Source organism: Aurantibacter sp., from assembly GCF_039941195.1.
Classification (GTDB): Bacteria; Bacteroidota; Bacteroidia; order Flavobacteriales; family Flavobacteriaceae; genus Aurantibacter_A.
The window spans coordinates 1-43,644 of record NZ_JBDVFA010000090.1 but is presented as its reverse complement, the minus strand read 5'-3'; the positions used below and the strand labels follow the sequence as shown (position 1 = coordinate 43,644).

41 protein-coding genes are annotated in these 43,644 nt (G+C 33.9%); 18 read left to right on the top strand and 23 right to left on the bottom strand.

The window, feature by feature from the left end:
- The 3 genes from ABJF52_RS15265 to galK all read left to right on the top strand — a co-directional run.
- Positions 1 to 452 (top strand): sulfatase/phosphatase domain-containing protein (locus ABJF52_RS15265; protein WP_348152115.1); only part of this gene is annotated, 452 nt, incomplete at its 5' end.
- 73 nt (positions 453 to 525) lie between these two features.
- Positions 526 to 1,671 carry a formylglycine-generating enzyme family protein gene (locus ABJF52_RS15260; protein WP_348152112.1) on the top strand — a complete coding sequence of 382 codons (1,146 nt, stop codon included), beginning with the start codon at positions 526 to 528 and terminating at the stop codon, positions 1,669 to 1,671.
- A gap of 3 nt (positions 1,672 to 1,674) precedes the next feature.
- A complete protein-coding gene (gene galK, locus ABJF52_RS15255) occupies positions 1,675 to 2,808 on the top strand; it encodes a galactokinase (protein ID WP_348152109.1) in 1,134 nt (377 codons plus the stop codon).
- A 5-nt stretch (positions 2,809 to 2,813) separates the two neighbouring features.
- On the opposite strand, the gene ABJF52_RS15250 is transcribed toward galK, so the two are convergent.
- Complete coding sequence (locus ABJF52_RS15250; RefSeq protein ID WP_348152106.1) at positions 2,814 to 3,515, bottom strand: LytTR family DNA-binding domain-containing protein; 702 nt, start codon at positions 3,513 to 3,515, stop codon at positions 2,814 to 2,816.
- 302 nt (positions 3,516 to 3,817) lie between these two features.
- On the opposite strand from ABJF52_RS15250, the gene trxB reads away from it, so the two are divergent.
- Complete coding sequence (gene trxB, locus ABJF52_RS15245) at positions 3,818 to 4,789, top strand: thioredoxin-disulfide reductase (protein ID WP_348152103.1); 972 nt, start codon at positions 3,818 to 3,820, stop codon at positions 4,787 to 4,789.
- A gap of 60 nt (positions 4,790 to 4,849) precedes the next feature.
- Here the strand turns inward: trxB and ABJF52_RS15240 are convergent, their stop codons facing one another.
- The 3 genes from ABJF52_RS15240 to ABJF52_RS15230 form a co-directional block, all read right to left on the bottom strand.
- Positions 4,850 to 5,299: a hypothetical protein gene (locus ABJF52_RS15240; RefSeq protein ID WP_348152100.1), complete on the bottom strand. Its 450-nt coding sequence runs from the start codon at positions 5,297 to 5,299 to the stop codon at positions 4,850 to 4,852.
- A 128-nt stretch (positions 5,300 to 5,427) separates the two neighbouring features.
- The gene (locus tag ABJF52_RS15235; RefSeq protein ID WP_348152097.1) at positions 5,428 to 6,471 is read right to left on the bottom strand and encodes an aminotransferase class I/II-fold pyridoxal phosphate-dependent enzyme; all 1,044 of its coding nucleotides are present in this window, start codon (positions 6,469 to 6,471) and stop codon (positions 5,428 to 5,430) included.
- Positions 6,471 to 7,481: a dipeptide epimerase gene (locus tag ABJF52_RS15230; RefSeq protein ID WP_348152094.1), complete on the bottom strand. Its 1,011-nt coding sequence runs from the start codon at positions 7,479 to 7,481 to the stop codon at positions 6,471 to 6,473. The genes ABJF52_RS15235 and ABJF52_RS15230 overlap by 1 nt, the downstream gene beginning before the upstream one ends.
- Positions 7,482 to 7,812: 331 nt before the next feature.
- Here ABJF52_RS15230 and ABJF52_RS15225 point away from each other — a divergent pair, with 331 nt between their 5' ends.
- Positions 7,813 to 9,129 carry a hypothetical protein gene (locus ABJF52_RS15225; protein ID WP_348152091.1) on the top strand — a complete coding sequence of 439 codons (1,317 nt, stop codon included), beginning with the start codon at positions 7,813 to 7,815 and terminating at the stop codon, positions 9,127 to 9,129.
- Between the two features lie 87 nt (positions 9,130 to 9,216).
- On the opposite strand, the gene ABJF52_RS15220 is transcribed toward ABJF52_RS15225, so the two are convergent.
- From ABJF52_RS15220 to ABJF52_RS15205, 4 genes are all read right to left on the bottom strand, one after another.
- Positions 9,217 to 9,948 (bottom strand): head GIN domain-containing protein, encoded by a 732-nt coding sequence (locus ABJF52_RS15220; protein ID WP_348152088.1) that lies wholly within the window; start codon positions 9,946 to 9,948, stop codon positions 9,217 to 9,219.
- 98 nt (positions 9,949 to 10,046) lie between these two features.
- Positions 10,047 to 11,810, bottom strand: a complete 1,764-nt coding sequence (locus ABJF52_RS15215; protein ID WP_348152086.1) for a PspC domain-containing protein — start codon at positions 11,808 to 11,810, stop codon at positions 10,047 to 10,049.
- 2 nt (positions 11,811 to 11,812) lie between these two features.
- The gene (locus ABJF52_RS15210) at positions 11,813 to 12,148 is read right to left on the bottom strand and encodes a PadR family transcriptional regulator (RefSeq protein ID WP_153755618.1); all 336 of its coding nucleotides are present in this window, start codon (positions 12,146 to 12,148) and stop codon (positions 11,813 to 11,815) included.
- Between the two features lie 195 nt (positions 12,149 to 12,343).
- Positions 12,344 to 12,817, bottom strand: a complete 474-nt coding sequence (locus ABJF52_RS15205; protein WP_348152084.1) for a DUF4870 domain-containing protein — start codon at positions 12,815 to 12,817, stop codon at positions 12,344 to 12,346.
- 172 nt (positions 12,818 to 12,989) lie between these two features.
- Here ABJF52_RS15205 and ABJF52_RS15200 point away from each other — a divergent pair, with 172 nt between their 5' ends.
- The 5 genes from ABJF52_RS15200 to ABJF52_RS15180 all read left to right on the top strand — a co-directional run bounded on the left by ABJF52_RS15200 (position 12,990) and on the right by ABJF52_RS15180 (position 19,484).
- A complete protein-coding gene (locus ABJF52_RS15200; RefSeq protein WP_348152081.1) occupies positions 12,990 to 13,445 on the top strand; it encodes a DUF4442 domain-containing protein in 456 nt (151 codons plus the stop codon).
- Between the two features lie 347 nt (positions 13,446 to 13,792).
- Positions 13,793 to 14,683 (top strand): DUF6268 family outer membrane beta-barrel protein, encoded by an 891-nt coding sequence (locus tag ABJF52_RS15195; RefSeq protein ID WP_348152079.1) that lies wholly within the window; start codon positions 13,793 to 13,795, stop codon positions 14,681 to 14,683.
- A gap of 173 nt (positions 14,684 to 14,856) precedes the next feature.
- On the top strand, positions 14,857 to 15,654 hold the full coding sequence (locus ABJF52_RS15190; protein ID WP_348152076.1) for a TIGR00266 family protein: 798 nt from the start codon (positions 14,857 to 14,859) through the stop codon (positions 15,652 to 15,654).
- Between the two features lie 191 nt (positions 15,655 to 15,845).
- A complete protein-coding gene (locus ABJF52_RS15185) occupies positions 15,846 to 18,710 on the top strand; it encodes an ATP-binding protein (RefSeq protein WP_348152073.1) in 2,865 nt (954 codons plus the stop codon).
- A 120-nt stretch (positions 18,711 to 18,830) separates the two neighbouring features.
- On the top strand, positions 18,831 to 19,484 hold the full coding sequence (locus tag ABJF52_RS15180; protein ID WP_348152071.1) for a DUF2461 domain-containing protein: 654 nt from the start codon (positions 18,831 to 18,833) through the stop codon (positions 19,482 to 19,484).
- Between the two features lie 11 nt (positions 19,485 to 19,495).
- Here ABJF52_RS15180 and ABJF52_RS15175 read toward each other — a convergent pair whose 3' ends face one another.
- Genes ABJF52_RS15175 through ABJF52_RS15165 form a run of 3 tightly spaced genes read right to left on the bottom strand, consistent with a single transcriptional unit; the run spans position 19,496 to position 22,532 of the window.
- Entirely contained in the window at positions 19,496 to 20,020 is a 525-nt protein-coding gene (locus ABJF52_RS15175; protein WP_348152068.1) for a DUF3124 domain-containing protein, read from the bottom strand.
- Positions 20,021 to 20,035: 15 nt separating this feature from the next.
- The gene (locus ABJF52_RS15170) at positions 20,036 to 21,511 is read right to left on the bottom strand and encodes a DUF5060 domain-containing protein (RefSeq protein WP_348152066.1); all 1,476 of its coding nucleotides are present in this window, start codon (positions 21,509 to 21,511) and stop codon (positions 20,036 to 20,038) included.
- Positions 21,512 to 21,551: 40 nt separating this feature from the next.
- Positions 21,552 to 22,532, bottom strand: a complete 981-nt coding sequence (locus tag ABJF52_RS15165; protein ID WP_348152063.1) for a sugar phosphate isomerase/epimerase — start codon at positions 22,530 to 22,532, stop codon at positions 21,552 to 21,554.
- A gap of 110 nt (positions 22,533 to 22,642) precedes the next feature.
- Here ABJF52_RS15165 and ABJF52_RS15160 point away from each other — a divergent pair, with 110 nt between their 5' ends.
- Positions 22,643 to 24,346: a GMC family oxidoreductase gene (locus ABJF52_RS15160; protein WP_348152060.1), complete on the top strand. Its 1,704-nt coding sequence runs from the start codon at positions 22,643 to 22,645 to the stop codon at positions 24,344 to 24,346.
- Between the two features lie 28 nt (positions 24,347 to 24,374).
- Positions 24,375 to 24,971, top strand: coding sequence for a gluconate 2-dehydrogenase subunit 3 family protein (locus ABJF52_RS15155; RefSeq protein ID WP_348152057.1), 597 nt, complete (start codon positions 24,375 to 24,377; stop codon positions 24,969 to 24,971).
- A gap of 6 nt (positions 24,972 to 24,977) precedes the next feature.
- Here ABJF52_RS15155 and ABJF52_RS15150 read toward each other — a convergent pair whose 3' ends face one another.
- Complete coding sequence (locus tag ABJF52_RS15150) at positions 24,978 to 26,711, bottom strand: amidohydrolase (protein WP_348152054.1); 1,734 nt, start codon at positions 26,709 to 26,711, stop codon at positions 24,978 to 24,980.
- Between the two features lie 134 nt (positions 26,712 to 26,845).
- On the opposite strand from ABJF52_RS15150, the gene nudK reads away from it, so the two are divergent.
- Positions 26,846 to 27,433, top strand: a complete 588-nt coding sequence (gene nudK / locus ABJF52_RS15145) for a GDP-mannose pyrophosphatase NudK (protein ID WP_348152051.1) — start codon at positions 26,846 to 26,848, stop codon at positions 27,431 to 27,433.
- A 6-nt stretch (positions 27,434 to 27,439) separates the two neighbouring features.
- Here nudK and ABJF52_RS15140 read toward each other — a convergent pair whose 3' ends face one another.
- The gene (locus ABJF52_RS15140) at positions 27,440 to 28,753 is read right to left on the bottom strand and encodes a D-alanyl-D-alanine carboxypeptidase (RefSeq protein WP_348152048.1); all 1,314 of its coding nucleotides are present in this window, start codon (positions 28,751 to 28,753) and stop codon (positions 27,440 to 27,442) included.
- 101 nt (positions 28,754 to 28,854) lie between these two features.
- Between ABJF52_RS15140 and ABJF52_RS15135 the strand changes: the two genes are divergently transcribed.
- Positions 28,855 to 29,052, top strand: coding sequence for a hypothetical protein (locus ABJF52_RS15135; protein WP_348152045.1), 198 nt, complete (start codon positions 28,855 to 28,857; stop codon positions 29,050 to 29,052).
- 28 nt (positions 29,053 to 29,080) lie between these two features.
- Here ABJF52_RS15135 and ABJF52_RS15130 read toward each other — a convergent pair whose 3' ends face one another.
- Positions 29,081 to 30,022, bottom strand: coding sequence for a LysR substrate-binding domain-containing protein (locus ABJF52_RS15130; protein WP_348152042.1), 942 nt, complete (start codon positions 30,020 to 30,022; stop codon positions 29,081 to 29,083).
- A 105-nt stretch (positions 30,023 to 30,127) separates the two neighbouring features.
- Between ABJF52_RS15130 and ABJF52_RS15125 the strand changes: the two genes are divergently transcribed.
- Positions 30,128 to 30,607, top strand: a complete 480-nt coding sequence (locus tag ABJF52_RS15125) for a Dps family protein (RefSeq protein WP_348152039.1) — start codon at positions 30,128 to 30,130, stop codon at positions 30,605 to 30,607.
- A gap of 84 nt (positions 30,608 to 30,691) precedes the next feature.
- On the opposite strand, the gene ABJF52_RS15120 is transcribed toward ABJF52_RS15125, so the two are convergent.
- A complete protein-coding gene (locus tag ABJF52_RS15120; RefSeq protein WP_348152036.1) occupies positions 30,692 to 31,105 on the bottom strand; it encodes a DUF2141 domain-containing protein in 414 nt (137 codons plus the stop codon).
- 183 nt (positions 31,106 to 31,288) lie between these two features.
- Between ABJF52_RS15120 and ABJF52_RS15115 the strand changes: the two genes are divergently transcribed.
- A complete protein-coding gene (locus ABJF52_RS15115) occupies positions 31,289 to 32,416 on the top strand; it encodes a glycosyl hydrolase (protein WP_348152033.1) in 1,128 nt (375 codons plus the stop codon).
- Here the strand turns inward: ABJF52_RS15115 and ABJF52_RS15110 are convergent.
- The 3 genes from ABJF52_RS15110 to ABJF52_RS15100 form a co-directional block, all read right to left on the bottom strand.
- Entirely contained in the window at positions 32,403 to 32,777 is a 375-nt protein-coding gene (locus ABJF52_RS15110) for a TfoX/Sxy family protein (protein WP_348152030.1), read from the bottom strand. The genes ABJF52_RS15115 and ABJF52_RS15110 overlap by 14 nt on opposite strands.
- A 104-nt stretch (positions 32,778 to 32,881) precedes the next feature.
- On the bottom strand, positions 32,882 to 33,808 hold the full coding sequence (locus ABJF52_RS15105) for a metallophosphoesterase (protein ID WP_348152027.1): 927 nt from the start codon (positions 33,806 to 33,808) through the stop codon (positions 32,882 to 32,884).
- Positions 33,809 to 33,941: 133 nt separating this feature from the next.
- Positions 33,942 to 34,772: an endonuclease/exonuclease/phosphatase family protein gene (locus ABJF52_RS15100; protein ID WP_348152024.1), complete on the bottom strand. Its 831-nt coding sequence runs from the start codon at positions 34,770 to 34,772 to the stop codon at positions 33,942 to 33,944.
- A 229-nt stretch (positions 34,773 to 35,001) separates the two neighbouring features.
- Here ABJF52_RS15100 and ABJF52_RS15095 point away from each other — a divergent pair, with 229 nt between their 5' ends.
- Both ABJF52_RS15095 and ABJF52_RS15090 read left to right on the top strand, forming a co-directional pair.
- Entirely contained in the window at positions 35,002 to 36,111 is a 1,110-nt protein-coding gene (locus tag ABJF52_RS15095) for a hypothetical protein (RefSeq protein WP_348152021.1), read from the top strand.
- Between the two features lie 232 nt (positions 36,112 to 36,343).
- Positions 36,344 to 38,977: a glycoside hydrolase family 2 TIM barrel-domain containing protein gene (locus ABJF52_RS15090; RefSeq protein WP_348152019.1), complete on the top strand. Its 2,634-nt coding sequence runs from the start codon at positions 36,344 to 36,346 to the stop codon at positions 38,975 to 38,977.
- Positions 38,978 to 39,109: 132 nt separating this feature from the next.
- On the opposite strand, the gene ABJF52_RS15085 is transcribed toward ABJF52_RS15090, so the two are convergent.
- The 5 genes from ABJF52_RS15085 to ABJF52_RS15065 form a co-directional block, all read right to left on the bottom strand.
- The gene (locus ABJF52_RS15085) at positions 39,110 to 39,883 is read right to left on the bottom strand and encodes an MOSC N-terminal beta barrel domain-containing protein (protein WP_348152016.1); all 774 of its coding nucleotides are present in this window, start codon (positions 39,881 to 39,883) and stop codon (positions 39,110 to 39,112) included.
- 47 nt (positions 39,884 to 39,930) lie between these two features.
- Positions 39,931 to 40,257, bottom strand: a complete 327-nt coding sequence (locus tag ABJF52_RS15080) for a multidrug efflux SMR transporter (protein WP_348152013.1) — start codon at positions 40,255 to 40,257, stop codon at positions 39,931 to 39,933.
- A gap of 384 nt (positions 40,258 to 40,641) precedes the next feature.
- On the bottom strand, positions 40,642 to 41,376 hold the full coding sequence (locus ABJF52_RS15075) for an NAD(P)H-dependent oxidoreductase (protein ID WP_348152010.1): 735 nt from the start codon (positions 41,374 to 41,376) through the stop codon (positions 40,642 to 40,644).
- A gap of 268 nt (positions 41,377 to 41,644) precedes the next feature.
- A complete protein-coding gene (locus tag ABJF52_RS15070; RefSeq protein WP_348152007.1) occupies positions 41,645 to 42,844 on the bottom strand; it encodes a VCBS repeat-containing protein in 1,200 nt (399 codons plus the stop codon).
- Positions 42,845 to 43,048: 204 nt separating this feature from the next.
- Positions 43,049 to 43,644, bottom strand: a 596-nt coding sequence (locus tag ABJF52_RS15065; protein WP_348152004.1) for an NmrA family NAD(P)-binding protein, incomplete at its 5' end; no start/stop codon positions are given.

The following is a 43,644-nucleotide window of genomic DNA, read 5'->3' as shown; positions in this document are numbered from 1 at the left end:
TACCTATGATAGCTTCTTGGCCTGCTAAAATAAAAGCAGGGTCTAAAAGTGATAAAATTTCTGTGCATTATGATATGCTTGCTACTTTTACAGATATAGCAGGATATACAGATACATTTGATACTGATGGTATAAGTTTATTGCCAACCTTTTTGTCTGTAGAAAAACAAAATGAGCATGAATTTTTGTACTGGGAGTTTCCAAGTTATGGAGGACAGGTGGCCATGCGTATGGGCGACTGGAAAATAGTTCGACAGCATCTAAAGTCAGAAGAAAAACCTACCATCGAATTGTATAACTTAAAGGATGACCCAGCAGAGCAACAGAATATTGCAGATGAGCATCCTGAAATATTAAAAAAAGCTTCTGAAATATTTGCGAAAGAAAGAGATGAGCCTGAGTTACAGAGTTTTGCAATTCCATTACTTAACAGTGGTTTGTTGAGCGAATGAATATTAAAATCTTGACTGTAATTTCTTAAGTATTAAGTAAATTGCTGCCACAAAAAAATAAGGATAAAGAGGAATGCAATTTTATAAATGTTTAGTAGTAATTGTTTTAGCAGGATTAGTTTTTCAATGCAAGGAGGTAAAGAAGTCGGAAGCTGCCAAACTTGAAAGTGTTGAAACTGAAAAAAAGGAAATTATATCAAAAGTTCCTGAAGAACTAGTTAAAGAAGTGCCAGAAAATGTTGAAACTCCTAAAGGGATGACATGGGTTGCAGGAGCTAGTTTTTTACAAGGTGCTGTAGCGCAAGATAAAATGGCAATGGGACACGAAAGTCCTAATTTTAAGGTGGCCGTTGATGGCTTTTTTATGGATGTAACTGAAGTGACGAATGCGCAATTTTCAAAATTTGTAAAAGAAACTGGGTATATAACTGTAGCAGAACGTGCACTGGATTGGGAAGAAATGAAAAAACAATTGCCTGCAGGTACACCAAAACCACATGATAGTATTATGCAACCTGGATCATTGACTTTTAAAAAAGCAAAAAGCTCGGTTCCTAATTTATATGATTTCTCGCAATGGTGGAATTGGACCATAGGTGCAAATTGGAAACATCCAAACGGACCTGATAGTTCTATAAAAGGATTAGACAATAACCCTGTTGTACATATAGCTTACGAAGATGCCATGGCATATTGTGAGTGGATAGGGCATAGGTTGCCTACAGAAGCAGAATGGGAACTTGCAGCAAGAGCTGATAACACTGATAAAATATTTACTTGGGGCGATGATGCCTCAGGTTTGTCTACAAAAGTGAACTCTTGGGAAGGTGAATTTCCAGTATCGAATACAAAAGCAGATGGATTTGAAGCTAGATCACCAGTAAAATCATATCCACCAAATGATAACGGTTTATATGATATGGCCGGGAATGTATGGGAATGGACTAGCGATTGGTACAATACAAATTATTACAACGAAGTGGCCAATCAAGAAAACGAACTTTATAATCCACAAGGGGCCGCTAGTGCTTTTAATGAGCGTGATCCGTATGCCAAAGAGAAAGTGATGAAAGGTGGTTCGTTTTTGTGCAATGCTTCTTATTGCGCTAGTTATAGAATTTCAGCACGTATGGCAACAAGTCTGGATTCATCTTTAGAACATTTGGGATTTAGAACAGTGGCTACCCCTGCGATGCTTGCAAATAAAAAGAACAAATAGTTTATGGAATTTATTAAAAATTTCAAATCAGAATTAATAGTAGAATCTCCTGGACGAATTAATTTAATTGGTGAGCACACCGATTATAATATGGGGTTTGTGCTTCCAACGGCCATTGAAAAAAAAATTGTTTTTCAGTTTGCTAAAAATGAATCGCCCAATAAATGTCAAGTATATAGTACAACTTTTAATACTGGTTTTGAGCTAGACTTAAATACACTTGAAAAAAGTTCTGTTGAATGGGAAAATTATATTCTAGGGGTTTTAAATGAGATTTCAAAACGCACAAATAAGTTAAGCGGTTTTAATTGTACCATAGAAAGTAACTTGCCTACGGGTTCTGGTTTAAGTTCATCTGCTGCACTTGAATGTGGTTTAGCTTTTGGTTTAAATGACCTTTTCGATTTAGGTCTATCGAAAATGGAAATGGTAAAACTATCGCAAATTGCAGAACATACCTACGCCGGTACGCAATGTGGTATTATGGATCAATTTGCTTCCGTAATGAGTCAAAAAGGGCATATGCTTTTATTAGATTGTAGAACGCTGGAATACAAACCCATTCCAATTAATCTGGAGCCCTATAAAATAATATTACTAAATACTAAAGTTTCACATAACTTGGCTACAAGTGAGTATAATACGCGAAAAAATGAATGTGAAGAAGGTGTTGCTATTTTAAAACAAGATTACCCGGAAGTTAACTACTTACGTGATGCTAGTATGGCAATGTTAGAAGGGGTGAAAGAGCGTATTTCTGAAACAGTATATAATCGTTGTTCTTTTATTATCGCTGAAAACAAAAGGGTTCATCAAATGGCTGCGGCTTTAACAGCTAATGACCTGGAAACAGTAGGACAAATACTCTATAAAGCACATGAGGGTATTAGTAAATTTTATGAAGTGAGTTGCGCGGAATCAGACTTTTTAGTTGAATTTTCTAAGTCAAATATACATGTGCTAGGAGCGAGGCAAACTGGTGGAGGATTTGGAGGTTGCACTTTAAATATTGTTCATAAAAATGCAGTGGATGATTTTGTAAATGCAGCTACGCAAGCCTATAGAGAAAAATTTAATATAGAATTGGATGCTTTTGAGGTTAAGCCAAGTACTGGGACATTCAGTTATTCTAACTAAAACGGTTAAGCAGCACCCAAAGCTTCCTTAAGTTCTGTTTTTCTTTTTCTGCTTAGAGGTAGTTTTTCACCACAGAGCTCAACAGAATTGCTGTTAAATTTATCAACCTTGTGCAGGTTTACAATATACGATTTGTGAATCCTTAGAAAATCATCTTCAGGTAGTTTTTGAGAAAATGATTTCATTGATGATAAAACCAAAATGGAAGAATCGTTTAAATTAAGACGAACATAATCACCTAAAGCTTCTACCCATTTAATATCCGTTAGTTTAACTTTAACTTTTTGGAGACTGCTTTTTACAAAAATATGGCGATCATCTTCTACAACCTTCGCTTTATTTAATGAAGCATCCAGAGTTTTCCTCACTGCGATATTAAACCTGGCTTCATCTATTGGTTTAAGTAAATAATCGGTAACATTAAAATCAAAAGCCTTTAAGGCATAACTGGGGTCAGAACTAATTAAAACTATTTGCGGAGTATGCTCCATTGAACTTAATAAATCAAATCCATTAACTAAGGGCATTTCAACATCTAGGAATATAACATCTATTTCATTGCTTTTTACATTCTTTAGTACTTCTACACCATTCCTGTATTCAGCAACTAATTCAAGATTCGGATGATTGGTAATTAATTTAGCAACAATCGTTCTTTGTATTTCAGAATCGTCTACGACTATACTCCTCAGTTTTCTATTACTCATGATTGGCAATGTTCGTTAATTTTTTCGTCCTTGTTTGTCAGATTATTATTTTCAATAATCTTGCCAAACACTTTAAAACACTAAAAATTGGGGGAACAACTTTATTTTAATCCAAAAAAATATTAAAACTTAATATTTAATTTTAATTCAATTGGAATTCGGAGTTTACTTCCAATCAACATAAACAGCTAGCACCATTTGTAATCCGAATTAGTGGACAAATGTACCGAAAACTTTTGATAATTAAAATGTAAGGTTTTTTGCAAATCAACTACTTTTGTATAAGCATTAAATTAAAGAACATGTCAGAAAATATAGAAAGAGTAAAATGTTTGATTATCGGATCTGGCCCAGCAGGATACACTGCTGCGATTTACGCTGCCAGAGCTAATATGTCGCCAGTATTGTACCAAGGTACACAACCAGGTGGACAATTGACAACTACGAATGAAGTTGAGAACTATCCTGGTTATCCAGATGGGATAACAGGACCAGAAATGATGATGGAGTTTCAAAAGCAAGCTGAGCGATTTAACACTGATGTTCGCGATGGTTGGGTAACTAAAGTTGATTTTTCGGGACCTGTACATAAAGTTTGGGTAAATGAAACTAAAGAAATTCATTGTGATACGGTAATTATTTCGACAGGTGCAACTGCTAAATATTTAGGATTACCTTCTGAGCAAAAATATTTGAACTTAGGTGGTGGTGTTTCTGCTTGTGCTGTATGTGATGGATTCTTTTATAAAAATCAGGAAGTTGTTCTTGTAGGTGCAGGAGATTCTGCTGCCGAAGAAGCGCATTATCTTTCTAAGCTATGTAAAAAAGTAACTATGTTGGTTCGTAGAGATGCTTTTAGAGCTTCAAAGATTATGGAAGCTAGAGTAAAAAATACAGAAAATATTGAAATCTTGTTTAATACCGAAACTGAAGAAGTTATAGGTGACGGACAAGTGGTAACTGGTGTACGTGCAAAGAATAATATTACAGGAGCTATTTTTGATATTCCTGCTACAGGATTTTTTGTTGCCATAGGCCATAAACCAAATACTGATATTTTTAAGGAGTATTTAGATCTAGATGAAACAGGGTATGTTATTAAAACTCCAGGGACATCTAAAACCAATGTAGAAGGTGTATTTGTTTCTGGTGATGCTGCGGATCACGTATACCGACAGGCAATAACTGCTGCAGGTACAGGTTGTATGGCTGCGCTAGATGCAGAGCGTTACTTAGCTTCTAAAGAAGTTCCTGAAGAAAATGAACTTGCATAATATTTTTTGATTAGAATACAAAATGCCCTGCTTTTGCAGGGCATTTTGTTTACAAGTATTTTAATTTAGTCTTTTGTAATTTTCAGAGTTTATTCGATTGCCCTCTTCGTCTGTGAAAATTTGACTAAAAGAATTGTTTTTTAATTGAAGTTCCATTGTCCAGGTCATATCTTTATTTGCAACCTTTCGCATAGAAGCAGACATATATTCTAAGGTCTCTTGCAGTTGATTTTCTTCAACTTCATAAGAGCCATATCCAAACCATTCTACTGAATCATTCGGTACATATCGCGTCCACATAACTTTATTATCATAATACATTTTAATTTGCCGATAACCATCAGTAGCTGGTATGGTATCAGAAACATTTTCGCCATCTATATAATTATAATGACTTACTAATTCCCAAGTTCCTTCGATAGAAGGATGCATTTCAGGTTTTGTAGATGCCATTTCCGTTGCGGAAATGAGGAATAGCATCAGAAAAACCAATCCTAGTAATTTTTTCATGGTCGTATCTTTTTAGGTTAAAAATGTGTATATTCTAAGAAGTTACGATAAAATTTAATAAAAGTGTTGGTTTTTGTTTAAAATATCACGAATATGATATTTTTATCAACGTACACCTGCTTATTGTTTTATGAAAAATTATTAATAAGTGTAGTTAGCCTTTTTATATCGTTTTGCGTGTGATTAGCATTCAATACTATTCTAAGGACTAAATGGTCTTTTTCTTCGGGATAATTAAAATTTGTTACAAGTATTTTATTCTTTTCCAGATGCGCAGCTAATTTTTCATTTTCAAAAGCAAAACAGGGATAATTTGGCAGGAATTTAAATTGTTCAATTCGCGATATATTTGAAATGAAATGTTGAATGTTTTCTAATAATATTTTTCTCTTTATATCGGTAATTTTTTTAGATGCTAGTAAGGTAGCCATTGTAGCCGGTGCAGCAGGGCTAGCTGCCGCATACATATTTGTAGAACGCAGGTTTTCAATGCTCGTTTTAGTGCCTGCAATAAACCCAGCTTGTATGCCAAACCCTTTTCCTAAGGAACCACAAACAAATAGTTCACGTGGATTTAATTTAGCCAATAACTCGTAGACTCCTGTTCCGTTTTTACCAACGATTCCAAAACCATGTGAGTCATCAACTGCTACTGTAATTCTTTCGAGATTAATTTTACCTAGCCATTCAAAATCGGGATAGTTTTTACCGTTAAGAAGCATCGAATCTAAAAAGAGAACAGGATTTTTGTTTGTGGTTTCAAGATTATGATTTATATCATGAACTAATTCATCAAAACTTTCGTGATTTTTAGTGTTTAATACATGTAGAGCTTCATGTGTTGCAGGAGCATAAAAGCATTGGCGATTTGTAGCATGAAAGTATGTTACAAGCATCTGACCTGTTAAAAAACCTGATGATAAGGTAAGACAGTCTTCACTACCAATAAAATCTGCTAAATAATTTTCAGCTTTTTCATAAATAGCTAATTGAACATTGGCCTTTCGAGAAGCACCATAATTGGTACCGTATTTTTTTATGTTGTCTATAAATATTTCTTGAAAATCTTTATCAGTTTGTAACCCTAAATAGGCGGTTCCTCCAAAATATAGAAACTTCTCATTTTGAATGGTAATTTCACGGCTGGGAAAATTTTCTACCTCGTAAATCATTATAACAACGTTATTCCACTGCCAGCTAATTCAGGAAAAATAACTTCAGCATTGGAAGTAATTTGTACACCTTTGGCTATATCGTTACTTAAAAGCATGGCACCATCCATATCAACATAATCTAATTGTGGTAATAGTTGAGCAATAGCTGAAATACCAACCGTAGATTCCGTCATACAACCTACCATAACTTTTAACCCCAATTCTTTTCCTTCTTTAATCATTTGTAGTGCAGGGGTAAGGCCGCCACACTTGGTTAACTTTATATTGATTCCCGTAAAATGCAAGGCACATTTTTCAACATCAGATGCTACAATACAACTTTCATCTGCAATAACAGGTAAGACACTTTGGTGCATCACCTTTTCCATGCCTTCCCAATCATCAGCTTTTAAGGGTTGCTCTAAAAATTCCACACCTAAATCTTTTAAAAAGGGTGCGTTGAAAATTGTTTCTTTAGCAGTCCAGGCACAATTTGCATCTATTCTAAAGATGGCATCAGAATGTTTTCTGAGTGCTTTTACAATAGCTACATCATCATCAGTACCTAGTTTTACTTTGTAAATAGGCCATGGTACTTCTTTCATTTTCAACACCATTTTATCTATCGTATCTAAACCTATGGTGTAATTTGTAATCGGATAGTTTTCTTTTGATGTACCCCAAATTTCGTAAAGCGGTTTTCCTTTTAATCTTCCATAGAGATCATGTGCAGCAAGATCTAAAGCACAAATTGCAAAATTGCTTAATTTTCTATTTACCAAAAATGCGTGAAAAATTTCTGGAGAAGTAAAATCAAAATCTTCAATTTCATTTTTAATTGAAGTGATTTCTTCCATCATGCTTTCAACCGAAATTTTGTAATACGGATTGGAAGTTGCTTCTCCATATCCTGTTTTTCCATCCAAAGAAAGCGCAACAATTAAAGTATTCTGAAAGTCATGAGATTCTCTTGAGATACTAAATGTGTGCTTTAGCGGAAGTATATATTTTTTGAGTTCTATATGCATGAAAAAAGTTTGTACTAATATATATAAACCCGTGATGAAAAAGTAAAACTCACCTAAATTTCAACAGTCTTTTTGGAATAATTTATAATCTTAAATATTGATGCTAAAATCTAATTAATACGATAATAAACATCAAAATAATTAAAAATTTATTTTTGGAATCTATTTTATAGAAATAAAAGTAGTTGATGTGATTTAAAGGAAAACCTCTAATTGATTGAATACGTTGTAGATGGAGCGCATATTAAGTGTTTTTGTCGATAATAGTTCAATACAAAACTGAGAAATGGTAGATTTCTGGTTCGGTTGAATGGGAATAGAATTTTATATGATGAAAAAAGTAATTATCCTAGTTTTTTTGCTCGTGGGTGGTTTAGCATATTCTAGTGCTAAACAGTCAAGGCATGTAATGCAAGATACGCTTAATGAATCTTTAAAAGATTTAAAATGGGCTTCAGAATTTAATTTGTTGACTACCAATTCTCCTTCTGAAAATACAACAGCTTTACGGAATATTTTTCGTGAAAATGAATCTGGAAATTTAAATACAATTTGCATTGAAAAAGGAGTGTATAATTTTGATGATTCTATACTACCCAATGGAATAAGCGATTTTAAAATATTGGCAGAAAAGGGTGTTGTTCTAAATATTACTACAGATCAACCGATTATAGACTCTAGATTAAATTCGGGTGGCATCAACAATCTTTATATTGAAAATATAACCTTTAGTTCAAGTTATAAAGGTGTTACCAATGAAAATGAAAATCCTGCGCTATTTTTTGTTGGAGCTACACCTATAAAAAATATAACCTTTAAGGAAGTGAATTGGACTGCACCTGGTGGAACTATCAATGGTTTTAAATCGGCTAATGAATCTAATTATAAAACGGAATCTGTTCATTTTATTAATAACAAATGGTACGATATTAGTCGAATGGCAATAGAATTAATTAACCATGTTGATCATGCCGTTTCTAGATATAATGATATTAAAATTGAAGGGGGGTCTGTAAATAATATTGGCCTTGCAGGAACTAATGGAATTGGTATTAGCTTTTCGGGTAGGGGAGATTATAATAGTATTAAAAATGTAACCTTCAATAATATTCCTATTACAGCAATTGAAAATGTTGGTTCCTGGAATACAGTATATGCTGAAAATGTTTTTGAAAAAAATGTGGAAGTGCCAATACTAATTACAAACACTTATGAAAAGAGGCAAATAAAAATTATTGACAATGTAGATACTGAACAAGCAAAGGAGGGTAGTGGTATGGAGTTCACCAATATAACAGGTTTAACAATGTCGGGGAATACTTTTCATACCGGTATTTACTTTAATAATGTACGCGATGTAAAAGTTACTAATGATGTTTGGATTTCAGATGTTTATGGTACTGTTTATGTCGATGGTAATTCGGGTGATTTTCAATTTAAAAATGTTTCTATTGAAAATAATTCAGAATATAATCCTGCTATAATTACGAATGGCGATTCCGTAGAGAATATAGAATTTATAAATGGATTCATAAAGTTTAATGGACCTAAATCTGCTCATACAGGTTCTGGAAAAAGTGCACTGCACATAGAGAACACAAAAATTAAAGATGGATCAAAAGCAACTATTGTAGAGAATCCCAAATAAAAAATAGTCCTTAAAATGTTTTTTTAAGGACTATTTAGAAGTGTTTAAGTGTAGTTGATTGGTTGTACTATATAGTAGTTTTAAGTTCTAATATTGATGTACACTCCCAGAAACAGATTTGTTTTTTTTCACTGTTGGGTCACCGTCATATCTGATGTTTCCTCCACTAGTGGCGTCAGCAGTTAAACTCTCCATAACATTTACGGAAATATTGGAGCCGCTACTAGCATCAGCATCACAAATTTTGGACTGCAAATCTTTGGTGTTGATATTTGCACCGCTACTACCATCTACTGATAACATTTGTGTTTTACCTGTAATGGTAAGGTTGGCACCGCTACTTGCATCGATGTCTAAATCATTTGTAGCTACTTCTGCTTCAATGCTTGAACCGCTACTCGAATTAATATCAAGCTCGTCAGATTTTATTAAACCTTCGGCATCCATATGCGCGCCGCTGGAGCTTTTAAGTGCGGTAATTTCTGGTAGCGAAACAAAAACCTTTTTGGTGGCTCTACCTATATTTTCAATAGCATGAATTCGAAGCTTTCCATTATTAATGTCAGTACCAATAAGGTCGATGATGTTGGAATCTCCTTCCACATTAATTTTGAATTCATTGGCCTGCGTTACATAAACTTCTATGCCTTCCGAAGCTGAAATTTCAGTAAAATCGTCAGTTACTTTTCGTTTGTCGGTTACTACTTCACCGTTTCCCTTTACTCCGGATCCAAAATCTCCGATGTTAATGTCCATGCCACAAGAGGTGGCTAAAAATGCTAAGATGAATCCGATTGCGATTCTTGATAATGTTGTCATGATTGTTGTTTTATTGATTGATGTAAATTTGATAATTCTATTTTTCCTATTTAAAATCTATTTTCCGAACTGTTGATATTTTAAGATGAATTGTAATTTTAGTCTTCGTCAGTATTTATTTTAACCCCATCGCTATCGATATTGATGTCTACATTGTCTCCATTATCGTTGGCATTTATATTAACACCGTCTTCGTTTACTTTCAATTTAAATGCCTCTCCGTTATCATTAATATTAATATCAATGCCGTCTTCATTTATTCGAATGTGATTTTCGTCTTCCTCTTCTTGTTCTTCATCCGGACATTCTAAACAAATTAGTTCACTGTCATCTCCCATTTTCCAATAAAAATCTTCTAGGTCACCAGAGTTGCGATTTGTATCTGCACTCATGGTCCAGTTACGATCACTTTCAGAATTGTATTTTAGTGTTGTACCCACTGGGATAAATATTTTAACGTGAACTTCTTGATCCTTGAACTTACTTTCACTATTAGTAGTTAAATAATCGTTTAGTATTATTCTATTGCCAATTACCTTGTAATCATAGTTTATTTTTTCAGCTACCGATCTAGCTTCTAAGACCGAAGGACCATTAGCTTCTCTTTTTACTTCAATTCGTACTACCGTGTCATTCGATTTCTTTATTCTAAATCGTACATCGTCTGAAAGTAAGATTGGTTCGCCATCATCATCGTAAGTCATCACCATATCATCCATACGCACATTAGAACGGTTATCCCATAAATCGGTGCGTACTAATTCAATATTTAATGTGTCAGAAGTATTTTCTAAATAAAGCTCTTTCTCAGTTGTAATTCCACCACTATACGCATGTGCCGCTGCCTCTTTTACTCCCATAATAATTAGAGAAATAATAGAAATTATCCAAAGTCCTAATAGCGAAAACTTAGCAATACTTCCAATCGACTTTAGATTGTTCACCATTATCTTTAATCCCAAATAAAGGAGAAAGAAAAATGGAATTCCTATCGCAAAGAATAATAATAACGACCATACCCAAACTGATGTACCTGTAATATTATCTAGCACATTTTCTAAACCTGGTAGATGTATCCAGTCCAATGTGCCGACAGTTAGCATTCCTATAAACATGCCAATAATTACAGATGCTCCTATTAAAATTAATATGATACCGATAAACTTGCCGAAAATTTTAAATAAGAACATGATGATATCGCCTACAGTGTCGAAAAAAGTTTTTCCACTGTTCTTAACTTTACTGTAGTCGGCATTTTTTACTTTATCTGCAACATCATCAAATCCTTCCTTTACTTTTCGCTCTATATTGCTAATGTTAATAGCTTCACCACGCATATCTAACTTTTGCGAAGTGGTTGTTGCTTCTGGAATTAAAATCCATAGTAAACCGTAGATTAGAATAAATCCTCCAGTAGAACCAATGGTTAGAACAATCCATAACAACCGAATCCACAATGGGTCTATATTAAAATAATGGGCCAAACCTGCCGAAACACCAGCTACATATTTTTGCTCTGTATCTCTATAAAATTTCTTAGCACGCTTTCCAGAAGTTTTCGCTTTAGACGAAATTGGTTCATCTTCGAAAATATCCTCGTCAACCATATAATCTTCAGGTTGCCCCATAATAGCGATTACTTCGTCAACTTCTTTTACGGTAATAACTTGTCTTTCATTTTCTAATTTATCATGAAAGAGTTCAGCGATACGCGCTTCGATATCTGCAATAATTTCATCGCTACCTGCTGTATTTGCAAAAGAGCGTTTTACCGATTCGAGGTAGCGTCGCATTTTGTTGTACGCCTCTTCATCTATATGAAAGAGTACGTTTGCTAGATTTATATTTACTGTCTTGTTCATTGTTAGCTGTTTTTTGTATTGGTAACCAAGTTTGTGGCGTTCCTTAATTCGTCCCACGTGGTGTCTAATTCTTTTAAGAAAAGTTTGCCTGTTTCGGTTAATGTATAGTATTTACGTGGTGGTCCTGAGGTAGATTCTTCCCAACGATAATTGAGAAGCCCAGCGTTTTTTAACCGAGTTAATAGGGGGTAAATTGTACCCTCTACCACCAGCATCTTGGCATCTTTTAGAGTGCCTAGAATTTCAGATGCATACTTGTCTTTTCCATTTAAAATGGAAAGAATGCAATATTCTAGAACTCCTTTGCGCATTTGCGCTTTTGTATTTTCTACATTCATAATATCTTTTTGCTTTTTATGCTTTGCATATCCGCTTCCTGGCGGTCCTTTTTCTGTAGTGCTTGTCCGCATAGATTAACTGTTCGTTTTTGTTGAACTTTATTCTGCATTGGCTGAAAAATGTTCCTATTAATTTGATTGATGATAAACTCCGTTTAATTAATTACTACAAGGTGTGATTAAGACCTTGCTACTTTACTTTATAAAATTTATAGTGATGGGGTATTCAAATTCTTGCCCCTCGTTTGTACGTATGGTTGCTAAAATGGTATATACAATGTTGACTATGAATAGTGCTCCTTGTACCAATCCTGCAATGCCTATTGGAAAAAGCCATTTACCAAATCTAAAATCGTCGCTATTAAAATGAATATTTAGATTATTGAAATTATTAAGTCCATCAAAACCAAAATCGAAAATATTCGGTAAAAACCCGATAAAGAATGGTACACTTATTATTCCCAAAATTATAGAATAAAGGAGCATGCTAATTTGAAAATTTAAAGCTTGCTTTCCATTATGGTCTACAAAACTATATTCATTTTTATTAGCTGTCCATAAGACTAATGGAATAATAAAATTCCCAAATGGGAAAAAAAACTTAGAAAAAGTCGAGGCATGTATTAAGGCAGATAAGTTTTTTTCGTGTTTTGTTAATGCGCTTTCCATGGTCTACTGGTATTAATTTTTACTTCAATTATGATTGATAACATAATAACTTACTATGCAAATATATGTCTAAAAAAAGGTACTATGCAAAACAAAGTACTAAAATTTAAGATAATTTTAACAATTATATATTTCGAATATTTTCAATACTTTTACCTAAAACATAATAATAATGGGCGCTACGGCTAGTAAATTCAATAAATTCACTTTTTTTAAATTGCCTGCCGCATGGTGGACAGGAGTTCGTGTAAAATCGATAAATGAACAAAAATGTGTAGTGACAGTTAAACATGGTTGGCGAAATCAGAACCCGTTTAGGTCTATGTTTTGGGCTGTACAAGGCATGGCTGCGGAGCTTAGTACAGGAGCTATGGTAATTAATCAGATTCAAGAAAGTGGTAAGAAAATTTCAATGTTAGTTCAAAATAACAATGCTAATTTTTCTAAAAAAGCAACCGGCGTAATAACATTTACATGTGAAGACGGACACCGAATAGGGGAGGCTATCGAAAAAACTATTGCGACAGGTGAAGGTGAAACTTTTTGGATGAAATCTATTGGTGTTAATACAGATGGAGTAGTGGTTAGCACGTTTAATTTTGAATGGACGGTGCGACTGAAGAAGTAATATAGAATTTAACTACAGAAGACAGAAGACAGAAAATAGAATAGCTCGTCAAGTTAGATTTTGACATTTTTTTTAATTTATATACTATTCCACAATTGCACTGGATGTATAAAAGGCAATTATTTTAGTCATTTTTTATATTCAATTATTCCCTTCAACTGAGTCTACTTTTGGCCTTTCCTAAAATTATCCTAATGAATTTAATTTGGTAGATAGAATTTTGCCATTGCTCTATGTACTTTTCATGGATATCTATTAAGGTTGATTTTACATCATAATTTAAACACTTTTATAATGTGTAGCGCGAAATGTCGCTCGTATAATCATTATTAAAGAAAGGTTGTTTTATGAAGAAATTGTGGATGCTTTTAGTGATAGTTGTTACCAATTGGTCATATTCCCAAGAAACAGATGATATTTATATTAACTCAGAATTGTTACCGGATTCGGAAATAGGAAGTTTATTAAAATTAGAAGCAGGTGCGGCCATACCTATAGTTAACACAATCAAAGAAAAGGTTACTATTGGAGGTAAAATTCAAAATACAAGTATTGAATATGTAGATAAGAATGTTCCCTTTGAAACTGATCAAATCGAAAATTTTAATTCTTTTAGTTTAAAATTCACATACCAAAGAAGTTTAAACGATAATTGGGGGCTTAATGTTATGGGTGAGTCTCAGGTTGCTTCCAATTTCGATAGATCGGAAATTAATGGCGAGGATGTGTTTTTTAATGCTATGATTTCTCTTGATAAATATAATGAAGAACAAAATAGTATTTGGACCTTTGGAGCCGCTTATGATATTAAATATGGTTTGTATTTTCCAATTCCTATAATTGCCTACACCAAAAGAATAAACGAAGCTTTGGCGTATAAAATAGGTTTGCCAGATAGTCGAGTTAAATGGTCTTTTACTGAAAATCATGATCTTGAGGGGTTTGCTACACTAACTGGTTTTACAGGAAATTTAAATGACGAAATAGAAGTATACAAAGAAGATTATACCGGAGTGTTAAGACAAACTAGTTTTGTTTTGGGGTTAGGGTACGAGCTCAGTTTTATGCAAAAATTCAAGGCCACATTAAGAGGAGGACATACTGTTTATAATCGTATGCAACTTCAAGATTATGATAATGACGAAATTTATGATTTTGATATGGCAAATAGTTTCTACGTAAACGTTGGTGTGAAATATACTTTTGATAACAAAACCAAAACTAAAAGTGTGTATTAAGTAGTTTCTGTTTGGAGATAAATCACACCCTATTCATAAATGATAAATTGTCGACATAAGCATATGTCTTTCTGATATTCCTGTTTTCGTTCCTATAAATTTTTGAAATTATTTTGTAACAATTGTATATTTAGAACTACTTATTAGTTGAACAATAAAATAGACACTACACTATGAACGCACACGAAATAGACTATCAAATATTTGGAGAAGAAATGCAATACGTCGAAATAGAACTCGACCCGCAAGAAGCTGTAGTAGCAGAAGCTGGAAGTTTTATGATGATGGATTCGGGTATTAAAATGGATACCATTTTTGGTGATGGATCTAATCAAGAGAAAGGTATTCTAGGAAAAATGTTTTCGGCAGGTAAACGTATGCTTACTGGTGAAAGTCTATTTATGACCGCATTTTTAAATATCGGTCAAGGGAAAAAACAAGTGAGTTTTGCATCACCCTATCCTGGTAAAATTCTACCCATAGATTTATCCGAAAAAAATGGAAAATTTATTTGTCAGAAAGATGCTTTTTTATGTGCGGCACAAGGTGTTTCTGTCGGAATTGAATTTTCAAAAAAGTTAGGTCGAGGTCTTTTTGGTGGGGAAGGATTTATTATGCAAAAGCTCGAAGGTGATGGAATGGCATTTGTTCATGCTGGCGGAACTATGGCGAAAAAAGAACTTGCTGCGGGCGAAGTTTTAAAAGTGGATACGGGTTGCATTGTCGGTTTTTCGCAAACAGTAGATTACGATATTGAATTTGTTGGAGGTATTAAAAATACGGTTTTTGGAGGTGAAGGCCTTTTCTTTGCTACACTACGCGGACCTGGTACAGTGTATATTCAATCGCTGCCATTTAGTAGACTAGCTGGTCGTGTTTTGGCTTCTATTCCCCGAGGCGGAAAAGATAAAGGAGAAGGAAGTCTTCTCGGAACTATCGGCGATATAGTGGGTGGTGATAATCGTTTTTAGCAATAATACGCTTCAGTAATTCTAAATTTTATTTACCTAAAAAGTCTATCCTGATTTAAACGTGTGTAAACCATAAACTTGTTTTTTCATAATACACACGATATTGTACCATAGGTACAACTATAAGTTATATTGATACGGAAAAGAATATATTGTGTTACTTTAATGCGTATTCTTGATTATTTCCGCAAATGAGATATCATCATTTTTGGCCTACTAACCTTTTAAAACGGTCTGCCTTAATATTGGGCTTAGTATTTATATTGGTTATTATTGGTCTGTGTATTGGTCCATATTCTTCGTCAAATCTTAATGTAGGTTCTGAGATTGCCATTCAGCAAAACACTAGTAATGATTCAATTCTTACCTATACCGAGATTTTTCCAGAATATGCTAGTGATATCGAGTCTAACCCGTACTTGCAATTCTCCGATATTGAAAAAATTACTTTTGATAATCAAGAAGTGGCAGTTGAGCGAATGGGCTATCACTATTGGTCTCGCTTTTCATTAAATGAATTAAAGCTTCAAGTCTCTGCCGAATATTATGAAATACAATTGGGTACCGCGGATAATTTAAAATTATACGTACCTAATAAAAATGGATTGTATACAGTGTATGCAATGGGTCGCAGTATTAAGAAAGAGAAAAGTACATCTCTTAATGATTTAAGTCGGTTGTTTTTAGAAGACGAAAAAATAGATTTTGAACGTCCGTTTTATATAAAAAATAAACCGATGACTATTTTTGGACTTAATGCACTCTACGAACCTGTAAAAGTTAGTTTGCACAATGCTACACCTTATTTGTTGTCAACTGAAGGTAAAAATAGATACCGGAATAATAAAGTATATGATTTTTGGTTCTATACCCTTTTTGGTATCATATTTTCGGTGTTTCTATTTGCAGTGATTCGATATTTTTTAACCAATACTTTATATTATTTACTATACGCGGCTTATCTCTTTTTCTTGGGAATAAATACAATTCATAGGATTTTTATTTTTCAAGAATTATTGGCCGATTGGCACCCGCATTTGTACTTTTATTTAAATCAAATGGGTGCTGTTTTTGGTACTTTTTTTCATGCGTTGTTTACTTTTTATTTTGTAAATGTTCGTAGAAATTATCCAAAATTATTGCCGTACTATTTAGGATTTTTAAATGCTCAGATTCTTTTCTGTATTGGTTATTTTACCCTTATAGTATTTTTTCCATACAATAAGTACCACGAAATAATTATCGACATTCAGATTTATTTGATGGTGGCGATGAACGCTGTTCTTATAACGTATATGATGTATACTAAAAGATTGTTGGCTACCACACTTATCTTAATCGGAAGCCTATTGCTTATTATAGGTAACTTTTTTGTGATTTTGTTCGACAATACGTTTATTCTTATGCCTATTGTAACGCTGGAGAGTATTTTGTTTATCACAGTCTTTTCATATTTAGATAAAATTCAATATAAAAAGGCTTTTGAAAGAGATCAATTGGAAGAACTTAATCTGCAAAAATCAAAAATGTTTGCTAATATAACTCATGAATTTCGCACCCCTTTAACCGTTATTCTTGGTATGGTAGAAACCATAAAAATAAATTATACAACCGCAACAAAAAGTAGTATAAACGAATCGTTAGAAATGATTCAGCGTAATGCTAAGAATGTTTTAGGTTTGGTTAACGAGTTATTAGATTTGGCTAAAGTGGAAAGTGGTTCATTAACCTTAAAGGTAATACAAACCGATGTGGTGCCTTTTGTAAAATACGTGAGCGAGAGTTTTCACTCGTTAGCAGAAACTAAAAAAATTAATCTCGTTGTATACTCTGAAATAGATAGCTTGTATATGGATGTAGACACCCATATCCTTTCTTCTATTATCTCTAACTTACTATCTAATGCTGTTAAATTTACGAACGAAGGTGGAAAAGTAATAGTACATCTGAATAAATTAGAAGTGAAAGGGAAGAAAATTTTTGTAATTAAAGTAAAAGATAATGGCATTGGTTTAGCTGAAAAAGAACAAGAACAATTATTCAATCGTTTTTATCAAGTAAATAGTTCTATTTCAAGAGATTATGAAGGTACAGGAATTGGACTTTCGTTAGTTAAAGAATTTGTAGAACTTATGAATGGTACAATATCTGTAGCTAGTGAATTAGGGCAAGGAAGTACATTTACGATGGAGATTCCTATTACAAACAATGCATTAACTATTGAAAATACTTCTTTTGAATTGGATGAGTTTGTGCAACAACCTGTAGCGGTTATAAAAAATGAAACACCCATTTTTGAAGCTAATAACGGAACTCCTTTAGTTCTTGTTATTGAAGATAATTTTGATGTTGCACATTATATTAAAACATGTTTGAACGGAAAATACAGAATAATTCATGCTGAAAATGGTGTTTTAGGAATAGCTACTGCTTTTGAAAAAATACCAGATATTATTATTTCTGATGTTATGATGCCAGGTAAAGATGGCTTCGAAGTTTGCGAAACTTTAAAGTCTGATCAACGTACTGATCATATTCCCATTATAATTTTAACTGCGAAAATTACTACAGAAGATAGGTTGACAGGATTAGGTTGTGGTGCAGATGCTTATTTAGCAAAGCCTTTTAATAAGGTTGAATTATTTACTCGTTTAGATCAATTGCTATTAGTTAGAAAAAAGCTTATTCATAAACTCGAAAATAAAGGCTTTTCATCGGTATTAAAAGAACCTGTTGAACATCCACAAACTAAATTTTTACAACGGATTATTAAAAACATACATGAAAATTTAGAGAATAGTGATTTTGGGTCAGTCCAATTGGCTGAAAATATGGGTTTAAGCGAATCTCAAATTTATAGGAAACTAAAAACTATCACCGATAAATCAACCGCGATTTTTATTCGATTAGTTCGTTTGCAAAAAGCAAAAGAATTGATTTTAACTACAGATAAAAGTGTTTCTGAAATTGCCTATGAGACAGGTTTTAACGACCCTTCCTGGTTTAGTCGTGCCTTTAAAAAGGAATTTCATTCTGCACCAAGTGAGATTAATTAGATTAACAAGATTTGCTTCTTTAAATAGTATATGAAGTGTTTTCAGTTTTGTATTTATTAATTTAGTTCATTTAATAGTCTATTGCGAATCCACAAGGAAGTAATTAATCCGCTTCAATTAATGAATTTCAAAAATCAAATCAACTTTCTTAAAGAACTTCTAAAAAATAATAATAAAGAATGGATGGATTTAAACCGTAAATGGTATAAAGAAGTCCGTAATGATTTTATTGGTTGGCTAGATAGCATGAATAATAGACTATCTGCTATTGATGACGAATATTATGATACCCCAGGTAAAAAAGGAATTAACCGTATCAATAATAATTTAATGTTTCACCCTAATAAACCAATCTATAAAGACCATTTTGGGGCTGGATTAGATAAGCGTCCAAACTCTGGAGATTTCTATATAGAGATTGGTATTGAACGTTGCATTTTTGCTGGTGGACTTTGGAGGCCAGATCCAAAACGTTTACGCAGTATTAGAGATGCTATTGATTATGATGGGGAAGAACTTAAGAAAATATTAAATAAAAAATCATTTAAAGAAACCTTTGGTGGACTTTATGAAGATGTGAAACTAACAAAGGCACCAAAAGGATTTTCAAATGATCATATACATATCGATTTATTGCGGAATAAAACTTTTGCCGTAGCTACAGAATTTTCTACTCAGGAAATTTTTAAACCCGATTTTGAGAAAAAGGTGATAAATGTTTACAATGAAATGCTTCCATTTAGACGGTATTTGAAAAAAGCAATTTCGGTTTAATAAAATTTTAATTACCGATTACTTATAGAAACTCCTTTTGTGGTAAATGAAACACCTTGTTGTCCTTGTGTGGATATCATTACGCCTTGAAAAATTGGTTTAACGACATCACTTTTAGAACCCCAATTAACAATAAAGTTAGCTCCAGCACCTCCGCTAGTGTCGCTTTCATCAATAACATATTCAGCTGTTTGCAAAGGTTTTAATGCAATTGGTTTGGTTAAAAAACTCTTTGTTTTTTCTCCAAAGGAATTATAATAGTCTACCTCACTTACATATATTGTATGTTTTAAACTTGTATTACGCAGGCTTAAAGTAGCTGTTAAATTGAACCTTATATTTTTTGTTTTAATATAAATCTCAGAATATATGGGAACATATGTGGTGTCGTTGTAGTGCACACCAGCAGGTATTTTATCTATTTGAAGCCCTTTAAAATGTTCTTCATGCAATTTATTTTGCTGACTATCTGTACAGGATTGCACTGCTAGAATCGCAAGTAAAAGAAATGTAACTTTAGTTATGTTTTTTATCATTCGTATTTTATTAATTTAATTTACGCGAGCACGAATAGCCATGTACGGTTTTTGAGGTAACTCAATTTCGATAGTGCCTGAATATAATTTATCTAATTTACTTATGGTCATGTTCCATGTGTCTATTACCTCTATAATATACTTTTTATCTTCTGGTAATTTTATAATGGCACTCGCTTGCTGACTGTTGCCGTAATAATAAAGATAATAATCATCTTTTTTATAGAGTTCCATAGCTTTATTCCATTCGGTGTGTAAAGGAACCAAGTCAACTTCTGGAGCCTCTTTCATAATTTGATGAAAAAAAGCAATTCGCTCCGGGCTTTTTCCATAGAGTTTTCCCCCTTTTGCCCACCATAAAATGTTTTCAGGATGCACATAAGTTTCTCCGTGAGAGCCATAACCACCTCTTGTGTATAAGGTCCAAAACCTAAGAACAGTTTCTTCTGCTGTAAGATTTCCCCAGTCGAAAGGTATATTACCCTCATAAACAAATTCATCATTAATTACAGGTTTGTTATAGGTTTCTCGCCATTCCTGAGTTTTTTCAAGAAAAGGGGTTTGTACGCTTAGGTGGGTTATCCATGGTTTGGAATGATTATACCACCCCTTACCATTGTGTATAGATTTTAAGTGATTTGAAGGGTCTGCATTTAAAATTGTTTTAAAATAAATCTCCCACTCAGAATCTGGTTTGTTCATTATATCATATTCATTAGCCATACTCCACCAAACATTTCTATATGCACCTAATCTTGCAATTAAATACTTAAGGTATAATTGATTTTCTTCAATACTACCTTTGCTAAATCCCCACTTATCATAAGGATGAAATAGAATAATATCTGCTTGAATATTTAATTCTAATAAAGCTATTACCTGATTTTCTAGATGCTTAAAAAAATCTACATTAAATCTATCTCTTTTCCACCCTTTTTCTTCAGAACCTTCAAAAGGATAAAATGGAGGTTCATTAGATACATACTTGCCATAGTACTTGGGCATAACCGTCATTCTTATTTTATTGAATGTATTCTTCTTTAAAGTGTTTAGGGTTTCTTTAATTAAGTCGTTCTCTTGATGTATCCATGAATAGGCTGTTGTCCCTACAGGATAAAAAGGTGTGCCATCGTCATAACCGAAATGATACGTGTCTCTAATTTTTACCCGACCGTGGTTATCGGGTGTGGGCGGCGTACAAATAAAGCTACCATGCTTAGCCTTAATCTTATTTGAATTGCTTTTTATGGTATAGGTCCATTCGCCCTCAAATTCGGGCATAAATCGAATTTTATAAGTTTGGTTTCCATCATAAAATCCATCGACATAATAAATCTGGTTTTTATACTTGAATTCCGCACTTACCCAAATATCTATAAAAGGATTTTCTGTTTTAGGACCTTTCAATTCAATTTCAAAAACTCCCCATCGCTCCGCGGCGCATAAATTTATGGTGAAGAAAAAAAATAAAATGAAACTTAGCTTATTCATAGCTTTTTAAATTGTTTTAAACGTATTTGGTGCTATCACATTAATTCCTGTTCGAGAGCGCTTTTTCGACGGTAGCATGTGTTTTTTCATAGCAGGTTTTTAATAGTGTTTTAGCATCCATAGTATTCCAATACCCTTTATTAAATAATTCAACTGAAAAACCTCCTCGAAATCCTGCTTCGCATAATTTAGGTATTACTTCATTAAACGGACAAATACCATCACCTGGGAAAATACGATCAGCATCTTTTAATTTTTCATAAGATGGTGCTGCTGGATAATCATTAATATGCATTACCGGCATTCGTCCTGCATTAAGTACATCTATAGTGTCCCAATCATTTCCGCCACGATACACATGATAGAAGTCTAAAAGCATAGTTGCTTTGGGGTGTCCTGTGGCTATTGTAATTTGAGCGCAATCTGCAATCTTATTTAAAGCACCCATACCCCATAATTCTATAATTGGTGTTACACCTGTTTGATCACCTAATTCTAATATAGCATTATAACGCTTCGCATATTCGTTGTATTTGTTTGGGTCTATTTCGGTTATCCCTTGAACAGGAGCGGCAATAAATTTACCTCCTATAGCTGCAATAATTTTCATTTCTTCAGCTAACTGTTCTAGTGCTTTTTTTCTTTCTAACGCATCGTCACTGCACCATTTAGAAAACCCTATAATATTTTCTAATACAAGTGAACTTTCTTTTAATTTAATTTTTAGTTGCTTAGCGGTACCACCGTTTTCCAAATACTTTTGAATGTCTCGCATCCATAATTCAATGCCTTTAAATCCAGCCTCGGCAACCATATCAATTTGAACGTCAACAGGCAATTTATAATGCAATAAAGTAGATGTGTTGAGGCTTATTCGAATAGGTAATTTGTTAGAAATTAATTTCTTACTGACTGCTATCTGTGTTTTTGAATTCGATGTAAAAGCATATCCGCTAAGGGCTGCGAGCGAAACTTTAAGACTTGTAGTTATTGCTTTTCTCCGCGTTATTCTATTTATCAATTTGTGGTTTTTATTGTTTTGATTAAAGATAAGACCTATTTTCTTTTTAAAGAAAGAACATTCTTATTCTTATAAATTCATACCTTGAAAACTTAATCAATGTACAATTAATGGCAAACTATAATATAGATGCTCAAAAGGAAACAACATACGATGCAATTGTTGTTGGATCAGGAATTAGTGGCGGATGGGCAGCAAAAGAACTTTGCGAAAAAGGTTTAAAAACGCTCGTGTTAGAACGTGGTAAAATAGTAGAACACGTTGTGGATTACCCTACAATGAATTTAGACCCCTGGGATACGGAATTGCGTGGTGGACTTACTCCTGATCAAAAAGAAAAGCACTATAAAGCAATTCGTTCAGGATGGATTGGTACCGATACAGAACATTTTTGGGCAGATGATGCAGCAAACCCATACACTGAAGAAAAACCATTTCTTTGGTTGCGAGGACATCAAATGGGAGGAAAGTCATTATTATGGGGTAAGCAAACCTATCGCTGGAGTGATTTAGATTTTGAAGCTAATGCGAAAGATGGTTATGGTGTAGATTGGCCAATTCGTTATAAAGATATTGAGCCTTGGTATACTTATGTTGAGAAGTTTGCTGGAATTAGTGGTGAAGCCTTAGGATTACCACAATTACCCGATAGTCATTTTTTGCCACCAATGGAATTAAATTGTGTGGAGAAGCATGTAAAAGAAAGAATAGAAAAAGATTTTCCTGGCAGGAATATGACTATTGGGCGTTGTGCACACTTAACGGTGCCACATAACGGAAGAGGACAATGCCAGAACCGAAATAGATGCAGTAGAGGTTGTCCATTTGGCGCTTATTTTAGTTCCAATGCGGTTACCTTGCCACCAGCAAATGCTACAGGTAACTTAACCATACGACCATTTTCAATTGTGCAATCATTGGTGTATGACGAGAAAAAAGGGAAGGCCACAGGTGTAAGAATTATTGATGCTGAAACCAATGAGGCTATTGAATATTCTGCAAAAATTATTTTCGTTAACGCATCAGCTTTGAGCACTACGCAAATATTATTGAACTCTACATCTAGTCGTTTCGAAAATGGTTTAGGAAATGATAGTGGAGAATTAGGTCATAACCTTATGGATCACACTTATAGAGTAGGTGCAATAGGTAGTTTTGAAGGTTTTGAAGATAAATATTATAAAGGTAGAAGGCCAAACGGAATATATATTCCTCGTTATTGGAATATTGATGAGAAGTCTAAAAATGATAAGTTTTTGAGAGGATTCGGGTTTCAAGGTGGTGGTTATCGTGGTGGAAATGCGGCCAATATTGAAGATTTTGGTGCTGATTATAAGGATAGTATTTTAAAACCAGGTCCGTGGGAATTTTTTATAACAGGTTTTGCAGAATGTCTGCCGTATCACGATAACAAAATAAGTTTAAATACAGAGGTGCTTGATAAATGGGGACAACCTACGTTAACTATTGATGCCGAATTTAAAGCAAACGAGAAAGCTGCTAATAAGCAGATTCAAGAAGACGCTGTTGAAATGCTTGAAAAAGCTGGATTAAGGAATGTGTTAGGCTTTGATGAAGAACATCCACCTGGGTTTGGCGTGCACGAGATGGGTACGGCCAGAATGGGGCGTGATCCTAAAACATCGGTATTAAATGAATTTAATCAAGTACATGCAGCTAAGAATGTATTTGTGACTGATGGTGCTTGTATGACTTCGTCATCATGCGTGAATCCGTCGTTGACCTATATGGCTTTGACAGCGAGAGCAGTTAACCACGCAGTTTCAGAATTAAAAAAACAAAACTTAGGCTAGTAATAACTGGTTTGCAACATTACAAATTATGGATAGAAGAAAAGCACTTAAGAAAACGGGTTTATTTGCAGGAGCGGCTATTGCTATGCCTTCAATTTTTTCACTATTACAGGCATGTAAAGACGAGCCGCGATTGAGTTGGCAACCGCTTTTTTTTACAGTAATTGAGGCTAATACCATTTCCATTTTAGTAGATATGATACTTCCAAAGACAGCAACTCCAGGAGCGTTGGATATGAAAGTCGACCTTTTTATTGATACGGTAATTGCTAAAGGTTATGATGAAAAAGGCCAGCAAGAAATGCGTGATAATATTGCTGAATTCAATGAAGCTTGTAAAGCTGATTATGGTGATATTTTTCCAAGTTTAACTGAAGCAGACCGAATTAAAGTATTAAAAAATGCAGAGACTACTTCGGGTAAATTTAGTCGGGGCGTATGGGGAAAAACTGTTGGTGAACAAGAGCCAATTGGTTTTTATAGATCTTTAAAAGCAATGGCTATTGGCGCATACTTAACTTCTGAAGAGATTGGAGAAAATGTATTGAGTTATGATCCAGTGCCAGGTAAATACGAACCTTGTAAACCTGTTGCTGAGGTGGGTAATAAATGGAGTTTGGGGTAATAAATACTACTCTTCTTTCGTGTATACAATATCACCATTGAATATTGTCATGGCTATTTCAGTTTTTAAAAATTCATCTTCAGGTATTGTCATAATATCCTGATTGTAAATCGTAAAGTCCGCAAGTTTTCCTTTAGTAATAGAACCTTTTATATTTTCTTCAAAAGCACCGTAAGCAGCATCTAAGGTGTAAGATCTTAAGGCTTGTTCTCGAGTCATTTTTTGTTCGGGTTCATAGCCACCTTCCGGAGTACCTTTTAAAGTTTTACGACTAATACTGGCATACAAACTCGCAATCGGATTTAATGGTTCAACGGGTACGTCTGTGCCATTTACTATAGGAATACCGCTTTTTAATAATGCCTGCCACATATAAGCACCTTCTTTAATTCGTTTTTCTCCCAAACGGTCTATGGCCCAAGGTCTATCTGACGACATGTGTACCGCTTGCATTGCTGGTATTACACTAAGTTCTGCAAAACGTGGAATGTCATCTGGATGCAAATGTTGCGCGTGTTCTATACGAAATCGATGATCTTTAGATGCTTCAGGTAGATCTTTAAATGCCGATTCGTAACGATCTAGTATTTCGCGATTTGCGCGATCCCCAATTGCATGAGAGCAAACTTGAAATCCATTTTTTAATCCTTTTAAAGCTGTTTCTTTTACAACTTCCATGGGTAGTGTTTCATGACCAAAGTGACCATGTTGGTCCGTATACTCTTCTAATAGCCATGCACCTCGTGAACCCAAGGCCCCATCGCAATTTAATTTTATCGAACGTATGGTTAACCGATTGTCAGGGTCAATTAATGGTCCCTTATCAAGCCATTCATCAACCAAATCCATATCACCTCCGGTAATCATAGCATACATGCGAACGGTCAATTTACCCTCAGATTTCATGGCTTCGTAAAAGGCAATGTTTTCTCTTCCGATACCCGCATCATGAAAACCAACGATTCCATTTTTATGGCATGCAGCAATGGCAAGCTCAAAAGCTTCAGTTATTTTTTCAGGGGCGTACATATCTGTAGGAACATGTTTCCAAATTAAATCTGTGGCAGTCTCGTTAAAAATACCTGTCGGTCTCCCTAATCCATCTCTTATTATTTCACCGCCTTCTACTGCAGATTTGTCGATACCTTCTTTTGTTAAAACTTGAATTCCTGCAATATCCATGGCCGCAGCGTTTGCAAAACCAGCATGTCCACTTACGTGACTTAAAAAAACGGGATTATTGGGTGAAACTGCACTTAATAAATCATGAGTTGGAAAGCCTTTTACCATTATCTCCGGTTTTACATTCCATTTACTTTGGTGCCAACCGGCACCAATTATCCATTCTCCAGGTTTAATAGTTTTGACTTTTTCAGCCACAGCAGCAACAATTTCTTCATAGCTATTGGTAGTCGTTAAATCTAGCTCTAGTGCACTAAAACCTAAGCCCATAAAGTGACCATGACCTTCAATTAAACCGGGTGTCATGGTTTTACCTTTTAAATCTAATACTTTTGTTTGTTCGTTTTTATACTTTTCGGCTTCTTCTAAACTACCGGAAAAAAGTATAATACTATCTTTTGCAACCACGGCTTCTACTTTAGTTTGTGTTGAATCTACGGTGTAAATAGGTCCGCCAAAAATGAGTAGTGTTCCTGTTTCTTGCGCGGGGTTCGAACATGAAATAAACATTAGTATAATTAAAAGGAAACAACTGGAAAGAGAGTTTGGTTTGTTCATTTGGAAGGTTTAGAAGCTATTAATGTACAATATTTATGATACTAATAAAACAATTAGAATTATATAAAAAAGTTTATAGTAAAACATAGCACTTTGTAGTTGAATTCCTTAAAGGCAGTTTGTACCTTGGTCATATGAATAATAATCGTGTAAGAAATATAAAAAAAGAGTTACTTTCAGATAATTGGTATACACTAAACAAATTTAGTTTTGAATACCAAAAAGATGATGGCTCATGGGAAGAACAACATCGAGAGGCCTATGATCGTGGTAATGGAGCGGCAATTTTACTCTATAATAAGAAAAAGGGCACCGTAATTCTTACGCGGCAATTTCGAATGCCTACCTATGTTAATGGTAATGAGGATGGTATGATGATAGAGGTTTGTGCGGGACTTTTAGATGGCGATAATCCCGAAGATTGTATTCGTAAAGAAACAGAAGAAGAAACTGGTTATAGAATTGATAATGTTGAAAAAGTAATCGAAACCTATATGAGTCCAGGTTCTGTAACCGAGATTTTATATCTATTTATTGGGGCATACGAAGACCAAATGAAAGTAGGTGAGGGCGGAGGTGCCGAAGATGAAACTGAGAATATTGAAGTTTTAGAGTATACTTTTGAAAAAGCAATGAGAATGATTTCTTCAGGAGATATTAAGGATGCAAAAACTATTATGTTATTGCAATATGCAGCTATTCATAAATTGGTCGGAAAATAGAGGCACCTAGTAGTTGTCTCTAATTTCTTCAAATATTCGTTGCATTCTATTTTTAATTTCTAAGGATGATTGCCTAAAGTGATTGTTCATAAAGCTAAATATCAGTGTTTTACCTGACTTGGTGAATAAGTAGCCGCTGATGCAGTGGTTGTTACTTAAACTTCCTGTTTTTGCAATTATATATGGTTCGTCAATACCAGGATACCAATCTTCCAAAGTGCCAGAAACACCTCCTTTAGGGAAAAAATCAAAAAGACGTGCTTTAGGTATTTCTGTATACATTTTTTGCAATACTTGTACCATAGATTCAGGAGTAAACAAATTGTATCGCGAAAGTCCTGAGCCATCTACCCAACGCGGTTCATGTTTTAGGTCGTTTAATAACTCTTTAAGTACATATTCTCTTGTGGTATTACTATTTAAGGTGTCTGATAATACTGAAGAACCTATAATTAACAATTGCTCAGCAAGAAAATTATCGCTTTCGTGCATCATTCTTTTTAAAACTGTATCTGTGGGTACACTGTAAATAATACTTTTTTCTCCTGGTGGAAATTTCGCTGCCAATTCAATTTCTTTTCCAATTTCATAAGCTAGTAGACTTTGTGTTAAGGTGTTATTAGTTTTATAGGGCACTTCTAAAGTGTCTTTTCGTTGCTTGGAATAGTAGAATAAATTTTTCTCTAATTCTCTGTTTTTAGTAGCATTTATGGCTAAAACACTATCACTGAAATATTTTGGAAGTATTGTTTTTTCTGGTTCATTGTATAAAGTAGTTACATTACCGTACATAGGAAAACTACCTCTTTCGGGTTGATAGTAATATTGGTAATCTCGCCAAGACCATCCAGGCCCTAATTTGGTGTCATCAAAATTATTAAGGTGTATGGCTATTTTTTCCTTCTGTTTAAGGAAATTTATGACATTAGAATTGTCAAAATAAGAATGCAATAACGTCGGATCGCCAGTACCTTCTATATATGTAGTATTATTATCATCAATATATTTTAAAGCAGGAATAGAATCAGGAAGTAAATTTAAGGATGCATAAAGCGTAAATATTTTAGTATTACTCGCAGGTGTAAAGTATTTCTGATGATTTTGTTTGTAAATAGTATCATTCGTTGTCGGGTCTATTATTAGAATGCCAGCAAAATAATTGGAGGTTTGTTCGTTTTGCATGGTGTCCGAAATGTTTTTGGAAATTATTTTTTTCGAACTACTACAACTGACAAAAAAAAATAGAATAATAGTCGTTGTAAATGCAAAATTTATCCTAAAGCATATTTTAGTAAAACTTCTTGAAGGTACTGCTTTCATTGGTGTTAACATGAATTTACATTAAATTTAACGTATAAGGAGCAATATAATTAGCACGAATGTAGTTAAATTTGATAGACAACTAATTTAATCTTTTTCATATGGCTAGAGCAATGCTTGAGTACACAAAAACTGTACTCAAAAAGGTTAGTTTCGATGCAAGTTTATTTCGCAAAGAACTACAGAAAGCGATTTCAAGATTACTCCCCCAAGAAATTGAAGAATTGAAACAGTGGTTGGAGGCTTATTTAAATGATAAACCTGAACTACACGAAAGTTTACTTTATTTAAAAGCTTAAATATACAAACCCGCAAAAATGCGGGTTTTTATTTGCTTCCTAATGGACTAATTATTTTTACGTCTTGGAAGGCTATTGCGCCACGTACCACTCCTGATATTACATCTATAAGTGCATTTGTAATCTGCATTTTAAGTTCTTTTTTATGATAAATTAAACTTACCTCGCGTGCCGGTGGGGGTTCATTAAAAAAACGTAATTGATTTTTCTTCGAGGAATCTAACTCAAGCGTGTTTAAGAAAGGTAATAAGGTCATTCCAAGGCCTTCATTGGCCAAATTTACAAGTGTTTCAAAACTCCCGCTCTGGAGCTGAAAATGTTCATTTTCGTTATTTCCGGCAGTTCTACATAAATTAATTACGCCTTCTCTAAAGCAATGTCCATCCTGTAAGAGTAATATATCGCTAATGTCTAGATCTTCAGGGTTAATTTTAGTTGAGCTGTACAATCTATGTCCATTAGGAACATAGCCAACAAATGGCTCATAATACAAGGGTCGCTCTTTTAAAAATTCTACTTCTAGCGGGGTAGCGGCAATGGCTGCGTCTAGATGTCCGTCGGTGAGATTCTTTATGAGTGTTTCTGTAGGTTGTTCTTTTATGATAAGATTTACCCTAGGAAACTTTTTAATAAAGTTTTTTAAAAACATTGGTAAAAGTGTCGGCATTATGGTAGGAATAATTCCTAAAGTAAATTCCCCACCAATAAAACCTTTGTCTTGGTCTACAATGTCTTGAATTCGATTTGCTTCGGCAACTATATTTTTTGCTTGCGAAACAATTTTTTTGCCAACTTCTGTAACTCCAATAGGTTTTTTTCCTCGGTCAAATATTTGTACATCTAGCTCATCTTCAAGCTTTTGTACTTGCATGCTTAAAGTGGGTTGTGTAACAAAGCTGTGCTTTGCCGCAATGGTGAAATTTTGATATTCAGCTACCGCTAAAATGTATCTTAATTGTGTAATTGTCATAGTCAATAGTTGATATCGATAAAGGTATAAAATCCATTGATAAAGCTTATTGTTTTATGCTGAAATCATGTTGTAAATTTATACCGAATTAAAATTAAAAAAGTCATGAAAACTAATAGCATTGGCTTAAACGCCGAAAAATCACAAGAATTAAGTACCGATTTAAATTCACTTTTGGCCAATTTTCAGACCTACTATCAAAACCTTAGAGGCATACATTGGAATATAAAAGGAAAACGTTTTTTTGAATTACATCCTAAGTTTGAAGAGCTATATAATGATGCAAATATAAAAGTTGATGAAATTGCTGAAAGAATACTCACTTTGGGTGGAGTGCCGCAGCATACTTTTAAAGATTATTCAGATAATTCGCAAGTACCAGTGGGTAAGAATATTACCAAAGATGATGAAGCAATTCGATTAATTGTTGATTCCCTTTCTGTGTTATTGCAAATTGAAAGAGGAATTTTAGAAGCGTCTGATGAAGCGTCTGATGAAGGAACAAATAGTATGATGAGTGATTTTATCACTGAACAAGAAAAAACTGTTTGGATGATGAAAGCATGGTTGGCTGAAGAAATTTGAAAAAGAAGAATTAATAGTAAAAAAAGGCTTGCAGTAATGCAAGCCTTTTTTATTTGATTGATGAATAAACTCTTTTTCAAATAATTAAAACCGAATATTGATTTCTTTATTTTCCGTAGTAACTTCAAATTTGGAGCTATCAAACATAGGCGGACCGTATAGATTCATCTCTCCTGAGTTGCCATAACTTTCTTGTGGCATACCGTTTAGCATGTCCATTTGTTTGTTGTCATTGGCATCGTGTATTACCATTACTGCATATGTTCCAGGTGTTATATTGTCAAATTTTAACGTTGTGCTGCCAACTTTTGCTGGTGCAGTCGTATTTACTACCCCTGGAGCTTTCATAAATGTTTCTGCTGTGTGTAAACCAGCTATTATAGTCCCTTTATCTGAAAGTACATTTTCTATGGTTACCGAAACTGTTACTCCGATAGCATCTTGTGCTGTGATTGAAACGGTTGCGAGGAATACGATTAGTAGTGCTAATTTTTTCATGGTATTTTGTTTTTAGTTATTTAACATGGGTCAAATCTCGAGCAAATCAAGTTGTGTAAGAAAAATGATGTACTCAACTGTGTAAAATATGGAGTGAGTTGTATTTTATTTAAAAAAACTGTAATTCTATATTCGCATTGTACTTATATTGTTTTTCGGAATGATTTTTGGTTCTTCCTTTGTATGGCTTTTCAAAAACTATTACTATGGCGTGCTATGCTTCTTATTGGAGGGTTGATAGCTGTTGCTTGTAGTTCTGATGATTTGGATGAAGAAATGCCGATAAATACTGAAAATGTGAATACGAATACATCTGAAAATAAAGAATCTGCACAAGTGCCAAGAATAGTGAGCAAAGAAAGCATATTGGCATATTTTGATACCTTAATTGAAAATGAACAAATAATAGTCGGGCAACAATGTGGCGATATGCCTAGTTCAACGGCTAGTTTTTATTCACGTTACGTAGACCGATTGGCAGATATGACTGGACAGTATGTTGGACTCGTTGGTGCTGATTTTGGTTGGTTTGCAGGTGATAAATATCCAGTACAGACTTTAATAGAGCATTGGAATAATGGTGGCTTGGTTACCGTAAGTTGGCATGCTGATAATCCGTTCACTGAAGGTGTGGACGTATACATGAATACAGTTGAAAATAAAGACAAAATAAATTTAAAAGCTTTATTGCGAGACGCTGAACCTAGTGCTGTTAGAGCAAGTTATCGTAATGAATTGGATAAGGTTGCTGGTGCTTTACAGGAATTGAGAGATGCCAATGTTACAGTTATTTGGAGGCCGTTTCATGAAATGAATGGAAATTTTTTCTGGTGGGGAATTGATGATTATGCGAATAAGCAAACAAATGAATCTGATTTTAAGGCACTATGGATTGATATGTATAATACGCTAAAGTGGGATTATGGTTTGGATAATTTAATTTGGACCTATGCAGTCGTGCCTAGCGAAACTTGGTATGCAAACGTAACTGCGTATTATCCGGGGTCTGATTATGTTGATTTAGTTGGAATGGACTATTATGGTTTACAGCCTGATTTTCCGCATTATGTTGAACTGAAAACTTTAGGGAAAACAATTGTTATGTCTGAAATTGGTCCTCATGAAGAAAGTTATGGGACCTGGAATATGATGGATGTCGTTGAAAATTTAAAAGGGAAAGCGGCTTATTTTATGCAATGGCATAGCTGGAATGGCGCTGGTGTATCCATAATCGATAATAGAAATTATAATGATATGATGAATAACGATGCCAGTATTACCCTTGAGGAAATATCACCTATTTCCTTTTAGCAGCTCTCTTTTTACTTTTTTTAGCCATAGGATTAAAATCGATGCACATTTGTAGCCAAAATTCTAAGTCCGCGTCTGTGTCAATTCCTTCTGCACTCACAAATACATAACCTTTCATAGAACGTCCAGTGAAATTCATTTCGCTGCAATGAGGTCTAGCAAGTGCTTCTTCATATTTGTCTATTCCTATTCTGGCCATTAATAGAGAACTGTCAGTATGTTTGTCAATATGCATACCAAAACACATTTTATCATCTACCATAAAACATAAACCGCCAATCATTTTCTTTTCTTCAAAATAAATAGATTTTTGGTTCAAATAGCGCCGTGCTCTGTCCGCTAGAAATTCGTCATAAGCCATGCTGTAGTCCTTTAGTAATTATTCTTTTTGAATATGCTATTGATCCTAGAGTCAGTAAAATACTGTTGTTTAATTAATCTAAAAATCAAGATCGAAGAAAGAATTTAATCTAGAAAATTTCGATCAAAAGAAAATGGTTTTTCATTGTTTGGGTTTACGGATATTTGCACCGCATTTGGGCCTCCTTCAATTTGTAATCGTAGTATATTCGCTTCGTCATAAGGTCTATTTAATAACCAAAAATGCCCATCTCCCTGCACATATAGAATAGGTTTTTCAAAATCTGTGGCGACCTCTTTTAATACGTTTGTAAAAGATTCAAATTTTACTGGACCAGCCTCTACCATATTCGCGTGTCCGAAAATGACTAATGCTTCTAGGTCATCGGAATTAGCATTAACGTAATCTTGTAAAAATTTTCCGTTATCGGCTAATCGAGCATCCCATTCTTCTTGATCGTGAACGGCGCTACCTACTAAGTTAAGACCCATAAACATTATTTTACTCTGAGACCAGACGAAATTCTCAGCTCGATCTTCTTGGAAAGAGACAACTTGATCGAAAGTCCAATTGTTCTGAAAATTTAAAAAATATTCGTTCCATATTTCTAACGCAGAAACGGGATCATCACAATCATTATACTCATTATCACCTAGTAGCATAAAAGTTGGTGCATCGAACTCTTTAAGAATCTCATTTACATCTTTATAAACAGGTTCAAGACAAGGATCAGCTCCAGGTTTTATGTCGCCTACATGAACTACAAATTCAGAATTTGCTTTAGTATTGTGTTCTTCTATCATAGCAATTAAACCGGTTCGTTGTTCATCTCCATAAGGAACATCTCCAATGGCTGTAAAAATTACACTATCTAAAAGAACTGGTTCTGGTGTGGGTGTAGTGATCACTGAATCAATAGGATCAATGGGGTCATCTGAATCTTTAGGTGGATCATTTTTTGAATTGCATGATAGGGCAAAAATGAATACCAGGCTAAAGAAAGCAAGTAAAATCAGCTTCGAATGTTTCATAATTTTGATCTATTTTCTTAGTATTACTAACGTTCTACGTTTTACTTATGTTGCTAATGCGTAACTAATTTAGTGAATTACTGTTTTATTGATATTTCTTGCATCTATTTGATGCTTAAAATTTAGCTACTTGTTAAATTTTAACTGATGCAAATATTGGCAAATGATCCGAAATATGTTTGTTGTTTTCCATTCGGTCATCAATGTGAATATAGTCTGAAAACTCCAGGTTCGCACCAAAAATATAATCGATTCTATGGTCTAATTTACGGTCAGGATTAAACCCACTAAAAGTTCCGGTAGGTCCATAAAATGCTTTAATAGTATGATTTTTACCATCTTTTAGTTTGCTTTGTAAAAATTGTATCGGTTCCGATTCTGGAGGTAAGTTTAAATCGCCCATTAGAACTACCGGAAGTTGTGTTGTATTAACTTCATTTATTTTTTGGAAGATCAGCTCTGCGGACTTTACACGAGCCTCATTCCCGCGGTGATCAAAATGTGTGTTAAAAACATATAATTGTTTGCCGGTTACCTTTTCTTCAAAAAGGCCGTAGGTACAAATACGTTCTAAAGAAGCATCCCATCCTTTTGAAATTTTATTTGGAGTTTTAGAAAGCCAAAAGGTGTTGGTTTTTACAACCTTATATTTTGTTGCATCATAAAGAATAGGGGAGTATTCACCTTTAGTTTTACCATCATCACGTCCAACACCTATAAAAGAATATCCAACTAAAGAACTATCGAGATAGGTTAGTTGTCGATGTAAAACTTCTTGCATGCCAATAAAAGAGGCCTCGTAATGTTTTAGTAAATGTACCATAGCCACTTTACGGTCGTTCCAATTATTTACGGTATCATTTACATTATCATATTTAATATTATATGACAATACTTTTATTTCTTGACTAAACCCTAAAAAGATGAAGGCAAATAGTACAAATATGGTAAGTCGTTTTTTCATTTTTTGGATTGTTTTTTTCGAATAGCCAATTTAAGGAATAACCCTCACAATAATCAGAGAAGAAACAGGGATATTGATAATAAAACATATTCTTAGTTTTTAATTTACCTAAATATAATAGGCTTAAATCGCTATTTAATAATTCTGTTTTAAGTACTTCAATTTGGAAGTTAAAGTCTAGTCTAAAAAGACTTCCTTTTACTAAATTTGGCGACTTACATTAAAAATTATGAAAAATATATTCCTCACATTTTTATTATTAACTTCTTATTTAGCCAGCTCGCAAGAATCTAAAGTTCCTGTTTACGCATGGATGGGTGGACCAGGTAAGGCAACTGATAAAGAGCTTGAAAAAGAGTTTACAGATTTAAAAGAAAAAGGAATTGATGGACTTATGTATAGTGGTGGTCATGACCCTGCAACTTATAAAAGAGTAGGAAAAATTGTTAAAGATGCAGGAATGGAGTTTCATACGTGGATACCTACTATGATCCAGAGTGATCCAAATTTAAAACCAGAATGGTATGGGGTAAGTGGTAAAGGTGAATCTGCATTCGAAATTCAACCCTATGCTCCATATTACAAGTTTTTATGTCCGAATAAAAAAGGAGTGCGTAAATATTTAAAAGATTTGTATTCGAGCGTTGCGGAAGTTGAAGAGGTAGATGGAATTCACTTAGATTATATTCGTTACCCTGACGTTATTCTAGCACGCGGACTTTGGGAGAAATACGATTTAATACAAGATCGTGAATATCCAGAATATGATTTTTGCTATTGTGATACATGTACTTCAGATTTTAAAAAGAAAAGTGGCATCGATATAAAAGCTGCAGAAGACCCTACTACCGTGCACGAATGGAAACAATATCGCTATGATGTAATTACAAGTTTAGTAGGTGAGTTAAGTGAAGCTGTTCGAAAAAAAGGAAAGAAGGTTAACGCAGCTGTTTTTCCTGGACCTACAATTTCTAAAACTTTAGTGCGACAAGAATGGAATAAGTGGAACTTAGATGCTTATTTTCCAATGAATTACAACGATTTTTATATGGCAAATCCTTTATGGGTGGGTAGCATGGTTAAAGAAGAAGTACTAGCTGCTGCCGATACACCAATTTATAGTGGCTTATTTATTTGCCCTAGACCATGGAACAAGGCAAACGAAGAAGATCCAGAAGGTAGTGGTTTGCTGCCAGAAGAGTTGGGAGATGCTATTCGAGAATCTATGGAAAATGGTGCTGCTGGAATCTGCCTATTTACACCTGGAAGAATGACCGACGCACATTGGGCTGCTTTTGAAGTAGCAGTACATAAAGAGTATGAAATTAAAAGTAAATAATGCCTTGGGCAGTCTATTGTATGTTCAGGTCTGAGCAATTTATTCTTTATCTCTATAGAAATTACAATCACTACTAATTGTTTTTGAAATAGTAATTATTCTGAATTCAATTAAAAAAGTCAGTCTATATAGGTATGTGAAATTTTAAAATTTAGTTCAACTTTCTACTTAATCGCTCATTTAATATCAATGGTCAAATTCTTTGACTATTTAATTTATTTAAAATTTAATTATGAAAAAATTGAACTTCCCCATTTTATTATTTTTTGTTTTTTTTGCTTTACAATGTGCAACCGCACAGGATAGATATGAGTTAAATAGTGATTGGTACTGTACACCAAGTACTAATTTAGAATCTGATGGATATGAATTATCCAAAACGTCATATGATTTAAAAGATTGGATGCCTGCCACTGTACCGGGTACTGTTTTGACGACTTTGTTAAATAACGATAAAGTACCAGATCCTTTCTACGGAATGAATAACGAAAAGATAAAAGATATATATGATACCGGTCGTGAGTATTACACTTATTGGTTTGTAAAAGAATTTGAAGAAGTTGCAAAAAAAGGGGAGAAGGTATGGCTCACTTTTCGCGGAATTAATTACAGTGTAGATATTTTTATTAATGGTGAGAAAGTAAATGAAAAACCATATAAAGGAATGTTTCTGCGTAAAACTTTTGATATAACTAACTTTCTAAATAAAAATGGTAAGAATAGATTGGCGGTTATTGTACATCCGGTGGATGTTGTAGGAAATCCTAATGGTGGTCAAGGTGGCGACGGAATGATAGCTAAAAATGTTTCGTCGCAATATGTTGCTGGCTGGGATTGGATTCAACCAATTCGCGATAGAAATACCGGTATTTGGGATAAGGTTTTCATTGAAAAAACTGGAGCTGTAAATTTAAAAAATCCACATATTGTAACGCTTGTGCCCGGTTCAAGAATGCCAGGTGTCGAACAAGAACCAGCAACACTTAAAGTCTCTGCGGAATTAGAAAATACTAGTAACAAAGCAATTTCAGGAACGCTGCAATATGAATTAAACGGAAAAAAAGTCACTAAAGATGTCACCTTAAATGCCAATGCGACTACTGAAATTAATTTACCAGACCACAGTGTTGAAAGCCCTAAATTATGGTGGCCGAATGGGTATGGCGAGCAAAATATGTATGCAATTGACATAGCATTTACGGCAAAAAATAAAATAATAGATACTGAAAAAGTTGATTTTGGAATTCGTGAAATTCAAACAGAATGGAACGAGCGTACCCGTAGTAAACAGATATCAGTTAACGGACAAAAAATTTTTATTAAAGGGGCTAACTGGATTATGTCAGATGCCATGTTGCGTTTATCTGAAAAACGTTACGATGCTGAAATTCGATTTCATAGGGATATGAATTTAAATCTGATACGAATTTGGGGTGGTTCATTAACCGAAAGACCTGAATTTTATGAAGCATGTAATAAGTACGGGTTACTTGTGATTCAAGATTTTTGGATAAGTGGTGATGGTAATGGACGTTGGTTGGATCCTAAGAAAAAAGAAGACCAATGGACAAGAAGACAATACCCAGATGATCATCAATTGTTTATTGAGTCGGCAGAAGACGTTGTGAAAATGATTCGCAATCATCCATCATTGGCTATGTGGTGTGGTGGTAACGAAATTACTCCTCCAGAAGATATCATGTATGCCTTAAAAGAAGAAATTTTACCAAAATTGGATGGCACTCGTTGGTTTATAGATTACTCTAATTCTGATGAAATGTCGTATAATTTTAAAGGTGGTAATGGAGACGGACCCTATAACATTCAGGATATTCGTGTGTTCTGGGAAGAGCGTACTTGGCCATTTAATTCTGAAGTAGGATCTGTTGGTACAGGTGATGCAGTTTCACTAAGAAGATTTTTACCAGAAGAAAATCAAGTAATGCCACAGAAAATTGTAAACAATAGAAAAGTTACCGACAAGGCATGGAGTTACCATAAGTATATTGGCTACAATAAAAGTATGGATGTTTATGGAGCACCTACAGATATGGAAGATTTTGCAAATAAAGCACAGTTGGTAAATTACAATCAATACCGTGGATTAATGGAAGGTTTTAGCGCGCATATGTGGGATTGGTATACCGGAACTATTATTTGGAAAACGCAAAATCCTTGGACGTCGCTAAGGGGTCAAATGTATGATTATTACCTAGATCCTAATGCTTGTTTATATGGCACTCGAAAGGGAAGTGAACCTTTTCACGGAATGTATAATTCCTTAAAAGGTGATATAATGATTGTGAATAATACTTTCGAACCGAAACACGATGTAATGTTGAAAGTGAGCTCATTTGACATGGACGGAAATCAAAAGATTTTAGAACAGGTATTTTGTAGTATTGAAGAAACAAGTGTTCGTTTAATTGGAAACTTACAGAAAAAAATAGATGTGGTATCCAAAGAAAAAGGAGCCTTTTTGTCAGTGCAATTACTTAATAAAGAGCAAAAAATACTTAGTGATAACTTTTACTGGATACCGGACAGCACGGGAGTTCACTCCGGCTTAAAAACTTTACAAAAGGTAAAATTAGATGCGAAGGCAAAAAAAGTGAACGATACTACTGTTACACTTACGCTAAAGAACAATGAAGATAATTCAGTTGCCTTTTTTAATCGTATATCTTTAGTCAATGACGAAATTAGTGAGCGGGTAATGCCTACTTTTTATAGTGATAATTATGTGTCGTTGGTTCCTGGAGAATCGAAAGAAATTACCCTAGAATATGAGAATCTCGCTCAAATAAAGCCAATTATAGAAATTAGTGGTTGGAATTCAGCTATGTCGCGTATTACAATTGAGTAGTTGTTTGGTTTTATAGATCGTATGCTTTTGGACTGAGGAAGATTTGTAAAGACTGGTAATTATATTAATTATCAGTCTTTTTTTCTGTTTTAATCAATAAGCAAATTCCTTGAAATTTATTTGCTACTCATTTTACTTTTTAATTATCAAAGTATCAGAATTGCGTATCGTTCCTAATTTTGTGGGCACTAAATAAATTCCAAAATTTGCTTTATTACCAATACTCATTTCTTTAGCAATTGTTCTTAGTGGCTCTTGACTTTTGCTTTTTTCTCCGGTGATGGGATTAATTGTTATTAATGAGCATCTTTTTGTTTGTGCTGCTATTCTAAATTCACAAGTTCCAATTTGTATTGCTGTCCATTGCTCTTCTTCAAAAGCCTTAAATCCTGATACTATTATATTAGGTCTAAATCGATTTAACTCCACCGGAATTTCTAATTTTTCATTTAGGGATGCCACAGATTCTTTGGAAATTAAATGAATAGGGTAGCAGTCATTAAAGGATATAGCTGTAGAATCTGTTTCTCGAAGTTTTTTAAAATTTATACGAACGAGTTTACTTTCTGTTTTTAATACGGCAGTTAGCCAATCGTTTATTTCCTGATTTAAAATTTGTCCTGCTGCTTCTTTTTTAAATAATAAAAGTTCAATATCCTGCATTTCATCTGTTAATGAAACTGTTTTAGATTGATTCTTGTAGGTAATTTTAAGAATCGTATTATTTATCTCAGTTTTAAGTTTAAGCAATTGTGCATTTTCTCGAGCAGTAATAATTTCATTGTTAGAATTTGCAATTCCAAAATATCTATCGTTTTCAAAGCCAATAGAAGTCACGTTAACTTCACTTAAACATATGCCTTCAGTTGACTTAACAGGATAAATAAATAAATCTTCTATTTTCAATATTTTATTTTTTAAATCTGTTTTACAAGTTTAACCTATCTTTCGATTTAATGCGATACCACTTTTAACCCAACAATAGATACAATTAAAGTGGTAATAAAAAATAGTCTCCAAAATGTTGCAGGTTCTTTAAAAATAAGAATTCCAACCAAAACTGTTCCTACTGCACCAATACCTGTCCAAACCGCATAAGCTGTTCCTATTGGTAATTGTTGTGTTACTTTTACAAGTAATAACATACTTATGGCCAAACAAACTAAGAATCCAATATACCAATACGTAGTGTCAATTCCGCTTGCTTCTTTTGCTTTACCAAGACATGCAGCAAATGCAACTTCAAAAAGTCCTGCTATTATTAAAAGTATCCAATTCATTCGCAATTAATTTTTACTATAGTTTTAGTTTTTTAAAATAGGTTTTATTTGTGGACTATTTTTTTAATAATTCTTTTGTTGATTATTATTTGTCGTGAAGGGACATTATTATTTTTAAAAATTAATACTCTTAATGAATTTTGACGATTTTATTTGTACAATTATTATAATGTAATGGGAAAATTCATTCCATATTATTAAACCTTTAAAACGCTAAGAGAAGATTTACTTTAATAGCTATACTAAGATATAGATTCTAATATTCTCAGGATTAACTTTAAATACAAAAAAGAAAATGGCGGTTAGGAGATGTAGCCGAATTGAATAAAATAATTTATTGAGAATTTAAAGGCTCACAGAGAGCAACCGGAATGACATTTTAAATTATCTATACTCTGGATTTTCGAAATTCCAACGTTTGCCATCATCCCATGAGTCACGGGAATTACCATAATTAGAGTAACCCTTATTCATCTTTAACATATGCGCTAAATGCAGTAAATTATATGTCATAAAAGTGGTGTTCCTGTTGGTGAAATCGCTATCAATACCTACTGGAGCTTCTAGTTTTTCTCCTTTCCATTCTGCGTCTCCATAACTTGGTCCCGGTCCTACTTTACCAATCCATCCGCAATCTGCCTGAGGTGGAATAGAATAGCCTATATGTTGTAAAGCATATAAAATACCCATAGCGCAGTGCTTTATGCCATCTTCATTACCAGTAATAATACAACCACCTACTTTACCGTAAAAAATGTATTGTCCTTTTTTATTAGTTTGGCCGCTTAAGGCATATAATCGTTCAATTAATTTTTGTGCTTCAGAAGACTTTTCGCCCAACCAAATTGGAGTGCCGATAATAGTAATATCGGCATTTAAAATTCGTTTTGCTAATTTGGGCCATTCGTCAAAATCCCAACCGTGTTCTGTCATATCTGGGTAGATACCGCTGGCTACATCATGGTCGATTAACCGAATCTCATCAATCTTCACCTGTTCTTTAGTCATAATAGCTTTTGAAACTTCCATGAGTTTTTCTGTATGACTTTCTTGTGGAGATTTCTTAAGCGTACAGTTAATATAAATGACTTTTAAATGACTAAAATCTATCTTTTTCATACGCTCGCGTTTTTAGGTATTTGAGAGAATTGAATACAATATGCAGTTACTAATTTAAGTGCTTTACGAATTATTGATGTGTTCAAAAGAATAAAGAATGAACTGGATACCGTTCAGTTACGTTACGAATAGGTAGACTAATACTTTAGGCTTTACACATAAAGAGTACTGTCTTGTTTAATTTTTTTTATCCTATATACAGTTGTTACCTGCTATGAGTTTCACTATTTTCAGATGCTCTACTAACTGTTTTGTATTGAATATTCAATTATTTTTCAGATGGATTTTCATACCAAACTACTCCCAAGCCTTCACTGTTTAGACCGTAATTTTCTTCGCAAATTAGAATATCTAAATCTCCGTCTTCATCTAAATCAATTAATTCAACCTTGTCATATTTCGCTTTATGCTCTCCCGAAATACTAACCCAATCACTTTCTGTGGAAGCTGTAAGTTTAGTTCCACTTAAGTATACCAAACCATCTTTTTTTTCCTTTAATGTATTGGTGCTTACTATTAAATCGAAAATCTTATCATTATTAATATCTCCAACTTCAATTGACTTTGCTTTACCAGTATTTGTTGGTAATTTAATTATTTGTTCTGTCCAACGGTTTTCATATTTCGAATAGATGCGAATAGTATTTTCAGTTCGTTCAGAAACAAGAATTTCATTTGTACCATCTTGATCAACATCTGCAATGCACATAAACATCACCTCTAAATCTTGTGCCCCGATAAAATGATTTTTCCAAGGTTGTTGCTGAGTTTTCCCTAATCCAGGATTTTCAAGCCAACGACAACCAGTAAGTGCTCCCATTCTGTCGGTGATTACTAAATCTTCGTCTCCATCTAAATCCATATCTTTTTTATAGATAGACATAATCCAACCTATCTTAGCTATTTCATGCCATTCCCAATTGTTTAACTCATCTGGATTATCAGGAGCTTCAAACCAACCAATAGCCGCATTTTCGCCTTTACCTGCTGCTATTAAATCCCTTCCATTTTTATTGCCAATTTGCATAGGTAAAGCATACATCCAACTCATTTTTTTGTCAGCTTCAGGGAATGTTGCTTGTTTCCAATTCTTGGGATTTAAATAATCATTTGTAAGGTTAAAATGCGCAAAAATCTTTTGTGTCTTTCCTTCTGTTAAGCTTACAACATCCAATTTGTTGTCGTTATTGATGTCAAAAAATATAGCATCTTCAACACTAGGAGTCTTTCCAATTAAAACACTAGGCCATCTTTTTTTTAAGTTGCGCTGCTCTGGTTGTAGATACAATTTCGTGAAACTACTTTCTTCCCATCCAGTAACAATATCTAACTTCCCATCATTATTAATATCTGAAAATCGAATACCGTCTGCCCCGCTACCACTGTCGTCTATAATATGCCGTTCCCACTGACACCAGACTTGATTTGTGAAAACAAAAAATATATAAAAAGCAAAATAATATTTCATGATTGGATTGCAGGAATAACTTTCAGTTTTATAATTAGTTAACTGAATTAAGGTTTTTTTTAAAGTATATAATATAGGGAATACTAATCAAAACACCTTTTATACAATTTAAATTTAAGCGAAGTATATTAATTAGTATACTAGCTTATCTTATTCGTTTTGAAGTTTTGTAAATCTATAAGTCTTGTTTAATATTTCTACTTTCTACTTTCTACTTTCTACTTTCTGATTCCAGATTCCAGTTGTTGCGGTTTCTAAAACGTAAGTCTTAAATGATTTTGCCTTGCGCCTGAGAATGTTTTCTATTTCATTGGAAATCTTTTGATTTTCAGGATTATTTAATACATGACTAAATAAATATTCTATTAACCAGACAAAGTCTGCCGGTACTTGCATTTTGTGCATGCCTTCAACATATTGTTCTAATGTTATTTCATGAAATTGTAAATTTCTATTCGTTGCAGCTGAAATAACTTTTACAATTTCTCTAAAGGTAATCGCCTCAGGACCTGTAACTTCGATAATTTTACCATTTAAATTATCATTTAATAAAGCTTCAACTGCCACTTCGGCAATATCTTCTGCATCTACAAAAGGTATTGGTGTATCAGCCATTGGTAAAGCAATTGCTCCTGATAAAATAGGATCTAGGAAAAAGCTTTCGCTCCAATTTTGATTAAACCATGAGGCACGTACGATGGAGTAATCGATTCCAGAATTGATAACTATTTGCTCACATTTTTCTGCTTCCACTTCGCCTTTGCCAGATAGTAAAACCATTTTTTTAACACCCATCTCTT

Coding starts and splice junctions, on each gene's coding strand:
- ABJF52_RS15190 (WP_348152076.1), top strand. CDS start 14,857: ATGAACGCACACGAAATAGACTATCAAATATTTGGAGAAGAAATGCAA.
- ABJF52_RS15215 (WP_348152086.1), bottom strand. CDS start 11,810: ATGAACAAGACAGTAAATATAAATCTAGCAAACGTACTCTTTCATATA.
- ABJF52_RS15225 (WP_348152091.1), top strand. CDS start 7,813: ATGAAAAAAGTAATTATCCTAGTTTTTTTGCTCGTGGGTGGTTTAGCA.
- ABJF52_RS15195 (WP_348152079.1), top strand. CDS start 13,793: ATGAAGAAATTGTGGATGCTTTTAGTGATAGTTGTTACCAATTGGTCA.
- ABJF52_RS15075 (WP_348152010.1), bottom strand. CDS start 41,376: ATGAAAAAGATAGATTTTAGTCATTTAAAAGTCATTTATATTAACTGT.
- ABJF52_RS15220 (WP_348152088.1), bottom strand. CDS start 9,948: ATGACAACATTATCAAGAATCGCAATCGGATTCATCTTAGCATTTTTA.
- ABJF52_RS15250 (WP_348152106.1), bottom strand. CDS start 3,515: ATGAGTAATAGAAAACTGAGGAGTATAGTCGTAGACGATTCTGAAATA.
- ABJF52_RS15235 (WP_348152097.1), bottom strand. CDS start 6,471: ATGATTTACGAGGTAGAAAATTTTCCCAGCCGTGAAATTACCATTCAA.
- trxB (WP_348152103.1), top strand. CDS start 3,818: ATGTCAGAAAATATAGAAAGAGTAAAATGTTTGATTATCGGATCTGGC.
- nudK (WP_348152051.1), top strand. CDS start 26,846: ATGAATAATAATCGTGTAAGAAATATAAAAAAAGAGTTACTTTCAGAT.
- ABJF52_RS15260 (WP_348152112.1), top strand. CDS start 526: ATGCAATTTTATAAATGTTTAGTAGTAATTGTTTTAGCAGGATTAGTT.
- ABJF52_RS15140 (WP_348152048.1), bottom strand. CDS start 28,753: ATGAAAGCAGTACCTTCAAGAAGTTTTACTAAAATATGCTTTAGGATA.
- ABJF52_RS15180 (WP_348152071.1), top strand. CDS start 18,831: ATGAATTTCAAAAATCAAATCAACTTTCTTAAAGAACTTCTAAAAAAT.
- ABJF52_RS15115 (WP_348152033.1), top strand. CDS start 31,289: ATGGCTTTTCAAAAACTATTACTATGGCGTGCTATGCTTCTTATTGGA.
- ABJF52_RS15105 (WP_348152027.1), bottom strand. CDS start 33,808: ATGAAACATTCGAAGCTGATTTTACTTGCTTTCTTTAGCCTGGTATTC.
- ABJF52_RS15200 (WP_348152081.1), top strand. CDS start 12,990: ATGGGCGCTACGGCTAGTAAATTCAATAAATTCACTTTTTTTAAATTG.
- ABJF52_RS15090 (WP_348152019.1), top strand. CDS start 36,344: ATGAAAAAATTGAACTTCCCCATTTTATTATTTTTTGTTTTTTTTGCT.
- ABJF52_RS15080 (WP_348152013.1), bottom strand. CDS start 40,257: ATGAATTGGATACTTTTAATAATAGCAGGACTTTTTGAAGTTGCATTT.
- ABJF52_RS15150 (WP_348152054.1), bottom strand. CDS start 26,711: ATGAACAAACCAAACTCTCTTTCCAGTTGTTTCCTTTTAATTATACTA.
- ABJF52_RS15120 (WP_348152036.1), bottom strand. CDS start 31,105: ATGAAAAAATTAGCACTACTAATCGTATTCCTCGCAACCGTTTCAATC.
- ABJF52_RS15230 (WP_348152094.1), bottom strand. CDS start 7,481: ATGCATATAGAACTCAAAAAATATATACTTCCGCTAAAGCACACATTT.
- ABJF52_RS15070 (WP_348152007.1), bottom strand. CDS start 42,844: ATGAAATATTATTTTGCTTTTTATATATTTTTTGTTTTCACAAATCAA.
- ABJF52_RS15110 (WP_348152030.1), bottom strand. CDS start 32,777: ATGGCTTATGACGAATTTCTAGCGGACAGAGCACGGCGCTATTTGAAC.
- ABJF52_RS15160 (WP_348152060.1), top strand. CDS start 22,643: ATGGCAAACTATAATATAGATGCTCAAAAGGAAACAACATACGATGCA.
- ABJF52_RS15210 (WP_153755618.1), bottom strand. CDS start 12,148: ATGAATGTAGAAAATACAAAAGCGCAAATGCGCAAAGGAGTTCTAGAA.
- galK (WP_348152109.1), top strand. CDS start 1,675: ATGGAATTTATTAAAAATTTCAAATCAGAATTAATAGTAGAATCTCCT.
- ABJF52_RS15240 (WP_348152100.1), bottom strand. CDS start 5,299: ATGAAAAAATTACTAGGATTGGTTTTTCTGATGCTATTCCTCATTTCC.
- ABJF52_RS15185 (WP_348152073.1), top strand. CDS start 15,846: ATGAGATATCATCATTTTTGGCCTACTAACCTTTTAAAACGGTCTGCC.
- ABJF52_RS15095 (WP_348152021.1), top strand. CDS start 35,002: ATGAAAAATATATTCCTCACATTTTTATTATTAACTTCTTATTTAGCC.
- ABJF52_RS15130 (WP_348152042.1), bottom strand. CDS start 30,022: ATGACAATTACACAATTAAGATACATTTTAGCGGTAGCTGAATATCAA.
- ABJF52_RS15155 (WP_348152057.1), top strand. CDS start 24,375: ATGGATAGAAGAAAAGCACTTAAGAAAACGGGTTTATTTGCAGGAGCG.
- ABJF52_RS15100 (WP_348152024.1), bottom strand. CDS start 34,772: ATGAAAAAACGACTTACCATATTTGTACTATTTGCCTTCATCTTTTTA.
- ABJF52_RS15125 (WP_348152039.1), top strand. CDS start 30,128: ATGAAAACTAATAGCATTGGCTTAAACGCCGAAAAATCACAAGAATTA.
- ABJF52_RS15135 (WP_348152045.1), top strand. CDS start 28,855: ATGGCTAGAGCAATGCTTGAGTACACAAAAACTGTACTCAAAAAGGTT.
- ABJF52_RS15170 (WP_348152066.1), bottom strand. CDS start 21,511: ATGAATAAGCTAAGTTTCATTTTATTTTTTTTCTTCACCATAAATTTA.
- ABJF52_RS15205 (WP_348152084.1), bottom strand. CDS start 12,817: ATGGAAAGCGCATTAACAAAACACGAAAAAAACTTATCTGCCTTAATA.
- ABJF52_RS15175 (WP_348152068.1), bottom strand. CDS start 20,020: ATGATAAAAAACATAACTAAAGTTACATTTCTTTTACTTGCGATTCTA.